The 56247-nt window shown below is 73.7% G+C and carries 49 protein-coding genes, 5 tRNA genes, 3 pseudogenes and 1 riboswitch (2 of these 58 only partly in view); of the genes and pseudogenes, 25 read left to right on the top strand and 32 right to left on the bottom strand.

What is annotated here, in order from left to right; translation table 11 throughout:
• Window positions 1-56, top strand: partial view of a MerR family transcriptional regulator gene (locus AB0M03_RS16880; protein WP_363492276.1) — the end only. 709 nt of this gene lie to the left of the window's left edge; 56 of the gene's 765 nt are visible here — the last part of the coding sequence; its start codon lies beyond the left edge, outside the window; the stop codon is at window positions 54-56.
• A 34-nt stretch (window positions 57-90) separates the two neighbouring features.
• On the opposite strand, the gene AB0M03_RS16875 is transcribed toward AB0M03_RS16880, so the two are convergent.
• The gene (locus tag AB0M03_RS16875; RefSeq protein ID WP_363492275.1) at window positions 91-1128 is read right to left on the bottom strand and encodes a helix-turn-helix domain-containing protein; all 1038 of its coding nucleotides are present in this window, start codon (window positions 1126-1128) and stop codon (window positions 91-93) included.
• Between the two features lie 133 nt (window positions 1129-1261).
• Between AB0M03_RS16875 and AB0M03_RS16870 the strand changes: the two genes are divergently transcribed.
• From AB0M03_RS16870 to AB0M03_RS16860, 3 genes and pseudogenes are all read left to right on the top strand, one after another.
• On the top strand, window positions 1262-1714 hold the full coding sequence (locus AB0M03_RS16870; RefSeq protein ID WP_363492274.1) for a rhodanese-like domain-containing protein: 453 nt from the start codon (window positions 1262-1264) through the stop codon (window positions 1712-1714).
• A gap of 764 nt (window positions 1715-2478) precedes the next feature.
• Window positions 2479-2868, top strand: a pseudogene (locus AB0M03_RS16865) (sigma-70 family RNA polymerase sigma factor); the annotation flags it as partial.
• Complete coding sequence (locus AB0M03_RS16860; protein ID WP_363492273.1) at window positions 2865-4205, top strand: hypothetical protein; 1341 nt, start codon at window positions 2865-2867, stop codon at window positions 4203-4205. The pseudogene AB0M03_RS16865 and the gene AB0M03_RS16860, both read left to right, overlap by 4 nt.
• A gap of 55 nt (window positions 4206-4260) precedes the next feature.
• Here the strand turns inward: AB0M03_RS16860 and AB0M03_RS16855 are convergent, their stop codons facing one another.
• Together AB0M03_RS16855 and AB0M03_RS16850 are read right to left on the bottom strand one after the other, a co-directional pair.
• Window positions 4261-5757, bottom strand: coding sequence for an aminopeptidase P family protein (locus tag AB0M03_RS16855; protein ID WP_363492272.1), 1497 nt, complete (start codon window positions 5755-5757; stop codon window positions 4261-4263).
• A gap of 135 nt (window positions 5758-5892) precedes the next feature.
• Window positions 5893-7341: a PP2C family protein-serine/threonine phosphatase gene (locus AB0M03_RS16850; RefSeq protein WP_363492271.1), complete on the bottom strand. Its 1449-nt coding sequence runs from the start codon at window positions 7339-7341 to the stop codon at window positions 5893-5895.
• 485 nt (window positions 7342-7826) lie between these two features.
• Between AB0M03_RS16850 and AB0M03_RS16845 the strand changes: the two genes are divergently transcribed.
• A complete protein-coding gene (locus tag AB0M03_RS16845; protein WP_363492270.1) occupies window positions 7827-8477 on the top strand; it encodes a bifunctional DNA primase/polymerase in 651 nt (216 codons plus the stop codon).
• A gap of 223 nt (window positions 8478-8700) precedes the next feature.
• On the opposite strand, the gene AB0M03_RS16840 is transcribed toward AB0M03_RS16845, so the two are convergent.
• From AB0M03_RS16840 to AB0M03_RS16825, 4 genes are all read right to left on the bottom strand, one after another.
• Window positions 8701-9681: a DUF5926 family protein gene (locus AB0M03_RS16840; protein ID WP_363492269.1), complete on the bottom strand. Its 981-nt coding sequence runs from the start codon at window positions 9679-9681 to the stop codon at window positions 8701-8703.
• A 146-nt stretch (window positions 9682-9827) separates the two neighbouring features.
• Window positions 9828-10292: an ATP-binding protein gene (locus tag AB0M03_RS16835; protein ID WP_363492268.1), complete on the bottom strand. Its 465-nt coding sequence runs from the start codon at window positions 10290-10292 to the stop codon at window positions 9828-9830.
• 347 nt (window positions 10293-10639) lie between these two features.
• Window positions 10640-11386 (bottom strand): glycerophosphodiester phosphodiesterase family protein, encoded by a 747-nt coding sequence (locus AB0M03_RS16830; RefSeq protein WP_363492296.1) that lies wholly within the window; start codon window positions 11384-11386, stop codon window positions 10640-10642.
• Window positions 11387-11557: 171 nt separating this feature from the next.
• Window positions 11558-12937 (bottom strand): cytosine permease, encoded by a 1380-nt coding sequence (locus AB0M03_RS16825; protein ID WP_363492266.1) that lies wholly within the window; start codon window positions 12935-12937, stop codon window positions 11558-11560.
• Window positions 12930-13072: riboswitch (TPP riboswitch) on the bottom strand. Its footprint overlaps the gene before it by 8 nt.
• Window positions 13073-13317: 245 nt before the next feature.
• On the opposite strand from AB0M03_RS16825, the gene AB0M03_RS16820 reads away from it, so the two are divergent.
• On the top strand, window positions 13318-14994 hold the full coding sequence (locus AB0M03_RS16820) for a trypsin-like peptidase domain-containing protein (RefSeq protein WP_363492265.1): 1677 nt from the start codon (window positions 13318-13320) through the stop codon (window positions 14992-14994).
• A 60-nt stretch (window positions 14995-15054) separates the two neighbouring features.
• A tRNA-Ser gene (locus tag AB0M03_RS16815) sits at window positions 15055-15140 on the top strand.
• 217 nt (window positions 15141-15357) lie between these two features.
• Here the strand turns inward: AB0M03_RS16815 and AB0M03_RS16810 are convergent.
• The 6 genes and pseudogenes from AB0M03_RS16810 to AB0M03_RS16785 form a co-directional block, all read right to left on the bottom strand.
• Window positions 15358-15501, bottom strand: a pseudogene (locus AB0M03_RS16810) (spore-associated protein A); the annotation flags it as partial.
• Window positions 15502-15740: 239 nt separating this feature from the next.
• Window positions 15741-16130 (bottom strand): peptidase inhibitor family I36 protein, encoded by a 390-nt coding sequence (locus AB0M03_RS16805; protein WP_363492264.1) that lies wholly within the window; start codon window positions 16128-16130, stop codon window positions 15741-15743.
• A gap of 107 nt (window positions 16131-16237) precedes the next feature.
• A complete protein-coding gene (locus AB0M03_RS16800; RefSeq protein ID WP_363492263.1) occupies window positions 16238-17179 on the bottom strand; it encodes a hypothetical protein in 942 nt (313 codons plus the stop codon).
• Window positions 17180-18634: 1455 nt separating this feature from the next.
• The gene (locus AB0M03_RS16795) at window positions 18635-19762 is read right to left on the bottom strand and encodes a hypothetical protein (protein WP_363492261.1); all 1128 of its coding nucleotides are present in this window, start codon (window positions 19760-19762) and stop codon (window positions 18635-18637) included.
• 187 nt (window positions 19763-19949) lie between these two features.
• Window positions 19950-20216 carry a GNAT family N-acetyltransferase gene (locus AB0M03_RS16790; RefSeq protein WP_363492295.1) on the bottom strand — a complete coding sequence of 89 codons (267 nt, stop codon included), beginning with the start codon at window positions 20214-20216 and terminating at the stop codon, window positions 19950-19952.
• A complete protein-coding gene (locus AB0M03_RS16785; protein WP_363492299.1) occupies window positions 20171-20821 on the bottom strand; it encodes a hypothetical protein in 651 nt (216 codons plus the stop codon). Before AB0M03_RS16785 ends, AB0M03_RS16790 begins: the two co-directional genes overlap by 46 nt.
• A gap of 548 nt (window positions 20822-21369) precedes the next feature.
• On the opposite strand from AB0M03_RS16785, the gene AB0M03_RS16780 reads away from it, so the two are divergent.
• Both AB0M03_RS16780 and AB0M03_RS16775 read left to right on the top strand, forming a co-directional pair.
• Window positions 21370-21987: an antibiotic biosynthesis monooxygenase gene (locus tag AB0M03_RS16780; RefSeq protein ID WP_363492260.1), complete on the top strand. Its 618-nt coding sequence runs from the start codon at window positions 21370-21372 to the stop codon at window positions 21985-21987.
• Between the two features lie 137 nt (window positions 21988-22124).
• Window positions 22125-23489, top strand: coding sequence for an FAD-linked oxidase C-terminal domain-containing protein (locus AB0M03_RS16775; protein WP_363492259.1), 1365 nt, complete (start codon window positions 22125-22127; stop codon window positions 23487-23489).
• A 414-nt stretch (window positions 23490-23903) separates the two neighbouring features.
• Here AB0M03_RS16775 and AB0M03_RS16770 read toward each other — a convergent pair whose 3' ends face one another.
• Window positions 23904-24998 carry an EamA family transporter gene (locus AB0M03_RS16770; protein ID WP_363492258.1) on the bottom strand — a complete coding sequence of 365 codons (1095 nt, stop codon included), beginning with the start codon at window positions 24996-24998 and terminating at the stop codon, window positions 23904-23906.
• Between the two features lie 141 nt (window positions 24999-25139).
• Here AB0M03_RS16770 and AB0M03_RS16765 point away from each other — a divergent pair, with 141 nt between their 5' ends.
• Window positions 25140-26021, top strand: coding sequence for a DUF1906 domain-containing protein (locus AB0M03_RS16765; RefSeq protein ID WP_363492257.1), 882 nt, complete (start codon window positions 25140-25142; stop codon window positions 26019-26021).
• Between the two features lie 27 nt (window positions 26022-26048).
• Here AB0M03_RS16765 and AB0M03_RS16760 read toward each other — a convergent pair whose 3' ends face one another.
• The gene (locus tag AB0M03_RS16760; RefSeq protein ID WP_363492256.1) at window positions 26049-26807 is read right to left on the bottom strand and encodes a group II truncated hemoglobin; all 759 of its coding nucleotides are present in this window, start codon (window positions 26805-26807) and stop codon (window positions 26049-26051) included.
• A gap of 185 nt (window positions 26808-26992) precedes the next feature.
• Between AB0M03_RS16760 and AB0M03_RS16755 the strand changes: the two genes are divergently transcribed.
• Both AB0M03_RS16755 and AB0M03_RS16750 read left to right on the top strand, forming a co-directional pair.
• A complete protein-coding gene (locus AB0M03_RS16755; RefSeq protein ID WP_363492254.1) occupies window positions 26993-28651 on the top strand; it encodes a long-chain fatty acid--CoA ligase in 1659 nt (552 codons plus the stop codon).
• 88 nt (window positions 28652-28739) lie between these two features.
• Complete coding sequence (locus AB0M03_RS16750) at window positions 28740-29285, top strand: DUF4396 domain-containing protein (RefSeq protein WP_363492252.1); 546 nt, start codon at window positions 28740-28742, stop codon at window positions 29283-29285.
• A gap of 7 nt (window positions 29286-29292) precedes the next feature.
• Here AB0M03_RS16750 and AB0M03_RS16745 read toward each other — a convergent pair whose 3' ends face one another.
• Window positions 29293-32532, bottom strand: a complete 3240-nt coding sequence (locus AB0M03_RS16745) for a PAS domain-containing protein (RefSeq protein ID WP_363492251.1) — start codon at window positions 32530-32532, stop codon at window positions 29293-29295.
• Window positions 32533-32764: 232 nt separating this feature from the next.
• Here AB0M03_RS16745 and AB0M03_RS16740 point away from each other — a divergent pair.
• From AB0M03_RS16740 to AB0M03_RS16730, 3 genes are all read left to right on the top strand, one after another.
• A tRNA-Ser gene (locus AB0M03_RS16740) sits at window positions 32765-32855 on the top strand.
• Window positions 32856-33049: 194 nt separating this feature from the next.
• A tRNA-Arg gene (locus AB0M03_RS16735) sits at window positions 33050-33125 on the top strand.
• Between the two features lie 36 nt (window positions 33126-33161).
• A tRNA-Arg gene (locus tag AB0M03_RS16730) sits at window positions 33162-33234 on the top strand.
• A 57-nt stretch (window positions 33235-33291) separates the two neighbouring features.
• Here the strand turns inward: AB0M03_RS16730 and AB0M03_RS16725 are convergent.
• Both AB0M03_RS16725 and AB0M03_RS16720 read right to left on the bottom strand, forming a co-directional pair.
• Window positions 33292-34491, bottom strand: coding sequence for a globin domain-containing protein (locus AB0M03_RS16725; protein ID WP_363492250.1), 1200 nt, complete (start codon window positions 34489-34491; stop codon window positions 33292-33294).
• Window positions 34492-34501: 10 nt separating this feature from the next.
• The gene (locus AB0M03_RS16720; RefSeq protein WP_363492249.1) at window positions 34502-34930 is read right to left on the bottom strand and encodes a globin domain-containing protein; all 429 of its coding nucleotides are present in this window, start codon (window positions 34928-34930) and stop codon (window positions 34502-34504) included.
• A 278-nt stretch (window positions 34931-35208) separates the two neighbouring features.
• Here AB0M03_RS16720 and AB0M03_RS16715 point away from each other — a divergent pair, with 278 nt between their 5' ends.
• Both AB0M03_RS16715 and AB0M03_RS16710 read left to right on the top strand, forming a co-directional pair.
• Window positions 35209-37623 (top strand): Ig-like domain-containing protein, encoded by a 2415-nt coding sequence (locus AB0M03_RS16715; RefSeq protein ID WP_363492248.1) that lies wholly within the window; start codon window positions 35209-35211, stop codon window positions 37621-37623.
• Between the two features lie 159 nt (window positions 37624-37782).
• Window positions 37783-39036 carry an SPFH domain-containing protein gene (locus tag AB0M03_RS16710; protein ID WP_363492247.1) on the top strand — a complete coding sequence of 418 codons (1254 nt, stop codon included), beginning with the start codon at window positions 37783-37785 and terminating at the stop codon, window positions 39034-39036.
• 235 nt (window positions 39037-39271) lie between these two features.
• Here AB0M03_RS16710 and AB0M03_RS16705 read toward each other — a convergent pair whose 3' ends face one another.
• Window positions 39272-40237 carry an aldo/keto reductase gene (locus AB0M03_RS16705; RefSeq protein WP_363492246.1) on the bottom strand — a complete coding sequence of 322 codons (966 nt, stop codon included), beginning with the start codon at window positions 40235-40237 and terminating at the stop codon, window positions 39272-39274.
• A 166-nt stretch (window positions 40238-40403) separates the two neighbouring features.
• Here AB0M03_RS16705 and AB0M03_RS16700 point away from each other — a divergent pair, with 166 nt between their 5' ends.
• Both AB0M03_RS16700 and AB0M03_RS16695 read left to right on the top strand, forming a co-directional pair.
• Window positions 40404-40598, top strand: a complete 195-nt coding sequence (locus AB0M03_RS16700; RefSeq protein ID WP_363492245.1) for a hypothetical protein — start codon at window positions 40404-40406, stop codon at window positions 40596-40598.
• A 96-nt stretch (window positions 40599-40694) separates the two neighbouring features.
• Window positions 40695-41582, top strand: a complete 888-nt coding sequence (locus AB0M03_RS16695) for a tyrosine-protein phosphatase (protein ID WP_363492244.1) — start codon at window positions 40695-40697, stop codon at window positions 41580-41582.
• 198 nt (window positions 41583-41780) lie between these two features.
• On the opposite strand, the gene AB0M03_RS16690 is transcribed toward AB0M03_RS16695, so the two are convergent.
• From AB0M03_RS16690 to AB0M03_RS16655, 8 genes are all read right to left on the bottom strand, one after another.
• Window positions 41781-42677, bottom strand: a complete 897-nt coding sequence (locus AB0M03_RS16690; RefSeq protein ID WP_363492294.1) for an RNA polymerase sigma factor SigF — start codon at window positions 42675-42677, stop codon at window positions 41781-41783.
• Between the two features lie 215 nt (window positions 42678-42892).
• Window positions 42893-43696 (bottom strand): RNA polymerase sigma factor SigF, encoded by an 804-nt coding sequence (locus tag AB0M03_RS16685; RefSeq protein WP_363492293.1) that lies wholly within the window; start codon window positions 43694-43696, stop codon window positions 42893-42895.
• A 328-nt stretch (window positions 43697-44024) separates the two neighbouring features.
• Window positions 44025-44318, bottom strand: coding sequence for a Dabb family protein (locus tag AB0M03_RS16680; protein WP_363492242.1), 294 nt, complete (start codon window positions 44316-44318; stop codon window positions 44025-44027).
• Window positions 44319-44381: 63 nt separating this feature from the next.
• Window positions 44382-44522: a hypothetical protein gene (locus AB0M03_RS16675; RefSeq protein ID WP_179419212.1), complete on the bottom strand. Its 141-nt coding sequence runs from the start codon at window positions 44520-44522 to the stop codon at window positions 44382-44384.
• 509 nt (window positions 44523-45031) lie between these two features.
• Window positions 45032-45118 (bottom strand) — tRNA-Ser (locus AB0M03_RS16670).
• Window positions 45119-45163: 45 nt separating this feature from the next.
• Entirely contained in the window at window positions 45164-45679 is a 516-nt protein-coding gene (tadA, locus tag AB0M03_RS16665; RefSeq protein WP_363492241.1) for a tRNA adenosine(34) deaminase TadA, read from the bottom strand.
• Window positions 45680-45708: 29 nt separating this feature from the next.
• Entirely contained in the window at window positions 45709-46263 is a 555-nt protein-coding gene (locus AB0M03_RS16660) for a hypothetical protein (RefSeq protein WP_363492240.1), read from the bottom strand.
• A 208-nt stretch (window positions 46264-46471) separates the two neighbouring features.
• On the bottom strand, window positions 46472-46678 hold the full coding sequence (locus AB0M03_RS16655; protein WP_363492239.1) for a hypothetical protein: 207 nt from the start codon (window positions 46676-46678) through the stop codon (window positions 46472-46474).
• 145 nt (window positions 46679-46823) lie between these two features.
• On the opposite strand from AB0M03_RS16655, the gene upp reads away from it, so the two are divergent.
• The gene (gene upp / locus AB0M03_RS16650; protein ID WP_363492238.1) at window positions 46824-47459 is read left to right on the top strand and encodes a uracil phosphoribosyltransferase; all 636 of its coding nucleotides are present in this window, start codon (window positions 46824-46826) and stop codon (window positions 47457-47459) included.
• A 90-nt stretch (window positions 47460-47549) separates the two neighbouring features.
• Here upp and AB0M03_RS16645 read toward each other — a convergent pair whose 3' ends face one another.
• Window positions 47550-48221, bottom strand: coding sequence for a LytR C-terminal domain-containing protein (locus tag AB0M03_RS16645; protein ID WP_363492292.1), 672 nt, complete (start codon window positions 48219-48221; stop codon window positions 47550-47552).
• Between the two features lie 232 nt (window positions 48222-48453).
• A complete protein-coding gene (locus tag AB0M03_RS16640) occupies window positions 48454-48750 on the bottom strand; it encodes a type II toxin-antitoxin system VapB family antitoxin (protein WP_030273186.1) in 297 nt (98 codons plus the stop codon).
• A 123-nt stretch (window positions 48751-48873) separates the two neighbouring features.
• Between AB0M03_RS16640 and AB0M03_RS16635 the strand changes: the two are divergent.
• Window positions 48874-49679, top strand: a pseudogene (locus AB0M03_RS16635) (helicase HerA-like domain-containing protein).
• 27 nt (window positions 49680-49706) lie between these two features.
• On the opposite strand, the gene AB0M03_RS16630 reads toward AB0M03_RS16635, so the two are convergent.
• Complete coding sequence (locus AB0M03_RS16630; RefSeq protein ID WP_363492237.1) at window positions 49707-50873, bottom strand: hypothetical protein; 1167 nt, start codon at window positions 50871-50873, stop codon at window positions 49707-49709.
• A 119-nt stretch (window positions 50874-50992) separates the two neighbouring features.
• Between AB0M03_RS16630 and AB0M03_RS16625 the strand changes: the two genes are divergently transcribed.
• Window positions 50993-51859 carry an alpha/beta hydrolase gene (locus AB0M03_RS16625; RefSeq protein WP_363492236.1) on the top strand — a complete coding sequence of 289 codons (867 nt, stop codon included), beginning with the start codon at window positions 50993-50995 and terminating at the stop codon, window positions 51857-51859.
• 54 nt (window positions 51860-51913) lie between these two features.
• The gene (locus tag AB0M03_RS16620; protein ID WP_363492235.1) at window positions 51914-52432 is read left to right on the top strand and encodes a YbhB/YbcL family Raf kinase inhibitor-like protein; all 519 of its coding nucleotides are present in this window, start codon (window positions 51914-51916) and stop codon (window positions 52430-52432) included.
• A 27-nt stretch (window positions 52433-52459) separates the two neighbouring features.
• Here AB0M03_RS16620 and AB0M03_RS16615 read toward each other — a convergent pair whose 3' ends face one another.
• Window positions 52460-52960 carry an FBP domain-containing protein gene (locus AB0M03_RS16615; RefSeq protein WP_363492234.1) on the bottom strand — a complete coding sequence of 167 codons (501 nt, stop codon included), beginning with the start codon at window positions 52958-52960 and terminating at the stop codon, window positions 52460-52462.
• Window positions 52961-53035: 75 nt separating this feature from the next.
• Window positions 53036-53620: an HhH-GPD-type base excision DNA repair protein gene (locus AB0M03_RS16610; RefSeq protein WP_363492233.1), complete on the bottom strand. Its 585-nt coding sequence runs from the start codon at window positions 53618-53620 to the stop codon at window positions 53036-53038.
• Window positions 53621-53947: 327 nt separating this feature from the next.
• On the opposite strand from AB0M03_RS16610, the gene AB0M03_RS16605 reads away from it, so the two are divergent.
• Together AB0M03_RS16605 and AB0M03_RS16600 are read left to right on the top strand one after the other, a co-directional pair.
• Window positions 53948-55387, top strand: a complete 1440-nt coding sequence (locus tag AB0M03_RS16605) for an amino acid permease (RefSeq protein ID WP_363492232.1) — start codon at window positions 53948-53950, stop codon at window positions 55385-55387.
• Between the two features lie 239 nt (window positions 55388-55626).
• A protein-coding gene (locus AB0M03_RS16600) for a lectin (RefSeq protein ID WP_363492231.1) crosses the window boundary here: on the top strand, window positions 55627-56247 show its start. The gene runs 2148 nt beyond the window's last position; 621 of the gene's 2769 nt are visible here — the first part of the coding sequence; the start codon lies at window positions 55627-55629; its stop codon lies off the right edge, out of view.

The raw sequence follows: 56247 nt of genomic DNA, 5'->3' as shown, positions 1-56247 counted from the left end.
TGGCGCAGTGGCTGCGCGACGCCATCCTCGCCAACGCCGACCGCCGCGAGTCCTGACCCGGCGCACGGGTCCTGGTCCGGCAGTTGCCGGTCAGGCCGCGCCGCGGCCGAAGGTGCGCCGGTAGGCGGTGGGGGAGACCCGCATGGTCCGCCCGAAGTGGTGCCGGAAGGTCGCGGCGCTCTCGAAGCCGACCGCGGTCGCGATCTCCTCGACGGTGCCGTCCGGCGACTCCAGCAGCGGCAGGCTCGCCGCGATGCGCTGGGCGGTGACCCAGCGCATCGGGCTGGTGCCGTTGCGGGCGGTGAAGTGCCGCAGGTAGGAGCGGTCCGACATTCGGGCGGCGCGGGCCAGCAGCGGCACCGTGAGGGGCTCGGCCAGGTGGTCCAGCGCCCACTGCATGGAGCGTGTGACGCCGTCGTCCTCCGCCGCCACCGGTGCGACCGCCGCTTCGATGAACTGGGCCTGCCCGCCGCCCCGGTGCGGCGGCACCACGAAGCGGCGGGCCACCGTGTTGGCCACCCGGGCGCCGTGGTCCCGGCGCACCAGGTGCAGGCACAGGTCGATGCCGGCCGCGCTGCCCGCGCTGGTCAGCACCGAGCCGTTGTCGACGTACAGCACGTCCGGGTCGACCTTCACCGCCGGGTGGCGCTGCTGCAGCAGGCCGGCGTATCGCCAGTGGGTGGTGGCCTCCAGGCCGTCCAGCAGGCCCGCGGCGGCCAGCGCGAAGGCGCCCGAGCAGATCGAGACGATCCGGGCGCCGCGTTCGTGCGCGGTGCGCAGTGCCGCCACCAGCCCGGGGGAGACCTCGCCGCCGAAGGCGTTGGGGACGGCCACCACCATCACCGTGTCGGCGGCGGCCAGTTCGTCCAGCCCGTGCGGGGCGGTGAGGGTGAAGCCGCCGACCGCGTTCAGCGGGGTGCCGGGACGGTCGGCGCAGACCCTGACGTCGTACCAGGGTGCGGCCAGCAGCCCGCTCAGTTCGGGCCGGGCCAGGCCGAAGACCTCGACGACGACGCCCAGTTCGAACGGGGCCATGCCGTCGAAGGCGTACACGGCGACGGTGTGCACCGGCTCCGGGCGGCGGCCGACGGAGACGGCTACCGGGCGGCTCGGCCGGCTGGCGTTCACGGCGCTCCCCTTCGTCCGGGCTGGCGGGATCTTGGCGAGTGTAGTCGTCACCGCCACTGTCGGGCGCCGGCGCCCGGCGGAAGGATCGGAGACGTCGCCGCACCGCAGTTCCCGGACCGTCAGGAGCCCGCAGATGACCGTCGCCGTCTCGCCCGTGACCGAGATCCCCGCCCTCGCCCCCGACCGCGCCTTCGCCTTCTTCGCCGAGCGCCTCGGCTGCCAGGCCGACCCCGCCGACGTCCGGTACGCGATGCGCGACGGGCAGCAGGACTTCACCCTGGTCGACGTCCGCGCCGAGGGAGCCCACCGCAAGGCCCACCTGCCGGGGGCCGTCAGCCTGCCCCTGGCGGAGATCACCGCCGAGCGGGTCGCCGGACTCCCGTCCGGCCTGCTGGTCGTGTACTGCTGGGGCCCGGCCTGCAACGGCTCCACCAAGGGCGCCATGCGGCTGGCCGCGCTCGGACGCGAGGTCAAGGAGATGATCGGCGGTCTGGAGTACTGGGTGCGCGAGGGCTGGCCCACTGAGGGCCGCCGCCCGATCGACCCGAAGGCCGCCACCCCCGCGGACCTCGGCCTGGTCTGCTGACCGCGGGCCCGGTGGGGTGGAGCCCGTGCAGGGGCCGGACTGTCAGTGCCCGGCCCTAATCTGAAGATGTGTCCGAGACCGGTTGGCGGTCCCGAGGCGGGCAGTGAAAAAAGCAGTGGGAGCCCGCCCCGTCCGTCGGGGAGGATGCTGCTTCGTCAGGACGAGGGCCCGGGGGACGGGGCCGGTGCGGCTGAGCCGACCGGTGGGCCTCGCCGTACACATCCACCACCACATCTGCAGCGATCTCTTTGGGGGGTCATGCCTTGAACGCGTCCGTTGTCTCCACTTTTGCGAATAACATCCCCGCTCCGATCCGGATGTCCGGCTGGGGCCGCCGCGGCGCCCGCCGCTGATCGATCATTCAGGTGCCCGGCCCTGCCGCCGGGCACCTCTTCGTGTTCTCGGCACGCCGTGGTGCCCGGTGCGGGCGCCCGGAAAAATTCTCCGCACCCACCTGCAACCCCCCGACGGGACGCACGTCCATCAGGACGGGAGCCGGGGGAACGGAGCCGGAGGGCCCGCCCGAGGCCGACCGGCGGCTCTCGCTCCGTCCGACGACCGCGCCGCACCCTGGGGGGATCTGCCATGGATGTGCCCGTTGTCTCCGCATCCGGGATGAAAAGTGCTCCGCCGATCGGCCGCTCCGGCTGGGGCCGCCGGGACCTTCGCCGCCCTGCCGCGACCGGCATGCGGGTCGCCCCGCAGGCGCACTGACGGCTCCTGGCGCAATCGCCCCGCCCATCACCATGATCATTGTGTTCCCGGTCGAGGGAGCCCGCGCCGCGCTCTACCAGCGCCACGGCGAGCACCTCGACGACCTCGACAACGCCCTCGGCTACCTGCGCACCTCGGTGGTCAACGGGGCCCGATCGGTGCTCCGCCGGCGCAAGACCGCCCGCGAGTACGTCCCGCCGCACGAGGCCGACGCCCCTTCGGCGGAGGACCGCGCCGTCCTCAACGACGAGCACCGGCGGGTGATCGTCGCACTCCAGGAGCTGACACCCCGCCAGCGCGAGGTGCTCGTCCTGCGCTACTGGTCCGATCTGCCGGAGGCGCAGATCGCCGAGACCCTGGGGCTCTCCCGGGGCGCCGTGAAGTCCACCGCCAGCCGGGCCCTGGACGCCCTGGAGAAGCAGCCGGAGAAGGCCCGATGACCGACAAGCCCACTCCCGAAGAGACGCCCGTGGAGCGCCTGCTGCGCGAGGCCCTCGACGCCCGCGCCTCCCTGGTGACGGCGCAGAGCCTCCGCCAGGACACCCCGCCCTCCCGCCGGCTCCGCCGCCTGCGGCCGGTCCTCACCCTCACCGTCCCGCTGCTGGGCCTCGCCGCCGCCGTCGCGATCGGCGTCGTCCGGATCGACGGCGACCAGGTCGCCAAGCGCGACGACACCCCGCCCGCCGCCACCCTCACCGCCACGCCCAGCCCCTCGGTCTCCGCCTCCGCCCCGCCCGGCCCGTCCGCCACGGCGACCGGGAGCGCGATCAACCCGGCCGCCACCGCGGGCACCCCGTACGAGTTCGGCAACGTCGGCCTGGAAGTCCCGGCCGGCTGGCGGATCGCAGCGGACGATCCCCTGCGACTCTGCCTGCTGAGCCCCGGCGCACCGGCGAGCGCGACGTACCACGACTGCCAGCCGTACGGAGTGATGATCGCCGCCTACTCCACCGCCGACCTCGAGAACGTCACCTGGCCGTCCGAGGCAGCTCTCGACTCGCCGTCGGGCTGGTCGCACCAGCCCTTCTGTCCGCTGTGGGGCAACCCGCACGTCCCGGCGGACACCACTGACTACCGGTGCGTCGGTGCCCCGCAACGATCCACGGAGACGATCAACGGACGCTGGGCGTCGATGACGAAATGGCAGGTCGCCTGCGGGGGCGAGCAGTTCACCGCCTGCATGTGGGGCTTCCACAAGGAGCAGGTCTTCGTCGTCGCCAACGGACTCAAGGCCGACTACGAGGGCGGCCTGACCTCGATCCTGAACAGCCTCGACGTCAGCGGGCGCGGAGACGTCCTGCACAAGGGCAGGGCCGGCGACATCAAGGTCCTGCTCGGAGAGCCGTCCTCGACCACCGAGAACGGCATCGAGACCGTCACCTTCCAGGTGACCCGGACGAACGTCGGCCAGACCTCCTACGGCCACGTCGAGCCGGTCGTCACCGGTCAGCGCGACGAGCAGGAGTTCGCCACCCCGACCGGGCCGGTCGAGGAGCGGATCCCGACAGGCACGCTGGAGCGCAAGGACGGCTCCTCCTGGACGGCCCTGCCGCTCAGGGCGGGTACGGGCATGGACTACGCGGGGCTGGGCCGCTCCGCCGCCTTCTCCCTGGCACCGGGCAGGAGCCGCACCCTCACCTACCGGATGAAGCTCACCACGAAGGACCAGCAGGGGGCGATCCCCGTGATCGGCCAGGCCTTCCTCGACACCGCGGGCGGCTCCTACACCAAGATCGGTGATGCGGCCGGCTCGGTGCCGATCCACCGGAACCGCTGACACGGCGGCGGCCGGACACCCCCACGGGTGCCCGGCCGCCGTGCGCGCCGTGCGGTCAGCCGGCCAGGCCGGCCATCCAGGACTCGACGTCGTCGGCGGTGCGGGGCAGGCCGGCCGAGAGGTTCTCGTTGCCCTCGGCGGTGACGAGGATGTCGTCCTCGATCCGGACGCCGATGCCGCGGTACTCCTCCGGCACGGTCAGGTCGTCCAGCTGGAAGTACAGGCCGGGCTCGACGGTGAGCACCATGCCCGGCACCAGCTCGGCGTCCACGTACTCCTCGCGGCGGGCGTGCGCGCAGTCGTGCACGTCCAGGCCGAGCATGTGGCCGGTGCCGTGCAGCGTCCAGCGGCGCTGCAGGCCCAGCTCCAGCACCTTCTCGACGTCGTACACCGACGGGTCGAGCAGGCCCCACTCCAGCAGGCGCTCGGCGAGCACCCGCTGCGCGGCGTCGTGGAAGTCGCGGAACCGGCCGCCCGGCTTCACCGCGGCGATGCCGGCCTCCTGGGCGTCGTACACGGCCCGGTAGATCTTGCGCTGCAGCTCGTTGAAGCGGCCGTTGATCGGCAGGGTGCGGGTGACGTCGGCGGTGTAGAGGGTGTGGGTCTCCACGCCGGCGTCGAGCAGCAGCAGCTCGCCGGGGCGGACCTCGCCGTCGTTGCGCACCCAGTGCAGGGTGGTGGCGTGCGGGCCGGCCGCGCAGATGGAGCCGTAGCCGACGTCGTTGCCCTCGACCCGGGCGCGGCGCCAGAAGGTGCCCTCGATCCAGCGCTCCGAGGTGGCGACGGCCTGGCCGAGCTCGCGGACGACGTCGGTGAAACCCTTCACCGTCGCGTCGCAGGCGGCCCGCAGCTCGCCGACCTCCCACTCGTCCTTGACCAGGCGCAGGCCGGACAGGAAGACCTTCAGCTCGTCGTCGCGCTCCTCGTCGAGCACCCCGGCCAGCGCCTCCTCCAGACCGGCGTCGTAGCCGCGGACGATGCGGGTGGGCACGCCCTCGACGGCGGCGAGCTCCTCGGCCGCCTTGCGGACGTCGCGGGCGGGCAGGCCGAGCAGCGCCTGCGCCTCCTCCAGGCTGTGCCGGCGGCCGACCCACAGCTCGCCCTGGCCGTCCAGCCAGAACTCGCCGTTCTCCCGGTCGGAGCGCGGCAGCAGGTACAGCACGAAGTCGTGGCCGCTGTCGCCCGCCGGCTCGGCGACCAGGACGGCGTCCTCGGTCTGGTCGCCGGTGAGGTGCACGTACTCGCTGGCCGCGCGGAACGGGTAGTCGGTGTCGTTGGCGCGGACCCGCAGCCGGCCGGCCGGGACGACCAGCCGCTCGCCCGGGAAGCGGGCGGACAGCTTCGCCCGCCGCTCGGCCGCGTACGGGGCCTGGGCGACCGGCTGCAGCCCGCGCAGCTCGGTGTCGGCCCAGCCGGACTTCATGGACGCGGCCAGCTCGTCGGAGACCTCCCCGTACAGGCCGTTCTTGCGGCCCTTGATCGGCTGGTCCTCCTCTTCGGCGGCCAGGCCCTCGGGGTTGTCGGACACAGCCGGGGTGCGGTCCTCGGTCACGTACGTCGCCTCCTTGCGCGCGTCTCCCCGCCCCGGGCACGTCGGATCGCGACGTGGGGGGCGGCCGTGCCCCCATGGTACGAGGACGGACCGAACGGTTGTCCGGGGCCGTCGGGTACGACCAGGGGCGGGCGGTCAGCCGAAACGGAGTGCCAGCAGCACCAGGTCCTCGGTGCCCGCGGTGTCGCCGCCGGTGACCTCCAGCAGATGGCTGCAGAGCCGGTCGGGGTCGAGCCGGACGTCCCGCGGGGCGTCGGCGGCCGCCCGGCGCAGCGCGGCCTGCCCGGCGTGCAGGCTCGGGCCGCAGCGGCGGGCGAGGCCCTCGGTGTAGAGGAGCAGCAGGTCGCCGCGGTCGGCGGTGAGGTCGACGCCGGGCGCCTCCCAGCAGCTGAGCACGCCGAGTGGGGCGGAGAGCGAGGTCTCGACGAACCGGGCGTCGTCGCGGCTGACCAGGATCGGCGGGCAGTGGCCGGCGCCGGCCAGGGTGACCCGCCGCTCGGAGGGCTGCACCCAGGCGTACACGGCGGTGGCGGTGCGCGCGGGCTCGGTGGTCTTGAGGAGGAGTTCGAGGTCGCCGAGGACGGAGACCGGGTCCTCCCCCTCGAGGACGGCGTAGGCGCGCAGGGCGGCCCGGATGCGGCCCATGGCGGCCGCGGCGCCGGGGGCGGAGGACGGGCCGGCGCCCGGGCCGTCCCCGGAGACGCTGCCGACGGTGAGGGCGAGGGTGCCGTCGGGGAGTTCCACCGCGTCGTACCAGTCGCTGCCGGTGGCGTTCTCCAGACCGGCGGTGACGCAGCGGGCGGCGAGCCGGGCGCCCTCCAGGACGGGCAGGCGGTCCGGCAGCAGGCCGCGGCGGAGCGCGTCGCTGGCCCGCCGGGAGCGGTCGGCGGCGAGCTGCCCGGCCAGCACGGGGGCGGCGAACTCGCAGTACCGGCGCAGGAGGTGCTGGCGCCGTTCGCTGGGCTCGGCGGGCTCGTCGTAGAACCAGGCGGCGGCGCCGAGCGGACCGTCCTCCGGGGTGCCGAGCGGCAGGGCGAAGCAGGCGCCGAGGCCGAGCTGGGCGGCGACCTCGCGGAACCGCGGGCCGACCGACGGGTCCCCGGCGAGGTCGGTGACGAGCAGCCGGCCGCCGTCCCCGGCCCGGCTGAGCAGCCCGGCGAACGGGCCGTGTTCGGCGGGGACGGTCTCCAGCGCGCCGATGCCCGAGCGGTCGAGGCCGAGGCCGACCGGGCGGCCGGCGCCGCGGGCGGTGGTGGTGATCAGACCGCGCCGGGCACCCAGCAGGGCCGCGCCGGACTCCAGGACGGCGGTCAGCGCGGCGTCCAGCCCCCGTGCGCGGGCGAGCAGCTCGGTGTGCTCGTGGAGGCTGGTGAAATCGGACAGCCATCCGGCCAAACGGTCCTGCAGGCCGCCGTCGGCCGGGTCGCCGAACTCGTCGCCGAACAGTGCGGGCAGCGGGAGCACCGGTGCCAGCACGGCGCCCGCGGGAGCCGGCCCGCACGGTGCCAGGTCCGACCCGAGCGCTCCCGTGCCGGGCAGCGCCGCACCGGACACGGCCAGTCCGCTCGGCTGGGCGTCGGTCATGTCGCAACTCCCCACATACTGGTACGTGTCACGCAGGACTCCCGAGACCGGACAGAACGAGTGCTATCTCACTGTTCGGCAGCAATCCACCACTTGTACACAGGCCGATCGGGGCATGTCCAGAAGCGTGACGGGGTCTCTGCCGACCGCTCGCGCGGACCGTCGCGGGAGGCGGCGGGCGTGCCGGGGCGGGCCCGCGGCCGCGCCGTGCGGCCGCCCGGCCCGGCGCGTCGCCTGACGCTCGGTCAACCTGCGGTCCGGATCGTATGCTTCCGCCTCGCGGCCGCTCCCCGGCCGGGGGCCGACTCACTCGTACGGTGGAACCGGCGGCCCGCAGCGCGCGTCCATCCGGCCGTATGAGGGATTCTCGTTCCAGGGGCGCACGTCCGAGGATCTTCCGCGCCCCTCCCTCGTCTCGAACCGCCCGCGCCCCGTGCGTCCACGGCGGTCCTGATCCCCACGGTCGCGGAGAGGAACGAGCACCCATGCGTCGGATGCAGTTGCGGTGGCCCGGAAGCCGCCGGCGGGAGCAGGGCGCGCTGCTGTTGGCGGCGCTGGAGGCGGCGGACCGCGGCTGGCCGGTGGTGCCCGGCGCGCGCGCCGTCCGGGGGATGTTCGGCCCGTGCTCCTGCGGGGAGCCGCGCTGTCCGCTGGCCGGCGCGCACCCGCACGACCCTCCGCTCGCGGCGGCCACCACCGACGGCCGGATGGTGCAGTGGTGGTGGGAGCACCGGGCGCCCGGCTCGCCGGTGCTGGCCGCCACCGGCGGCACGGTGTGCGCGGTGAGCCTGCCGACCGCCGCGGGGGAGCGCGTGCTGCGGTACTTCGCCGAGCTGGGCGTGCCCGTGGGCCCCGTCCTGGCCACCCCGTCGCGGTACGCGCTGCTGGTGGCGCCGTTCACGCTGGAGGAGCTGGGCGGGCTGCTCGCCGAGCGGCCCTGGGTGCCCGGCTCGCTGCGCTACCACGGCACCGGCGGGTACGTGCTGCTGCCGCCCTCGCAGACCGGCTCCGGCGGAGTGCACTGGGTGTCACCGCCGGCCGCGGACGGGCTGTGGCTGCCTCAGGTCGGCACCCTGCTGGAGGGGTTGATCGCGGCGAGCGTGGCCGAGCCGGACGGCAGCCGGCTGGCGTACTGAGCGGCGGCTCCCACCCGGGGCGGGGCCGGCGGCAGGGGCTCCGCGGGCCGACGACACGGGCTCCGCGGGAATGGAAAATCCGGTCGCTGGCGACGGGGGATGCACCAGCGACCGGACTGTTTAAACAGTAACAAAGATCCGGCGGGGAGCCAATTTGTCCGCCCATGGCCGACCTGGCATTTTCGTCCCGCCGCCAGAAATGTGACCGGAGTCACATTCCCCGTCAGTTCAGGGTGATCTGACGGCTCACCAGGTTGGCCCGGGCCCGGCGCTCCTCCGCGCTCAGCGGGGTGGTCTCGGCCAGCGCCTCGGCCAGTCGCCCGGCGAACTCGGCGGCCGGCTTCTCGCAGTCCGCCGCGGTGAACTCCAGCGGCAGGTCCCACACCGGCACGGTCAGGCCGTGCGCACGGAACGAGCCGACCAGCTTGGTGCCCTCGCCCAGCGAGGTCCGGTCGGCCGCGGCCAGCCGCGCCAGCGCGTCCAGCAGCTTCTCCTCCGGCACCGTCATGACCCAGCGCAGGTGGTTCTTGTCCGGGGTGCCGCACCAGTAGGCGGCGTCCACGCCGGCGACCTTCTCGGTCGGGATCGCCGAGGCGTTGGCGCGCTCCAGGGAGGCCGCGACCTCGCCGGTCGCGGACTCGGCGTCCTCCAGCCAGAACTCGAAGCCGGTGTGCACGGCCGGGGTGAACTCGGCCGAGGTGTCCAGCAGGTCCTGCAGGCGGCGGCCGCCCGGCACCGTCCGGCGGGACGGCACCGGAGTGCCCGGCTCGGTGGCCAGCGCCAGCTCCAGGGCGTCCGCCAGGTCCCGGCTCAGGTCGCCCGATCCCGACTGGGTCTGCAGGCCGAGCAGGATCGACCCGTCGGCGCGCCGCAGCGCCGGCCAGGCCAGCGGCAGCACGGTCGCCAGCGTCACCGACGGCACCTCGCCGACCGCGCCGTCGGTCACCCCGGCGGCCAGCGCCAGCGGCACCGTCGCGGCCGGCACCAGCTCGCGCAGCGCGACCCAGTCCGCCTCGCCCGGCAGGCCCTCGAACGGGCGGTGCACCAGCTCCTGCACCGCGTGCGCGGCCTCCCGGCCGTGGCAGGCCTTGTACCGGCGGCCGGAGCCGCAGGGGCACTTCTCGCGCGCGCCGACGACCGGGATCTCGCCGGTGGCGGTGGCGGTGCTGGTCTGCGACGAGGACTTTGCGGCCTTCTTGGCCATGGTTTCGGCTCCCGGGTACGGCGACAGTGCACCCGCAGCCTACTGAGGTTCGTGCCGCGCCCCGGTGCGGACGCACCCCCGCGCCCGACCGGCCGCAGCGCCGCCCCGCCCCGCACGCCCCGCGCCGGCCCGTTGCCGCGCCGCCGCTATGCCGCCGGTTCGTCCCGCTTGTCCGGCCGCAGCGCCAGGGCGGCCCAGACCGTGACCTCGCCGGGCGCGTCGCGGACGCCCCAGGCACTGGCCAGCTTGCCGACGATGCTCAGCCCGCGGCCGCCGCGGGCGGTCAACGAAGGGCTGGCGGGCAACGGCCGGGTGCTCGCCCCGCCGTCGGTGACCTCTACCGTGAGGCCGTCCGCATGCGTCCACCAGCGGACCAGGATTCCGTCCTGACCGGGTTCGCCCGGACGTTCCCTGGTGCCGTTCCCGGACACCGTGACCGACCGGGTGAGCAGTGCGTCGACCATGCCGGCCGCCGTCCGATCGCCGAGTTCCTCCAGCTTTCCCAGCGGCCGTGCGTATCGACAGGAATTGCTCAGCAGTTCGGAGAGGATCAACACCGCGTCGTCGATGACCGTGTCCGGTATCGAGCGATCGCCGAGCTCGCTGCGCATCCTCCGCCGTGCCGCTCCGACGCCTGCCGGACCGTGCGGCACCGCCATGGTCGACGAAGTCGGCCCTACCTTTTCGGGCACAGCACGCGCCACCATCAACGCCACCCCCGGGACCTCCTTCAGCGTCTGCCGAGGGATGGATGCCCCTGGAGAATGCGTCGGAAACAGCCGCGGGGCGATCACTCGCGGACATTTCAAGAGGCCGCGACGCACGGTATTCAACCTCTGATAAACCGCTTACGGTCCGTTGTGAAAGTCTTAGGAATTGAGCGTTCTCTGAGCATCCGTCAGCAGTTTGCGCTCCCCCGTGCGCGCTCCTTGCACTCCGATCCGCCGGGGTCGCGCGCTCAGCGGCCGAGCTGCGCCAGCACCTCGCGCGGGCGGTTGGTGATCAGCGCCTCCACGCCCAGCTCCACGCAGAGCTCGACGTCGGCCGGTTCGTCCACCGTCCAGACGTGCACCCGGTGCCCGGCCCGGCGCAGCGCCGTCACCAGCCCGGGGTTGCGCCGCACCAGCTCGATGCCGGGCCCGGCGATGCCGGCCCCGCCGGGCAGCGCACGGGTGCGGCCCAGCACCGGCAGCCGCCGCTCCAGCAGGTACACCGTCGGCACCGCGGGCACCGCACGGCGGATCCGGTGCAGCGACAGCTCGGAGAAGCTCATGATCCGGACGGTGGACTCCTCCGGGGTGCGCGGCAGCAGCCCGAAGCGGTCCAGCAGCCGCACCAGCTCGGCCTCCGTCCGGCCCGCGTGGCGGGTGGGGTGCTTGGTCTCGATCGCCAGCTCCACCGGGCGGCCGGCCTCGGCCACCAGCTCCAGCAGCCCCTCCAGGGTGAGGATCGAGCTCGGCCGCGGCGTGCCGGGCGAGTGCCAGGAGCCGAAGTCCAGCTCGGAGAGCTGGGCCAGGGTCATGGCGGAGACCACGCCCCGGCCGTCCGAGGTGCGCTGCACGGTGCGGTCGTGGACGCACACCAGCCGGCCGTCGGCGGTCAGCCGGACGTCGCACTCCAGCCCGTCCGCGCCGTCCTCCAGCGCCCGGGCGTACGCCTCCAGGGTGTGCTCGGGCAGCGCGGCGGAGGAGCCCCGGTGGGCGATGACCTTGACCGCCCGGCGGTCCCGGGCCTGGCCGCCGGCGGCCGGGGCGGCCTGACGGAGTTTCTGAGTGTCCACATCAACACCCTACGAGTGGTCCGATGTCGGGACGGATTCGCCACGGAAAACCCGCGGTGAACAGCTCCGTCCGGCGCCCCGGCGGGGCTGCGCGGGTCAGGCCGCGGTGCGGTCCGTCCGGCGCGAGGTGAGCAGTGCCAGGGCCCAGGTTGCCAGGGCCGGCACCAGGAAGCCGAACAGCGAGGCCGAGGTCCACGGCTGCGGGGTGAAGTGCAGCGCCGACTGCAGGTCCTTCCAGAAGCCGGTCCACCAGTCCGCGATGCCGGTCGGCGCGATGAACTGGTAGGTGGCGAAGCCCAGCGCCCACGGCAGCAGCATCGGCCACCGGGACGGCGCGTCCTGCGAGGTGTTCCAGCCGTACCGGCCGGCGCCGAGGAAGTAGTCCACCGCCAGCACCGCCAGCAGCGGCACGAACACCGCGCCGATCAGGTACAGGAAGTTCGCGTAGGTGGCGTAGAACTCGCCCTCCTGGATGCGCAGCGCCAGCAGCGTCACCAGGACGCCGATGCCGCCGGTGAGCAGGCGCCGGTCCACCTTGGGCAGCAGGTTGTGGACGGACATCGCGGTCGAGTACACGTTCGCGAAGGACTGGTCGGTCTCCCGGATCACCAGCACCAGGAGGAACACCCAGCCGGCCGCGACGCCGGTGAACGAGGAGAAGATCTTCGAGGTGTCGCCGCCCGACTGCAGCAGCGCGATCAGGCCGAGGATGTAGCACCAGGCCTGCGCCAGCGAGTAGCCGGCGAAGGTGCCCCAGTACGCCGAACCGGGGGTGCGGGCGTGCCGGGTGTAGTCGGCGGCCAGCGGCACGAAGGAGATCGACACCGCGATGATCGCGTCCGTCGCGGACAGGAAGCCGTCCCAGTTGCCCGCACCCGGGTCCGGGAAGCCCTGCCGGCCCAGCTGGACGGTGAAGTACACCATCGCCACGCCGACCGCGACCGCCACGTACTTGCGCAGCACCGCGATCGAGCCCAGCGGCCAGATGGTCAGCACCGTGGTCAGCACGCCGGCCAGCAGCACGAACAGCCAGCGCCAGCCCTGGGTGCCGGCCACGGTCTGCGCGCCGCCCGCGATCACGATCAGCTCGAAGACGCCCCAGCCGATGCACTGCAGGATGTTCAGCACCGTCGGGACGTAGGAGAGGCGGGTGCCGAACAGGCCGCGCAGCATCGCCATGGCCGGCGCGCCGGTGCGGGCGCCGATCAGCGCCGCGACGCCCAGCATCGCCGTACCGATCACCGTGCCCGCGACGATCGCGGTCACCGCGGCGGCGAAGGAGAGTTCGTGGCCGGGGAGGCCGAGCACGGTGACCGCGCTCTGGAAGCCGATCAGGCTGACGCCGAGATTGGCCCACAGCGCGAACTGGGCGCGGAAGTCGAGCGTCCGCGGAGGGGCGGTGTCCAGGACGAGCGGCGCCTCGACGCGCCGACCGGCCTCGACACCGGGAACAGGGGCAGGCGAAACAGCCGTCATGGCCGATACTCCCTACGCCGGCATTACCCGGACAGGTTCAGGCGGTCAGCGCCCCCTCGTCCGGCCCGGAACGGACCCGGCCGGTCGATCGGCGCACTCTCAGCCTGGAAGGTCCAAGCTCCCGCGTGTTCAGATTGGGACGACAGGCTAGCCGGACCCGCCGGGAACGCCAAGGCCCGGAGGTTTCCGTTCCGTATCGCGGGACCGCGGGCCGACATCCGCGCGCCGCCGCCGTGCGGATCCGCTCCGGTGCAGGTCGGAGGCATCCTGTCAGGGACGCCTAAGGATTCTTAGACGTTCTTCAGGGGGCTCCTTACGGCAACCGAATCCGACATGCGAAACACTGTGGGCCAAGGTCCTGTCAGCTATGGAGGTCGTCCTTGAGCACCGAGCACGCGAGTGGATCCACCGGGCCGCAGGAGGCGCAGCAGCAGCCCTCCGGCGAGCCCCGTACGGTGGTTCCGGCTCCCGACACCGCGGCGGCCGACGTGCCGCAGCCGGTCGTTGAGTCCGCGCCGACGCTCGCCCTCAGCAAGCTGAGCGAGCCGGCCCCGGCCGCGCCGTCCCCGTACATCGACGCGCCGCCGGCCGCCCCCGCGGCCCCCGCTTACATCGACGCCCCGCCGCCCGCGGCCCCGGCCGCGCCGTCCCCGTACATCGACGCCCCGCCGCCCGTGGTGGCGCCCCCCGTCCAGCCGCAGCCGGCCAACCCCTACGCGGCTCCGCCCGTCGCCTCCACCGACCCGTACGGCACGCCCTCGGCCCCGCCGCCGGCGCCGCCGATGCCCACCGGAGAGGTGCACCACCCCTTCGGCGCAGGCCACCCGGTCGGCGGCTGGGGGCACCCGGCGGGCGGCCCCGGCACTCCCGGTGCGGGCAACCCGGGCGAGCCCGGCGGCCCCGGCCACCCGTACGCCTCGGCCGGCAGCCAGCCCCCGCGCCGCAAGCGCGGCGGGATGGTCGCGCTGATCGCCGCGGTCGCCCTGGTGGCGGGCGTGGCCGGCGGCGCCATCGGTGCCGCCGTCACCGGCGACGACAGCTCCGGCGGCACCAGCCGCACCAGCACCACGGTCAGCGTCAGCGACAGCCGCAAGGTCACCGACCGCGCACCGGACTCGGTCGCCGGCATCGCCGCCAAGGCGCTGCCCAGCACCGTCACCATCAAGGCGCAGGGCTCGCAGGAGTCCGGCACCGGCACCGGCTTCGTCTTCGACACCGAGGGCCACATCCTCACCAACAACCACGTGGTCGCCCCGGCAGCCAGTGGCGGCAAGCTCACCGTCAAGTTCTCCGACGGCTCGTCCTACACCGCCTCGGTGGTCGGCCGCGCCCAGGGCTACGACGTGGCCGTGATCAAGCTCGACAACCCGCCGAAGGACAAGCTCAACCCGCTGCCGCTCGGCGACTCCGACAAGGTCGCGGTCGGCGACGCCACCATCGCCATCGGTGCCCCGTACGGCCTCGAAGGCACCGTCACCACCGGCATCATCAGCGCCAAGGACCGCCCGGTCGCCTCCGGCGACGAGACGGGTGCCCAGGCCTCCTACATGAACGCCCTGCAGACCGACGCCTCGATCAACCCCGGCAACTCCGGCGGCCCCCTGCTCAACGCCTCCGGCGCGGTGATCGGCATCAACTCGGCGATCCAGTCCAACACCAGCGGCTCCGGCCGGGCCGGCTCGATCGGCCTCGGCTTCGCGATCCCGATCAACCAGGCCAAGTGGGTCGCCGAGACGCTCATCAAGGACGGCCAGCCGGTCTACGCCATCCTCGGCGTGCTCCGCAACGACGACTACAAGGGCGACGGCGCCCAGATCCAGACCGCCGCCGTCCAGGGCACCCCGGCCGTCACCCCCGGCGGCCCCGCCGACCAGGCCGGCCTCAAGGCCGGCGACGTCATCACCAAGCTGGGCGGCATCCCGATCGACAGCGGCCCGACCCTGGTCTCCGAGATCTGGACGCACAAGCCCGGCGAGAAGGTCGAGGTCGAGTACACCCGCGACGGCAAGGCCGCCAAGACCACCGTCACCCTCGGCGAGCGCAAGGGTGACAACTGACCGCGTCCCGGAAACGGAGTGCACCGAACCCGCTCCGACCCGTTAGGCTGACCTCCGCCAGGAGGGTTGCCCGAGCGGCCTAAGGGAACAGTCTTGAAAACTGTCGTGGCCTCTGGTCACCGTGGGTTCAAATCCCACACCCTCCGCGCAGGTGGGTGAAACTGCCTGATCAGGGCGGGTGCCGTCAGCAAACCGGCACCCGCCCTTCGCGTTTCCCGTCCCGGACCGTCCCACTCGTGCACCCCTCCTGATCAGGGCGTGTGGAACACCCGTGGAACGGATTCGGCGTCCGACGAGCCGGGCCCTCGCCGTTGAGGAAGCGCTCGATCACGGCGTTGGCCTGCTCTTCCCGGCCATTGATCTGCCGGGACTGTTGCGGACCGTCACGGCGCAGTTCTGCCCGATCGAGCTGTCGTACGTCAGGAACGCGGTGCCATCCGCGAGCGACATCGAGTCGACGACGTGGTAACCCGAACCGCAGACCCCGTTGTAGTCGGTGGCCTGTGCCACCGAGGGGCGGCGACCACGGCGCCGGCGGTGGCGACCACTGCGACGCCCACGCGGGCGGGAGTCTGCTTGATGCTCCGCTGCACGAGCGTCGACGCTCCGCACGTGACGGTGGATCAGGTAGTGGGTGGTCGTGCGCGATCCCGCGCTATTACGGCGGTGTTGTCGCGGTCTTCGCCGAAGCCCGGCTCCGGTACGCCGGTACGCGCACCGGCGACCGGTTGCCACGTGGGTGAGGCTCAGCAGTCCTCGGCGAACCTCACCGAGGCGTTCTCGTTGTACGTGTTGACCAGGTTCGCGGCATTGCGGTAGTTGAACATGTCCATCGGGCCGCTGTAGTTCGAGTTGTAGTACACCCGGACCGTCATGCACACGTTGGAGACAGCCGATGCGGCGTTGTTCTTGACGTGCTGGCCCCGGCCGTTGCCGGGGCTGGTGAAGGTGTACCCGGCGAGGTCGCGAATGTTCGTCGACACCGCCAAGTGGGAGCCCTGCTGGTTCGAGTTGTAGAAGAGGCAGAATTTGCCGTCCGGGCAGTCGCTGACGGCGGCCTGCGCGGAGGTGGCGAGGGTGGGGACGAGCAGGGCAGCGCCCAGGGCTGCTGCGGCGAGCTTGAGGGTGCGCTTCATTTCTTTGATCCTCTCTTCATGGGACGTTCCGGGCGTGTGTGCAATCCCCTCGGCGTACCTGGGAAGGGCGGGCGCGCCCGGACGCGAAAAAGTGTCAGCCCACTACTTCACTGATCGCGCAGCACGGCGTCGGCCTTGGCGAGTTGCTCGGTCTTCGCCGCGAGCACCGCCGTGAATTCGGCTTGTTGCCGTGCGATCAATTCCTTCTGCAAGGAAACCTCGACCGCGAACCAGGTGCCGATCAGATCCACTTGCTGCTTGCAGATCACGTCAGCCGTCGCCACCTGGAGCTCCAGCGGTGTGGGTGAGTCCCCCAGGAAGCGCCGGTCGCCGATGGCATCCATCGGATTGGGGTAGGAGTAACCCCTGTTCTTCATGCAGCCGGACCACGCCTCGAATGCCTGCGTGACCTGCGCCGCCGACATGCTGGCCTTGAAAGTCTGGAAGTTGGCCTGCTGGGCCACGCTGCTCGGGCCCAGTTCCCCCGCACCGGCCAGGCCGCGCTTCGCCTCCTCGTAACAGCCGCCGGGTGGTACCGGTACGCCGTTGACCTGGAGGTTCGTTTCGTCCGCACCGGTCTTCCCCGGGAGGTGCCCGGTGAGCACCTGCTGCTGCGCGGCGGAGAACTGCGGCGGGCGGACCGGGTGGGTGCGCGGGTCGCGGTCGCCGAGGTGGTAGCCGTTTGCCGCCGCCTCGGCCCGGTCCGTCACGCCGTACCGGCGGTCCATGAACGTGCGCGGTCCGGTCGGCGGGCCGGCGGGGCTGATGGCGTAGTCGAGACCGAACCGCTGCATGCACGCCTTGCGCAGCACGGCTCCCGCCCTGGTCAGCTTCTCCGCCTCCGCCTCGGAGAAGAGATACGGCTCGATGGGAAGATGCGGACCGGCACTCGCCGGGAGTGCGGACGGCGACTGCGTGGTCGGCACCGCCTCTGCGGCTGGCTGCCCGGATGACGAACAACCGGCCAGGGCAAGGCACATGAGCCCGGCCAGCCCGGCCAGCCCGGCCAGCCCTACCCGCACACCTCTGCCGGTCAGTCGCTGATGCACGGCGGAACTCATACGCCGGCAGCCCCGATCGCGGTCACCGTCGGACCGGTGGCCACGTGCTTGCACATCTTCCGCATCTCGTCCTGCATCCTCTTCCGGTCCGTTGGCAGTGGGCCGCCGGGTGAGCCCTCACCCTGGACCATCGTGGTGCGCGGACGTATCGCGGCGGTCTCGTGCGCGTAGCACCCGGCGACGCCGGCCGGGAGCCTCGGCGCCCGGGTCAGTCCTGCCGGGCGAGCCGGATCACCGCGTTGCACCTGAACCAAGGACAAGCGCCGGCGCACGGTACCGCTGGCTCTCGGCGTACCGGCACTCCGAAGACCAGGACACCGCCGACACCCCCGCCGACCGGCCGACCGCACCCGCCCGGCCATCGACAGAGCCGCCAGCTCGGATGGGTCTTGGCAAGGCACGGCGTCAAGCTGAACAGCCCTCCCTCACCAAGTGCCGAGCTTGGTGCGTCACCGGGGCTTTGAGCCACGGGCCATTGTCGCGAGGAGTGACATCCATGACGGCTGGAGGAGGTTCGCAGCGCTGCCTGTCACCCAGGAAGCGTCACTGGTCGGTGCAGGACTTGCCGCAGGCGCCGCGGCACTGGCAGCGGCCTGGAGGAGTTCGAGGTGGTCATCCTGGACCGCCCGGCCGACCACGCCCGAGTCCGCGCCGTCCTCCCGACCGGCACCTCTGACCGCCCGTCATGGGTGCCGATCGATGTTCGCGCACCGTCCTTGCCGCGCCCGCCCCACGTAGTCGACGTACGCATCGAGCTTCTTCTCGTCCCACCGGACCCGTAAGGCTTGCTTGTGCTTGCTGCGTTCCATCAACTGATTCGTGACGTACGTCGTTGGCGAGCCCAGCAGCGATGGTCACCAATTGAGTGATGGTGTCCACTCGTCCCCCTGCCTCCCGGCTGACCACGATGGCCGGAACAGTGACAGCCTCGGCGCGGGGCGTCGTCGCTCAAACGGGCAGGCTGGAACATCTTGGTGTTCCAGCCTGCCCGCTCGCCCAGCACCTTCTGTCCCATGCGTGTCCCGGTACCGCGAGGTGCGGGTCGGCCGAGGGGGCGTTCTGCAAGGTCAGACGACAACGGCCTGGCGATCTCTTCGAATCCTTGAAAACTGTCGTGGCCTCTGGTCACCGTGGGTTCAAATCCCACACCCTCCGCGCAGGTGGGTGATAGTCCCAGCTCAGGGCGGGTGCCGATATCGGTCGGCACCCGCCCTCGGCGTTTCCCGTCCCGGACCGTTCCCTCGTGTGCCGGATCCGACCAGGTACGGGGCCGGCTGTGGGCCGGGATCGACCGTCATCCGGTCAGGTCGTCGCCGTTCGAACGCCGCTCGACGAGGGTGTTCGAGTGCTCCTCCCGGTCGTTGACGACCTCGGCGCCGGAGCGGCGTAGGAGCGGAAACCTGTCACGCGGCTTCGCTGCGGCGATTGCGCAGGGGAATGTTTTTACAGAATTTGCGCATTGGTCTGCGTGTTCGTTCCGCCGTTCAGATAGACGGCGATGTTGCGCACTGCTGCAGTGAGCTCTTCGATCACCCGCGAGGCCTGGTCCGGCGTGCGGATTTCCGGATGAATGTCCGGGGTGTATTCGGCCGAGCCTGCGAGCTGCGGAATTGAGGTGGCGGGCCCGAGGTGGGCACTGGGAAGCGAGTGCGCCGTGTTGGTGCAGGGCGGCTGGCAGGGATGCATGTGGGGGGTCGCCGGATGAATTCTGTCCGGTGCGGGGGCCGCCTGCGGCGCGAGTGCGGACGCACTTGCGAAAAGGGGGTAGTTACTGACCCGAAGCGCCATTTCCGGCAAGCTCGCCTGATCGGGTGCAGGCCTCGTCCTGGGAAGTGCGAGGATTTCGGCGTTCGCTTCGGGGAACAGGGGCTCGGGAGCCGGCCGGGAATTTTGAATGTGCGTGTTCTCCCATTCCCTGCGGTAGCGGTCCACCTGGTCGGAGCAGCTGGTGCGGGTGTGGAAGGCCGCGCTTCCGTCTCCGAGTTCGGGGTACCAGAGGTTGGGGCCGGGAAAGGTGATCGCCCGCATCCGGGGTTTGATGAGTTCGGCGCATCCCATGCAGCAGCCGATCGGGACGATGAGCGGGATGGATCCGTTGTTGTCGTCGCGCCTGGGCCCCCCCTCCCAGCGGTGTTCGCCGTTGCGGCAGGGCGGGAGTTCGCCGCACGCGCGGCACACGGCGTAATGCTCGGGAAGGACGTGCCAGTCGTGGCTGGCCGGTGCGCACCAGTGCTTCGGCGCGGATCTGGGGAGATTTTCGTTGCGCAGGGCCAGGATTACGGGGCGCTTGTAGAAGTTGGCACGGTCGGGGGGCGTGGTGGTCCGGTGCGCACCGTGGAGGTTTTCGGAGTGCCTCCAGAGTTCTACGTGCTCGCGCCATGATTTCTGGTAAGGCTCCGGCCATTGGAAGTAGGGGTACTCGTTGATCTCGAGGACCAGCCAGGGCTGGCGGTCCAGGACAACGGTTTGCCCCGTCTGCAGACGCTGGAAGACCTTGTCGTCCCGGTGCTCGGGCCAGTCGATACGGCCAGTTCGGACAGGCTGGTCGGGGAGCCACTCATTGATCGGCACGGCAGTGCTCCTCGTGGTCTGGGCGAGTCGGCTGTCACTGGGACGGTTCCAGAGATTCTGGTGCAATGCCCGGTCCGTGAGAGTCCTGACACGCGCACGAACCGGCCTTCCCCGCCAAACAGCGCAATAGAAATAGGAGTGCACGCCGGGTCAATGCGGGTGGCGGTTTTGGTGGTCTCGCCCTCTGTCAGGGGTTGTGGGGACCTGCAGGGCGTCCGGGGCGGTGGTGGACGGCGAGGGTGTCGACGGGGGTGAATCCGGAGCGGGAGAGGAGTCTGACGGCAGGGGCGTGGAGGTCGGTGGCATCGGTGGTCGCGGTCAGGCGGGGGGCTCCGGTGCGGGCGGCGTGGAAGAGGCACTGGTCGAGGAGGTGGCGGCCCAGTCCCCGGCTGCGGTCGGCTTCCGCCACTACGAGGCGGTGCAGGTGGGCGGTGCCGCGGTCCGGGGTGTCGATGCGGGCTTCGGCGGCCGGAGTGCCGTCCGTTCGGGTGAGCCGGAGCAGGAGGCCGCGGGGCCGTGTTGCGGAGCAGCCGTTGCCAGCGGACGGGGGAGAGGACCTGTCGGTGGATTCCGGCGCAGGTCGCGGTTCCAGTACCGGCGTTCGGCGATGGCGGTGAAGCCGGTGGTGCGTAGGGCGTGGGTGGTGGCGGGGCGCCTGCTGCCGGCGAGGCCCTCGGTCGTGCCGGTGGCGGGGATGCCCGGGAACGCGTACCAGGGGCGGTCGGGGCCGAGGCGGACGCGGGCCCAGCCCATGAGGACGGCCATGGTGGAGGGGTCCTCGGCCGCGTGCGCCCACAGGACGACGCCGGCGTCGTCGTAGGGACGCAGGGCGTAGGAAATGACCCCGGTGATGCGGCGGCGCTCATCGAGGAGGATCTCGGTGACGGGTGGCTGCAGGGCGCGGGCCTGGGGCCTTCCGTCCGGGCCGCGTGCGGCCAGGGCGGAGACGAGTGCGGTCGCGGTGGGTCGGGGCTGGCCCGGCAGCCGGTCCGCGGCGATCAGGGCGAGCACCGCGCGCCGGTCCGACCTACGGAAACCGCGCATCGTCAACGATTGCATGTCATGTCCCACGCCGGGTTCGACACCTGTGGATCACGTTCACCATAGGACTGCTCCACATCGCTCGGCGGTTCGGCGCGCTGTCCGGCCTGCGGGCGGCGGCTCGGCCGCCGACCGGCTTCCCCGGAGGCCGTTCGGCCGGGACCTGACGGTGTTGCAGACCCGTGCTCGGTGCGCGGGGCGTGCCCGACCGTCGTCAGGGTCGTTCTTCGTACATGACGAAGCCGACGGCGGTACCGGGACCGCGGCGGAGGAGGACGGAAACGGTCCTCCACTTCCCGGACGTGCCGATCTACACCCAGCTGGCTGTTCTGTGGCGGGAGACCGGTCGGAGCGTGCCCGGCCAGCCCGACCCGGAGTGGGATGCGCTGGCCGCCTCCCCGGAGCCGGGGACGAGGGCTTCCTGATCGCGGGCACGATCGGTGCGGGTGTCCCCGTTCGGGTCGCCCGCGTTGCCCGGGTCGGGGCGGGGCCGTCGGATGGACGTGTGCCGTGCCCGTAACCGGTGCCGTTCAGGGCGCCGGGCCGACGACAGGAAGACAGCCGCCATGTACGTCCGCACCCTCTACGCCACCGGTGACCCCGCCCTCATCGACGAGGCGCTCGACGCGCTGCGCGCCGAGGCCGTCGGCCTGCTCACCGGCCAGCCCGGCTACCGCGGCTACGGCCTGTTCGCCGACCGGGCGGTCGGGAAGATCGCCATGGGGTCGTGGTGGGAGAGCGAGCAGGCCCAGCGCGACAGCAACGAGGCGCTGAAGGCCCGCCGGGCCGCCCTGCTGGCACCGTTCGCCGGCACCGTCGCCGTCGACGTGTGGGAGGCGGCCGTCTTCAGCCCGCCGGCCCCGGCCTCGGCCGGTGCCGGATTCCGGATGGTGCGTGCGGACATCGACCCGGCCCGCATCGACGGCCTGGTCGAGCGGTTCCGCGAGACCCTGCTGCCCGGGATGGGGCAGATCGACGGTTTTGTCTCCGGCGCCCTGCTGGTGAACCGCGCGGAGGGCCGTGCCTCGGTCGGCACGATCTTCCGCGACCGTGCCGCGCTGGAGGCCTCGCGCGGCCCGCAGGCGGCCCTGCGGGCCAAGAACGCCCCGGAGGCCGGAGCCACCGTCCGCAGCCTGGAGGAGTTCGAGGTGGTCATCCTGGACCGCCCGGCCGACCACGCCTGAGTCCGCTCCGTCCTCCCGACCGGCGCCCCTGACCTTCCGTCAGGGGCGCCGATCGGTGTTTGCGCACCGTCCTTGCCGTGCCCGCCCGGCAGGGGCAGAGTGCAGAGCGGACAGGTGCGCGAGAGGCGGAGGCTGCCGTGGGTGATCTGGTCGACCGGCTGGTGTCGGGGCTCCCGGAGGCGGCGGTCGCCGTCGACCCGGACGTGGTGGCCTCGTACGCGCACGACATGGCCGGGTTCTGCGAGGCCGGGGCGCCGGCCGTGGTGGTGTTCCCGCAGACCGTCGAGCAGGTGCAGCACGTCCTGCGGACGGCCACCGAACTGCGGGTGCCGGTGGTGCCGCAGGGCGCCCGCACCGGGCTCTCCGGCGGCGCGAACGCCGTCGACGGCTGCATCGTGCTGTCGATGGTGAAGATGAACCGCATCCTCGAGGTCGACCCGGTGAACCGGCTCGCCGTGGTCGAGCCGGGCGTCGTCAACGCCGAACTCTCGCGGGCCGCCGCCGCGCACGGCCTGGCCTACCCGCCCGACCCGTCGAGCTGGGAGTCCTGCACGATCGGCGGCAACATCGGCACCGGCGCGGGTGGGCTCTGCTGCGTGAAGTACGGCGTCACCAGCGAGTACGTGCTCGGGCTCGACGTGGTGCTGGCGGACGGCCGGCTGCTGAGCACCGGCCGGCGCACGGCCAAGGGCGTGGCCGGCTACGACCTGACCCGGCTGCTGGTCGGCTCCGAGGGGACGCTGGGCGTGGTGGTGCGGGCGGTGGTCGCGCTGCGGCCGGTGTCCGCCCCGCAGCTGGCGCTGGCCGCCGAGTTCCCGAGCACCCGGAGCGCGAGCGACGCCGTCTGCGCGGTGATGGCGGCCGGGCTCGTTCCGTCGCTGATGGAGCTGATGGACGCGACGACCGTCCGCGCGGTGAACGCGATGGCCCGGATGGGGCTGCCGGAGTCCACCAAGGCGCTGCTGCTGGTCGCCTTCGACGGCCCGGCGAAGCAGGACGAGCTGGCGGTGGTGGCCCGGCTGTGCCGGGAGGCGGGGGCGAGCGAGGTCGTTCCTGCGGAGGACCAGGCCGAGTCCGACCTGCTGCTGGAGGCGCGCAGGCTCTCGCTGCCGGCGATGGAGAAGCTGGGCACCACCATGATCGACGACGTGGCGGTGCCGCGGTCCCGGCTGGGCGAGATGCTGGACGGCGTGGCCGCGATCGCCGACCGCCACCGGCTCACCATCGGCGTGGTCAGCCACGCGGGGGACGGCAACACCCACCCGGTGGTGATCTTCAACGCCTCGGACCCGGACGAGACGGCCCGGGCGCGGGCGTCCTTCGACGAGATCATGGGGCTCGGCCTCGGCCTGGGCGGCACGGTGACCGGCGAACACGGGGTGGGGCTGCTCAAGCGGGAGTGGCTGGCCCGGGAGCTCGGCCCGGTCGGGCTGGAGCTGCAGCGGCAGATCAAGGCGGTCTTCGACCCGCTGGGCATCCTCAACCCCGGCAAGGCGCTGTAGCCGTAGGGAAAGGCGTGCGGCGGCCGGTGTGCGCCCCCGGCGGAGGGGGACCGCGTGCGGACCGGCCGTGAGCCGGGTGACATCACGCTAAAGGGCGAAAAGGGTTCGTCGAGCTATGACTTTGTCGATTTGTTGCGGGATTCTTCTGTCGACGGTCCCGCCGAGGAACCCTGGACGGAGGACATGCATGGCACGCTTCCCCATCCGAGCAGGCTGAGCCGGGTCTCCGGTCGGTCCGAGCCGGATGTGCCGCTCCATCCCCGGCGGGGGCGCCGGGCGGAGGAGGTGCGGGCGGGCCGAACGGGGGCGACCCGGACGACTGGCGCGGAAAGGGTCTCCGCAGCCTCTCGGGGCGGGCGGTGCCGTACGACGGCACCGCCCGTCCCTGTCTCGACGGCGTCCCCGGCCGCAGCGTCAGCGCCGTGCCGTCAGCGTCGCCCCGACGCTGGCCGCGACCACGCAGCCGATGCCCGCCAGCTGCACCCCGCCGAGCAACTGCCCCAGCACCACCAGCCCGACCAGCGCGCTCACCGCCGGGTCCAGGCTCACCAGCACGCTGAACACCCGCTGCGGCATCCGCCGGAGCGCCGTCATCTCCAGCGCGTACGGCACCACCGGGAAGAGCAGCGCCACCCCGGCCACCGCGAGCAGCAGCAGCGCCGGTGCGGAGGCGTCGGCCAGCCCGTGGAAGGCCTGCGAGGCGCCGAAGGGCGCGACGGCGAGGGCCGCGATGGTGAAGGACACCGCGAGCCCCTCGAAGCCGCGGAACACCGCGCCGACCTTGTCGGTGAACAGGATGTAGCCGGCGTAGCAGGCCGCCGCGCCGAAGGCGTACGCGAGCCCGACCGGGTCCAGGGCGGCCCCGCCGGTGCCCTCGCCGAGCAAGGTCAGCAGCACCACGCCGCCGGCGGCGAGCAGCGCCCACAACAGGTGGCTCGCCCGGCGGGAGAGGGCGATCGCCACGGCCAGCGGTCCGAGGAACTCGATGGTCGAGGCGGTGCCCATCGGCAGCCGGTCGGTCGCACCGGCGAAGAGCAGGGTCATGCCGGCCGAGGCCAGGCCGAGCAGCACGGCCGAGGCCAGGTTGCGGCGGCTGCGGCCGTGCAGCCGGGGGCGGGTGGCGGCGAGCAGCACCACAGCGGCGACGGTCAGTCGCAGGAAGGTCGCCCCGCCGACGCCCAGCACGCCGAACAGCGACTTGGAGGAGGCGATGCCGAGCTGGCAGGTGACCATGGCCGCCACGCACAGCAGCGGCGCCGGGATCGATCCCAGGCGCCGCTGCGGGGTGGTGGTCCGTTCGGGACGGCCGGCCGGTGGCCGGTGCCGTTCGGCTCCGGTGGTGGCCGTCCCGGTGTCCGGGGGTGCAGCGGCTGCCGGGCCGCGTCGTCGCCAACCACCGCGCTCGCCGGCCGGCTCGCCCTTGGGGGAGGGCGGCATGGCGCGTGCGTCGGCGAACGGTTCGCCGGTGGGAGCCGTGAGCACGGGCTCGAAGGAGTTGGCAGCGGACATGCCGCCGAGTCTGACGTAAGGAGTCACATGGCCGCAAACCCGTTACCGCTATGCGGGACGGGCCCGCCGGTCGGGTGAATCGGCCGCCGGGCGGCGCGCGCCTGCCGCCGGTGCCCGACGGTCCGTCAGTAGGACTGTGGGGTGCGCCTCCTGGGAACCGCCGCGTCGGCCGCGGCCTCGTCCGTCCTGCTGCTCGGTCCGCTCGGCGTCCCGGCGGCCGGTGCGGCCCCCGGCGCCGGTGTGCCGCGGCTCACCCGGACCGTCCTCGCCGACCCGGCGACCGATCCGGGCGGCGCGGCCCGGCTGCCGGCGGGCGAGGTCTACCAGGGGCCCGGCTTCGACACCTGCACCGCCCCGCCGCTCGCCACCATGCAGACCTGGTGGGACGACTCCCCGTACGGGGCGGTCGGCATCTACATCAGCGGCGGCCAGCGCGGCTGCACGCAGTCCCGGCTGACCGCGGACTGGGTGGCGAAGTCCCGGGCGATGGGCTGGCGGTTCGTCCCCACCCACGTCGGCCTGCAGGCGCCGTGCAGCACCAACAGCGCCAAGCCCCGGCACATCGACCCCGCCGACGCGGTCGGCCAGGGGCAGCGGGAGGCCGCCGAGGCCGTCACCGCGATGCGCACCCTAGGCTTCGGCGCCGGGACACCGGTCTACCTCGACATCGAGGCCTACCCGCCCGGCGACACCCGCTGCAGCCAGGCCGTGATCGACTTCACCGTCGGCTGGACGCAGGCCCTGCACGCCGTCGGCCACCTCTCCGGCTTCTACTCCTCCGCCGAATCGGGCATCGCCGACCTGGCCGCGGCCGCCCGGGCCGGCAGCTCCCCGCTGCCGGACGCCGTCTGGTACGCCCGCTGGGACGACCGGGCCAACACCACCGACGGCGCCGGCGCCCTCAACCCCGACCTCTGGACGGAGAGCCGCCGCATCCACCAGTACCGCGGCAACGTCCAGGAGTCGTACGGCGGCAACACCCTCACCGTCGATCGGGACGAGCTCGACTCCCTGGTCGGCTGACCAGCCCGGCAGACCCGCCCGGCCCGCTCAGCCCCGGTACGGCGGGGTGATGCCCCAGTCCCAGCGGGGCATCGGGGTCTCCGGCAGCGGCGGCGGGTTGGGGCCCGAGTAGATCAGCGCCATCCGGGTGCCCCACTCCAGGTAGTGCGCGAAAACGGCCCGGAACTCCGGGTCGGCGGGCAGCCCGACCTCGTCCGCGGTGTCCGTCAGCAGCGCCACCCACCGGCGGCGCTGGGCCTCGGTGATGCCCCGGCCCAGGTGCCGGGAGGCCATGTGCCGGTGGCCGCCGTACTCGGCGCTGTACCGGGGCGGGCCGCCGAACACCTCGCCGAGCCAGGCGGCGACGTGCTGCGCGTGCGCCGGGTCCTTCCCGGCGAAGACCGGTGCGAGCAGCTCGTCCCCGTCGACCCGTTCGTAGAACCGGGTGAACAGCCGCTCGAAGGCGGGCGCCCCGCCGGCCCACTCGTAGAGCGTCGGCACCGAGCCGCCGCGGCCCGCGACCGGGGTCTCCTCCTCCAGCAGCAGCCCGTCCGGTTCCGCGTACGGATCGAGCCCGTCGAAGAAGGAGGAGCCCTCCCGGCTCTCCCAGAAGGCCCGGCGCCCCTCCGCGGACGTCCAGCGGATGCGCAGCCCGTACCCGGGCGGTTCCCCGGCCGAGCGCTCCAGCGCGTAGTCCACGCACTCCCCGGCCTCGGCGAGGGCGGCCACCGCCCGTCGGCAGGCGGCCTCGAAGGCGGCGCGCTGCTGCGGCCCGGCGAGCCGGTACCGGATGTACTCCACGGTCATGGGACGACTGAAGCGCGTCCCGCCGCCGGGGGCAACCGCCGGCCGCGGGACCGGCCCGGAGATGCAGGTCTCAACTCCGCCACGGTTGCTGACACCGGGCCCCGGCCGGGGAAAGAATCGGCACGTCAGCGGCGACTACCTGCCAGTAGCCCCGCGAGACCCACCACCGGTCAAGGAGGACCCGCGTGTTCAGCACCATGCAGGACGTACCGCTCACCGTCTCCCGAATCCTGGCGCACGGGTCGACCGTCCACGGCGGCTCCACCGTCACCACCTGGGACGGCACCGGCCCCGTGGTCCGCAGCTACGCCGAGGTCGGCGCCCGCGCGGCCCGGCTCGCGTACGCGCTCCGCGACGAGCTCGGCGTGAACGGCGACCAGCGGGTGGCCACCCTCATGTGGAACAACGCGGAGCACCTGGAGGCGTACCTCGCCGTCCCGTCGATGGGCGCGGTGCTGCACACCCTCAACCTGCGCCTGCCGGCCGAGCAGCTGGCCTTCATCGTGAACCACGCCGCCGACCACGTGGTCATCGTCAACGGCACCGTCCTGCCGCTGCTGGCCGGCGTGCTCGACCGGCTGAACGACACCCTCAAGCACATCGTGGTCAGCGGCGAGGGCGACCGCTCGCTGCTCGACGGCTTCGCCGGCACCGTCCACGAGTACGAGGACCTGATCGCCGACCGCCCGACCGACTACCCGTGGCCCGAGCTCGACGAGCGGCAGGCTGCCGCGCTCTGCTACACCTCCGGCACCACCGGCGACCCCAAGGGCGTCGTCTACAGCCACCGCTCGGTCTACCTGCACTGCCTGCAGGTGATGGCCGCCGACAGCTTCGGCATCACCTCCCGCGACACCGCGCTGCCGGTCGTCCCGATGTTCCACGTCAACGCCTGGGGCGTGCCGCACACCGCCTACATGTCCGGCGCGAACCTGCTGATGCCCGACCGGTTCCTGCAGCCCAAGCCGCTCGCCGAGATGATCGACCGGGTGAAGCCCACCGTCAGCGCGGCCGTCCCCACCATCTGGACCGGCCTGCTGGACGAGCTCGACGCCGGCGACTACGACACCTCCGCGCTGCGCATGGTGGTCATCGGCGGCTCGGCCTGCCCGCCCGCCCTGATGAAGGCCTTCGAGGACCGCCACGGGATCAACGTCGTGCACGCCTGGGGCATGACCGAGACCTCCCCGCTCGGCACCTTCTCGCTGCCGCCGGGCGGCCTCACCGCCGAGGAGCAGTGGCCGTACCGGCTCACCCAGGGCCTCTTCCCGGCCTCCGTCGAGGCCAGGCTGATCGGCCCCGGCGGCGAGCGGATGCCGCACGACGGCAAGGCCGCCGGCGAGCTGGAGGTCCGCGGCCCGTGGATCGCCGGCGCCTACTACGGCGGTGCGGGCCGCGACCCGGAGCGCCCCGAGGACAAGTTCAGCGAGGACGGCTGGCTGCGCACCGGCGACGTCGGCACCATCACCCCGAACGGCTACCTCACCCTCACCGACCGCGCCAAGGACGTCATCAAGTCCGGCGGCGAGTGGATCTCCTCGGTCGAGCTGGAGAACCAGCTGATGGCGCACCCGCAGGTCGCCGAGGCCGCCGTGGTCGCCGTGCCGGACGAGAAGTGGGGCGAGCGCCCGCTGGCCACCGTGGTGCTCCGCCCCGGGGCCACCGCCGACCTGCGCGAGCTGCGCGCCTTCCTCGCCGAGCGGATCGCCTCCTGGCAGCTCCCGGAGCGCTGGGCGATCGTCGAGGCGGTGCCGAAGACCTCGGTCGGCAAGTTCGACAAGAAGGTGATCCGGGCCGACTACGCCGCCGAGCGGCTGGACGTGATCGTGGTCGGCAAGGAGTAGCCGGAGTTTCCCTCCCCTCGCGGGAATACCCCCCAGGGGTATCGCGTTCCCGAACATCGGAACCCGCGAGGGGAGAGGAGCCCGCACCATGGAGCACCACCCGAGCACCGCACCCGCCGGCCACGTGCCCGAGACACAGCACGCAGACCACGCGCACCACACAGACCACGCCCACCACCCGCACCCGCCGCAGCGGCCCGGGTCGGGCTGGAGCACCGCCGTCCGGGCCACCCTGCACTGCCTCACCGGCTGTGCCGCCGGCGAGATCCTCGGCATGGTGATCGGCACGGCCCTCGGCCTGCACGCCGGCGCCACCGTCGCGCTGTCGGTCGCCCTCGCCTTCGTCCTCGGCTATGCCCTGACCATGCGCGGCGTGCTGAAGGCGGGCCTCGCCCTCGGCGCGGCCTTCCGGGTCGCCCTGGCCGCCGACACCGTGTCGATCCTGGTCATGGAGCTGATCGACAACACCGTCATGGTCGGCGTGCCCGGCGCCATGGACGCCGGGCTCGGCAAGCCGCTGTTCTGGCTGGCCCTGCTGTTCTCGCTGGCGGTGGCCTTCGCGGTGACCGTGCCGGTCAACCGCTGGCTGATCGCCCGCGGACGCGGCCACGCCGCGGTGCACGCCCACCACTGAGCGGGCGTCAGCCGCCGGCGACCGCCCCCGCCTCGGAGAGCGAGCCGATCCGGCCGAGCAGGTCGACGATCCTGGACTGCACGTCCTCGGTCGTCGACCGCTCGGCGAGGAACAGCACCGCCTCGCCGGTCCGCAGCCGCGGGAGTTCCTTCCGGTCGAGGTCCACCGAGGTGTAGACGACCATCGGGGTGCGGTGCAGCCGGTCGTTGGCGCGCAGCCAGTCGAGCAGGCCGAGCTGGCGGCGCTCGATCCGCAGCAGGTCCATCACCACCAGGTTCGGCTGCACGCTGCTGGCCCGGGCCACCGCGTCGTTCTCGTCGGTGGCGTGCTCGACGTGCATGCCGCGCCGCTCCAGGCTGGCGATCATGGCGCCGGCGATGTCCTGGTCGGACTCCACCAGCAGCACCCGCGGGGCGTGGTTCTCGCTGTCCCGCGGGGCCAGCGCCCGCAGCAGGACGGCCGGGTCGGCACCGTACGCGGTGTCCCGGCCGGCCTGGCCGAGGCCGGCCGTGACCAGCACCGGCACCCGCTGGTTGAGTGCCGCGGTGCGCAGCGACTCCAGGGCCGTCCGGGTGATCGGGCCGGTCAGCGGGTCCACGAACAGGGCGGCCGGGAAGCCGGAGACCTGGGCGTCGACCTCCTCCCGGGAGCGCACGATGACCGGACGGTAACCGCGCTCCTGCAGGGCCTGCTTGGTGGAGGCGTCCGGCTCGGGCCAGACCAGCAGCCGGCGCGGGCCGCCGTCGAGGGCCGGCACCAGCACGGTCGGCTCCTCGGCGGGCGCCGGCGCAGCCCCGGCCGGGGCGAGCTCGGACAGCGGGCGCGGAGGCGTCCGCGCCTCCAGTGCTGCGGGCGCCGTCGGCTCCTGGGTGCGGGCGGGTGCGGGCAGCGCGGGCAGCTCGGCCTGGGCGCCGTTGCGGCCGCCGGCGGAGGCCGCGTCCGGCTGTTGCGGGAAGGCGCTCGGGAAGGCCGCCGCGAAGGCGCTCTGCAGCGGCCGCGGCGGGCTGAGCTCGCCGAGGCCGGTGCCGACCGGCTGCGGCTGGGCGGGCACGGCGGGGCGGGCCGGTTCGAGTTCCGCCGCCGGTGCGGGCGCGTGGGCGGGCTCGGCGGACGGAGCCGGCCCGTCGGCCGGTGCGGGCAGTGCGGGCGGTCCGGCCTGCGGCGCGGGTTCGGCGGGGCGCTCGGCCGTGGCGGCCTCGGGCTCGGCGGGTACGGCGAGTCGGCGGCGGCGCCCGGTGGGCTGGGCGGCCGGCGCGGACGCGACCGGCGGGCCGGCCGGCAGGGCGTGCTCCAGGCCGGGGTAGACCGGGGTGCCCGGGTCGGGGACGCCGGGCAGCGCGACGGCGCCGGCGGGGGTCTCGTCGGCCGGGGCGCGGCGGCGCCGGCGGGACTGCCGGGGCTCCTCGTTCGGTGCCTGGCCCTGCTGGGTGTCGGCGGCTCCTGCCGTCGGGGTGCCGGACGGCGGGGTGTCGCCCTCGGCGGCCGGCGCGGCGTTGCCGGCCGGGGCCGCGCCGGGGCGGTCGCCGGCGTCGGTGGGGGCGGCGGCGAGCGGTCCGAGCGGGATCGGCCCGCTGCGGTCGCGGTCCGGGTCCTCGGCGGGTGCGGCGGCGGTCCCGGCCCGGCCGTTCTCCCGCGGCTCGGCCGCCGGCAGCTCGGGGAGGTCCGGCAGCATCGCCGTGTCGGTCTCCTTGGGCACGCTCGGCCGCCCGGCCGCCGCACGGGCCGCGGCCGGGTCGAGCGGCAGCTCCACGACGTACGTGGTGCCGGCCCCGCCGGGCAGCTCGTGCCGCTGCAGGACGCCGCCGTGGCGCTCGACGGTGCCGCGGGCGATCGGCAGGTGGACGGGGCTGCTGCGGCGGGCCGGTCCGCGGACCTCGATCCGGGCGACCTCGCCGCGCTGCGCGGCGGCGACCACGACCATCGGGGCCTCCCCGCCGACCGGCGGCAGGGCGGGCACCCCGAGCGAGGGGGACGCATTGGTGCCCGGCGCGTCCAGCGACGGGGTGATGCCGCTGACGTCCGCGACCAGGTGGGCCAGGGCGCGGGCGAGCCGCTCGCGGTCGGCGGTCACGTCGACGGCGGCCGCGTGCACCGAGTAGCGCACCCGGCCGGGGCCGACCAGCTCGCCGGCGTGCTCCACGGCGCGCTGCACGACCGCGTCCAGGCCGACCGGCTTGCGCTTGAGCTGCTGCCGCCCGCTCTCCGCCGCGGCCTCGAAGGCCTGGTGGGAGAGCACGCCCTCGATCAGGGTGCCGAACCGCCGGCACTCGTCCGCCAGCCGGCGCAGCGTCCAGTTGGCCTCGGGCCACAGCTGCCCGGCCGGGTCGGCGGCCAGTGCGTCGATCCGGCGGTGCAGGGCGGTGAGCGCGTCGCCGAGCTCGGTCTCGAGGACGGCGGTGAGGTGCTCGTTGCGAGCGACGAGGGCGAGTTCCTTCGTCCGGTCGGTGAAGGTCATCACCGCGCCGACCAGCTGCTCGCCGTCCCGGACGGGGGCGGTGGTGAGGTCGACGGTGACCGGGCTGCCGTCCTTGCGCCAGAGCACGGCGCCGCGCACCCGGTGCTTCCGGCCGGAGACCAGGGTGTCCATCAGCGCCGAGCCCTCCACGGGGAGGGGCGTGCCGTCCGCCTGGGAGTGCTGGACGAGCGGGTGCAGCTCGCGGCCGCCGAGCTCGCTGGCGCGGTAGTCGAGTATGTGCGCGGCCGAGGGGTTGACCAGCACCACGCGGCCGTCGAGGTCCACGCCGAGGACGCCCTCGGCGGCGGCCCGCAGGATCATCTCGGTCTGCTTGTGCTGGCGCCGCAGCTCCGCCTCGACGCCGAGCCGGCCGGAGAGGTCGCGGACGAGGAGCAGCAGCAGGTCCTGGCCGGAGCCCTCGCGGTAGGGGTCGTACGGGGTGTAGCCGAGGCCCTCGGCCGCGCCGTCGTCGGTGAAGTCGTTGCCGGACACCTCGACCGGGAAGGTGCCGCCGTCGGTGCGGCGGGCGGTCATCCGGACGGGCTTGTCCAGCCCCTCGGCCTCGGTGGTGGCGGGGCGCATGGAGCCGGGGATGCGGCTCGGGTCGAATTCGGGCAGCAGGTCGAGCAGGCCGCGCCCGACCAGGGAGGTGCCGGGCGCCTGCAGGCTCTCCACGGCGGCCTTGTTGGCGTCCACGACGGTGCCGTTGCTGTTCACCAGCAGCAGCGCGTCGGGCAGCGCATCGAGTATCGCGGCGAGGCGAGCAGCGCCTCGGATCGGCCTGCTGCTCACGTCGACAGGTCTCCTCACGGCTTGGGCGCCACGTCGGCGAGGGCTCGCCGGGTGGTCACGGCGGGCGCTCGCGGCTCGCGCTCTCCTCGGGCCCCGGCAGTATCTCATTGTTCTTTGCGCTGTGGACGACCCGCCTAGTAACGTTGTCGGTGGTTGGTGTCGGGCCCGTGGGCTGTGGCATCATCACTTGCGCACGGAGTGCGTCCGGGGTTCCGGGTGCGGTCCGGGTGGAGGAGGCTTCGCCTAGTCCGGTCTATGGCGCCGCACTGCTAATGCGGTTTGGGCCTTAAAGCCCATCGAGGGTTCAAATCCCTCAGCCTCCGCCTCGTGGGAGCCCCGTCGGCACGTCGCCGGCGGGGCTCCCTGCATGTTCGGGCGGGCCGCGCCGCACGTCCGGCAGCCCCCCGGCCTGCCCGGGGACGGCCCGGCCGGCGCCCGGGATCAATCGATTTCACCCCAGGTCGACGGTCATGTAATGTTGTCCCCGCACCGCCCCGGTGGCCAGCCGCCAGGGCGAGCGCTCATAGCTCAACGGATAGAGCACTTGACTACGGATCAAGAGGTTGCAGGTTCGAATCCTGCTGAGCGCACCACAACCCGCCGCAGCGGCTCCTCCGGGAGTCGCACAGGCGCTCATAGCTCAACGGATAGAGCACTTGACTACGGATCAAGAGGTTGCAGGTTCGAATCCTGCTGAGCGCACAGATCGAAGGCCCCCGGTTCTCGCCGGGGGCCTTCGCTGTTCCCGCGGCCGGCCGGTCAGGCCAGCTCGGTGCGGTTGATCCAGGCGACGTCGCGCCGTTCCAGGAACCAGTCCGACGCGGTCAGCGGGCGGCTCCGGTTGAAGGTGGCCGGCACCGGGTCGTGCCGTACGAGCTCCGGGTCCGCGCCGAGGCCGATCAGCCGGGCGGCCACGGCGGGCGCCAGGTCGGGCGGCCCGCTCAGCAGGACGTCCCGGCCCGGGACGCCGCCGAGCCGGGCCAGGCCCTCGTGGACGAGGGCGACGGCCGCGGCCCGGTCGGCCCGGTCCTCCGGGGCCGCGAGCACGACCTCCAGCCGGACGTACCGGTCGACCAACTCGCGGACCGCCGCCAGGTCGTAGTGGTCCGCGTCGCTGCGGGCGCAGAGCAGGACGGTGGCCGGCCGGGTGCCGTCCCGGGCGAGCTGCTCGACGACGGCCTTGACCTGCGCCCAGCCGGTGCCGCCGGCCACGGCCAGCAGCGGCCGCGGGGAGGTCCGGTCCAGCACCGCGCCGCCGAGCGGCGGACCGAGCCGCAGCTGCTCGCCGGGCACGACGTCGTCGACCAGCGCGGTGGAGAGCAGGCCCTCCGGCACCCGGCGGACGTGCACGTCGAGGGTGCCGTCGGCGCGCGGCGCGCAGCCGATCGAGTACGGGCGCCAGACCCGCGGCGCCCGCGGCGAGCAGAGCGTGAGGTACTGGCCGGGGGTGAACGGATAGGGGTGGTCGGGCGCGAGGGTGAGCACCGCGACGTCCGGCGCGGCCCGGCGCCGGTGCACCACCTCCGCCTGCCACCAGGCGGGGCGGTCGGCGGGGACGGCCGCCGCGGCGTCGATCATGGCCTGGGAGACGACCGTCCACGCCTCCGTCCAGGCCTTCTCGTGCTCCTTCGTCCAGGTGTGGCCGCAGAAGTGCTTCAGCGAGGCGATCAGGCTGGCACCCACGGCGGGGTAGTGCTCGGGCAGGGCGCCGAACTTGCGGTGGTCGCGGCCCAGGGCGGCGAGGTAGCCGGTGAGCCGCTCCGGATCGTCCAGGCACTGCACCACACGGGTGATCGCGGCGAGCAGCCTGTCCCGCTGTTCGTCCATCCGCTCCGGGAAGAGGTCACGGACGCCGGGGTTGTGGGTGAACAGGTGGGCGTAGAAGTAGGCGGTCAGCTGGTCGGCGCGCCGCTCGACCACGGCGAGGCCGGCCCGCAGGACCGCGGGGTCGAAGGGCACGGGCCCGGCCTCACACGTCCGCCCCGGACGTGCCGGCTTCCGCCAGCGCCCGGCCCATGGTGTCGGCGACGATGCCGTACACCGCCGCCCAGGCGGCCTCGGCCTCCGGCGACCAGGTGTCGCCGGCGAAGTGCCGCAGGGTGGCTATCAGGCTGGCGCCCACCGCGGGGAAGTGCTCCGGCAGGGCGCCGTACGCGGCGTGCCGGCGGCCCAGCGCGGTCAGGCTGCCGACCAGGGCGTCGGTGTCCTCCAGTTGGGAGACGAGCGTGCCGAGTGCGGCGAACAGGCGGTCCTGCTGCTCGTCCATGTGCTCGGCGAACAGCGGCCGGACGTCGGGGTGGTGCTCGAACAGGTGCCGGTAGAACCAGGCCGTCACCTCGGTGCCGTGGGACTCGACGGAGGCGAAGGTGCTCTTCACGAGAACGGGGTCGATGCTCACGGGCGCCGACTCTACTGACGGTGTCTCATATCGAACAGGGCGCAGCCGGGGACGATCGGGAAAGCGCGGGGAATCCGGATCGTGATTCGGCCGGAACGGCCGGAAATTGCCCCCGGGCCCCGCGACTGCGGCGCGTGGACGACCAATCGGGTGCACCTGTGGACCGGCCCGCGGGTGTCGGAAGGTGACGGACCGTCGGGCGTGCTTCGCTCAAGCCGGATGTTATGGCCGCGTCATCCCCGGCTCGCGGCCCGGCCACGGCAGCGAAGGAGAGCGGGATGAACCGACGGTCCCCGGCCGCCGCGCCCCGCCGCGCCCTGGCCGCAGCGGCGGCCACCGGGCTGTTGCTGCCCGCCGCGGCCGGCCGGGCCCCGGCCCAGCAGACCCCCTCGGGCTGGAACCAGGAGCGCCGGGCCACCCTGCCCTCCGGCCTCACCGTCCGGCTCGATCTCGACACCCCTCCCGGAATCACCGCGAAGGTCTCACCCGGAACGCTCGGCGAACACACCGGCAGCGGTGCGGCGTACACGGACGGGCTGCGCGCCGGTGATCCCGCCGAGATCTTCGCCGTCACCGCCGACCGCCCCTCCGCGGACGGCTCCTGGCGCACGATCGGCACCCTGCGGATCGCCTTCTCCCGGCCCCTGCGAAATCCCAGACTGCACGTCAGCGGCCTCACCGCACGCACCACCGGCACCACGGGCACCACCGCCACCGCCGTCCGGCTCGCCGTCGCCGACGGCACCCCGACCGCACCCGCACTCGTCGGTCGCACCGCCTGGACGGGCTGGACGGTCACCGGGAACGAACTCTCCCCGCCCGCCGACGCTGACGCCGACGGCGCGTCCGACGGCACCGGCACCCTCGAACTCTCCGGCACCGTCGGCACCGCCATCCTCCGCCTCGAACAGCGGACCACCGCCCGGGACGGCTCCACCACTCCGCCGTCCCCGCTGCGCACCGCCGTCACCGTCACCGTCGACGAGTCGCTCGGCACCGCCCCGCAGGGCTACGGCAACGCCTCGCACCTGCTCTCCGACCTCTGGCTCGGCCGGGACGCCTCCGACGAGGCACACCGGGCCCGGGCCGTCCCGCCGGCCGCCACCCGGCCGCTGGTGGCCGGCCCCGGCGCGGCCACCACCTCCTCGGACGCCGAACCGGCGGCCACCCGGCCGCTGGTGGAGATCGCCTTCGCCGGCCCGCACAGCATCTGGGCCGCCCCCCGGCAGCCGCGCAGCGGGCCCGGCCGCAGCGAGTACGCCGGCGACGACCCGACCCTGGCCTTCCCCGCCGAGGCGGCCACCGGCGACTACTACCGACTGGACGTCCCGGTCGCCCCCGGTGGCGGGCCCGCCGTGCTGGCCGGCTGGGTGGACTTCGACCGCAACGGCCGCTTCGACCCGATGGAGCGGGTGCAGGCCGAGGTGCCGGCCGGTGCCACCGGCGCCCGGCTGGAGTGGGCCGTCACCGGCCGGGTCGTGGCCGGCGAGACCTGGGCACGGCTGCGCATCGCCCGGGACGCCTCCCAACTGGTCGCCCCCGGCGGCTTCGCCGACTCCGGCCAGGTCGTCGACCAGCGGATCAGGCTGGCCGCCGGCTCCGTCCGCCCCGAGATCACCGCACTGGTCGACGGTGCCGTCACCGCGGACGTCCGCCCGGAGATCGCCGGCGCCGGTGCGCTCGCGGGCGCGACGGTGGCCGTCACCGAGGCCGGTGCGGAGCTCTGCCGGGCGGGGGCGGCGAAGGACGGCGGCTGGAGCTGCCGTCCCGCTGCGCCGCTCGCCGACGGGCCGCACACCCTGGTCGCGGTGGAGACCACCCGCACCGGCGCGGTGCTGCACAGCGAGCCCGTCCGACTCGCCGTCAAGACCGCGCCGCCCGCCGCCCCCGTGCTGACACTGCCCGAGTTCACCAACGATCCGGGGCTGCCGATGGCCGGCAGCGGCGAACCGGGCAGCACAGTGTCGGTGACCGACCCGGGCGGGACGACCCCGTCCGCCGGGGAGCTGTGCAGCACCGGCGTCGGCGCGGACGGCGCGTGGTCCTGCCTGCCGGTGGAGAACCTCGCCGACGGCGTGCACCGGCTGACCGCCACCGCCGTCGACCCGGCCGGCAACAGCACCCGCGGCCGGGAGGCCGCGCTGACCGTGGACACCGCCGCCCCGCCCCGGCCCGTCCTCGACGCGCCGAAGGCCGGTGAGACCGTCGGCGCCCGTCCGAGGTTCGCCGGCCGGGCGGAGCCCGCGGCCACCGTCGCCGTCACCGCCGGGGGGCAGGCGGCCGGCGGCGAACGGCTCGCGCTGTGCACCGCCACCGCGGCCGCCGACGGCGGTTGGGCGTGCACCGCCGACCGCCCCCTCGCCGACGGTGACCAGGTGCTGCTCGCCACCGCCACCGACCGGGCCGGGAACGGCACGCCCGGGGAGCCGGTGGCGGTGCACGCGGCGGCCGCGCCCGCGTCGACGGAGGCTGCTTCGCAGCCCCCGTCCGGGGGAGAGGGCGGGTCCGCCGCGCCTTCCGGGCGGGTGCGTGCGGTGCCGCCGCCCCTGGAGCGGCCGGCCGCGGAGCCCTCCGCGCTCCCGGTCGCCGGGCGCCTCGCGGTGTACGGCGGGTCGGCGGCGGCACTGGTGGCAGCCGGACTGCTGCTGCGGCGCATCCTGGCCCGCGGCACGGGGAGCCGCAGACGACGCTGACTATTCGTCAATTCGCTTGCCCGGGCGGCTTCGACACGCCCACCTGCGTCCGAAATGTCGCATTTGATGACCGGTCAACTTAGCCTGAAACCGGCGTTGCCCGCCCGTTCTCGCAGACGGGCCGCCCGTTTGCGCCGCACCCGAACCCGAGGACCGTGCATGGACGTCACCCGCGACTCATCGCCACGACCCGTTTCCCGGCCCGCCGGTCCGCCCGACCTCCCGGCCGGCGGCCCCGGAGAGGCCGGCGCGGCCGTGTCCACCGCGGCCACCGGCCGGGCCCAGCCCGTCCGCGCCGCGTCCGGCGGCCTCGCCGCGCCGCCCACGGGGAAGACCTCGCCCGCACCCGCGGACGACCCGGACGGCCCGCCCACCTGCCGGCTCACACCCGTCCGCCCCGAGGCGGACGCCGCCGGGTCGGCGAGCCGCCGCCCGCCGCGGGTCGACCAGGCACTGCGCGAGCGGCACGCCCTCGCCGCGCCCGGCTGGCTGGCCCTGCTCGTCCTGCTGCTCGGCACGGCCGGGCTGCTCGTCGTCCTCGTCCGGGCCGGAGTGGTACCGGAGTTCGAGGCGCTGCCGGACATCCGCAGCGAGGCCGTACGGCGCGGCGGGCCGACCGGACTGACGCCCGCCGAGATCGCGGCCGTCGCCGCCATCGGCCTGCTGATGGTCGCCGTCCTGGCCGGACTGCTGTCCAACCCCGGCGGCGAGGCCCGGGTCCTGACCCGCTGGGGCTGCTACCGCGGCACCGTCCGGCGGGCCGGGCTGCTCTGGGTCAACCCGTTCGTCCGGCGCCGCCGGGTGGACGTCAGGCTGCGGCACTGGCGCAGCGACCAGGTGACGGTCACCGACCGCACGGGCACCCCGATCGTCGTCCGGCTACTGGTGGTCTGGCGGGTCCGGGACACCGCCCGCGCCGTGCTCTCCGTCGCCGACCACGAGACGTACCTGCGCGAGCAGATCCACGCGGTGCTCAGCCGCACCGCCAGCCGGCTGCCCTGCGACTCCAACGCAGGCCCCGGGCCCGCGCTGCGCGACGGCCAGTGGTTCTCCGAGGAGCTCAGCCGCTCCCTCGCCGCCGAGGCGCACGCGGCGGGCCTGGAGGTGTACTCCGTCCAGCCCGTCGCCCTGGAGTACGCGCCCGAGGTCGCCGAGTCCATGCGCCGCCGCCGGCTCGCCGACCTGGACGCGGGCCTGCGCACCGTCCTGGTGGACGACGCGGTGGAGGCCGCCGCACTCGCCGTCCGCCGCCTGGAACGCGCCACCGCCCACCAGCTCGACGAGGCGGCCCGCAGCGCCCTGATGGAACAACTGCTGGTCGCCTTCGTCGCCCCGGCCGGCGTCAGCGCCCCCGTGCCCGCCCCCGCCGTCCGCAAGGAGGGCACCGCCCGCAAGGAAGGCCGGCCGGCGTGACCGGACGGTCCACCGCAGCGTCCACCCGGACCGGGCGGCCGCCGCGCCGGCCGGCAAGGCGCCGGGCACGCAGCCGGCCGTACGGCCCGGAACCCGGGCACCGTCCGCATCGCCACCCTGTGGGGCGTGTCATCGACCCCGGCTGTGGGCCACCCCACGGGTGCGAGGAGCCGCGCGAGGCGGAAGGTTCCACACCGTTTTCCCGATTCGCGCAGCTCCCGTGTCCCCGCCGGGCTCAGTCGGAGGCCGCGTCCAGCAGGGCGATCTCGTCCTCGGCGAGCTGCAGGCCGGCCGCGGCCAGCAGCGGCGGCAGCTGGTCGACGGTGCGGGCGCTGGCGATCGGCGCCGCCACCGTCGGCCGGGAGGCCAGCCAGGCCAGTGCCACCGTGGCGGGCTGCACGCCGTGCACGGCGGCGACCTTGTCGAGCGCCTCCAGCACCAGCGGGCCGCGCGGCTCCGCCAGGTAGCGGGCGGCGCCCTGGGCCCGGGCGCTGGCCACCCCGGTGCCGCCCGGCCGGTACTTGCCCGTCAGGAAGCCCGAGGCCAGCGCGTAGTACGGCACGGCCGACAGCCCGTTCGCCGCGACCACCGCGGCGAGCCCGCCCTCGTAGGTGCCGCGGGAGACCAGGTTGTAGTGCGGCTGCACGGCCACGTAGCGGGCCAGGCCCTCGCGGTCGGAGAAGGCCAGCGACTCGGCGAGCCGGTCCGCGCCGATGTTGGAGGCGGCGATCTCGCGGACCTTCCCCTCCTTCACCAGCTCGTCCAGGGCGGTGACGATCTCCTCGACCGGGGTCTCGGGGTCGTCCCGGTGGGTGTAGAAGAGGTCGATCCGCTCGATGCCGAGCCGGACGAGCGACTGCTCGGCGACCCGCTTGATGTTGGCGGCCTTGAGCCCGGGCGCGTCCGGGTGCATGCCGGCCTTGGTGGCGACCACGATGTCGTCGCGGTTGCCGCGGCTGCGCAGCCAGTTGCCGATCACGGTCTCGGACTCGCCGCCGGTGTTGCCGGGGACCCAGGCCGAGTAGACGTCGGCGGTGTCGACGAAGTTGCCGCCGGCCGCCGCGTAGGCGTCGAGGACGGCGAAGGACTCGGTCTCGTCCGCCGTCCAGCCGAAGACGTTGCCGCCGAGGGAGAGCGGCGAGACGGCCAGGTGGGAGGCGCCGAGGGTCACCCGGCGGGCGTCGTTGCGGGTTTCGGTCATGCCGCGAGTCAACCCGATCGCCGCTCCGGCCATTCCGCGGCCCGGTACGAGTTCACGATCCTGTCGCACGGGCGTTGCACGCGCAGGTGGGGGGAGCCTGTGGAGATCCCCTCGCCCAGGGGTCCGGGCTGTTCCGCGGGCGGCCGGGTTGGCTAGAGTCCCTGCCATGGCTGACAACGACTACGACCCCGCCGGCAGCACCCAGATGTTCCGGGCGTTCGTCGACGAGACCCCGGCTCCGCAGGCTCCCGGCTCCGTGAACACCTACGGCACCAGCTCCAACCGCAGCGGCGCGATCATCGCCGCCGTGGTGCTGGCCCTCCTCGTCATCGGCGGCGTGGTCTGGCTCGCCGTCAAGTAGGCAGGGGACGGGCACGCGGATCCCGCCGGACGGGGCGGTCCCTAGACTGATCGGGCCCGCGCCCGCCGCACCACCGCGCCACAGGAGGCCGCCGCCGTGACCCAGCCCACCGAGACCGCTCGCAGCCTGGGCCTGAGAGGCGCGGTCAACGCCCGCGACCTGGGCGGCTACCGGACGGCCGACGGCCGGACGGTGCGGCCCGGTGCTGCGCTGCGCGCGGACGCGCTCAACCGCCTCACCGAGGACGACCTGCAGGCCCTCGCCGACCACGGCCTGCGGCAGATCGTCGACCTGCGCAGCCTCGACGAGGTCCGCGAGGCGGGCCCGGACCGGGTGCCCGGCCTGCCCACCGCCGAGATCTCCGCGGCGGAGCTGTCCGCGACCCCGGTCACCGTCGAGCGCACCGCCGCCGACGGCATCACGCTGCACCACCTGCCGGTCTTCGCCCGCGACTTCGACATCTACGTCGCCCTGCGCAACGCCCTCGCCGACCGGGACGCCGACAAGCAGCGCGCCCTGCTCGGCCACGGCAAGGCGGAGGCGATGATGGTCGGCCTCTACCGCTGGTTCGTCACCGACGCCGTCGCCCGCGACCGCTTCGCCACGGTGATCCGGCTGCTCGCCGAGCCGGACGGCACCCCGCTGCTCTTCCACTGCTCGGCCGGCAAGGACCGCACCGGCTGGACGGCCGCCCTGGTGCTCACCGCCCTCGGCGTCGACCGCGACACCGTGTACGAGGACTACCTGCTCACCAACGAGCGCACCGCCGCGATCGTCGAGCACGTCGTCGACAGCTTCGGCACCCGCGGCCTGATGGAGGAGCCCGCGCTGCTGCTGCCCGTCTTCCGGGCCGACCGCGGCTACCTGGACGCCGCCTTCGAGGAGGTCGCGGCCGGCTGGCCGACCTTCCAGGACTTCTGGCGGGACGGCCTCGGCCTGGACGGTGCGGTGCTCGACGGACTGCGGGCCAACCTGCTCTCCTGACCCAGGAGCTCCGGGACGCGTCTTCAAAGCCAGGGGTGTCCCACAAGGGGCGCGGGGAACTGCGCAATTCGGATGCGGGCCAGTATCGGAACACGGCTCGGCCCGTGCTGCCGTCACATCTGCCCCCGGCCTGCGCAGCGCCGGCCGCCCCGCCCCGGCCGGTGCCGCGGGCAGGGCGTCGGACAGCCGTCGCCCCGGTCAGCCCTCCGCGGTGAGGCCGGCCCGGAGCTGTGCCAAGGTCCTGGTCAGCAGCCGGGAGACGTGCATCTGCGAGATGCCGATCTCCTCGCCGATCTGCGACTGCGTCAGGTTGCCGAAGAACCGCAGCATGATGATCCGCCGCTCGCGCGGCGGGAGCTTGGCCAGCAGCGGCTTCAGCGACTCGCGGTACTCCACGCCCTCCAGCGCCAGGTCGTCGTAGCCCAGCCGGTCGGCGAGCGGCCCCTCGCCGTCCTCCTCGCCGGGGACGGAGTCCAGCGAGCTGGCGGTGTACGCGTTGCCGACGGCGAGGCCCTCGACGACGTCCTCCTCGCTGACGCCCAGGCAGACCGCCAGCTCGGCGACGGTGGGGGAGCGGTCGAGCTTCTGCGCCAGCTCGTCGCCGGCCTTGGTGAGGGCCAGCCGGAGCTCCTGCAGCCGCCTCGGCACCCGCACCGACCAGCTGGTGTCCCGGAAGAAGCGCTTGATCTCGCCGACCACGGTGGGCATGGCGAAGGTCGGGAACTCCACCCCGCGGTCCGGGTCGAACCGGTCGATGGCCTTGATCAGCCCGATCGTGCCGACCTGGACGATGTCCTCCATCGGCTCGTTGCGGCTGCGGAACCGCGCCGAGGCGTACCGCACCAGCGGCAGGTTGAGCTCGATCAGCGTGTCCCGGACGTAGGCGTGCTCCTCGCCGCCCGGCTCCAGGGCGGCCAGCCGCCGGAACAGCGAACGCGAGAGCGTCCGGGTGTCCAGCGGGCGGTCGCCCACCAGCGGCTGCCCGCCGCCGCCCGGCGCCGGCCCGGCCTCCTGCGCCGCAGCCGTATCGCTGCCTTCCTGCGGTGCGCCCTGCTGGCGCGGGATCGCCTGCACCACGGCCCGCACGGCGGCCACCCGCTCCACAGGGATCTCCTCGACGACCGCACCGACCGGCGGCTCTCCGGACACGCGCCCCACCCCCTCGTGACTGACTGTTCAACGGGCACCACCAGTGCGTGGTTCCCGCCGACGCGCCCTCCCTCCACCCCCATACCGGCCCACCGGCCCCGGCAAACCCGGCCGTTGCGAGATGTCACACGGCGGTAACGCGGCGCGACCCCCGCGGGGGCTCACTCCTCCCAGGAGTTGCCGGTCCGCAGCCGGGTGAGGATGCGCGAGAGCAGCCGCGAGACGTGCATCTGGGACATCCCGAGCTCGGTGGAGATCTGCGACTGCGTCAGGTTGGCGAAGAACCGCAGCATGATGATCCGCCGCTCCCGCTCGGGCAGCTGCACCAGCAGGTGGCGCACCATGTCGCGGTGCTCGACGTCGGCCAGCGCGGAGTCCTCGTAGCCGAGCCGGTCGAGCAGGGCGAGGCCGCCCTCGTGCTCCTGCGCGGCCTCCAGCGAGGCGGCGTTGTACGCCCGGCCGGCGTCCAGGCAGGCGCGGACGTCCTCCTCGGGGATGCGCAGGCTGGCCGCGATCTCCGGCACCTTGGGCGCCCGCCCGTGGGTGACGGTGAGCTCCTCCATGGCGCCGCTGACCTGCACCCACAGCTCCTGGAGCCGCCGCGGCACGTGCATGGTGCGGACGTTGTCGCGGAAGTACCGCTTGATCTCGCCGAGGATGGTCGGCAGTGCGTAGGTGGGGAACTGCACCCCGCGGCTGGGGTCGAACCGGTCGATCGCGTTGATCAGCCCGATCGTGCCGACCTGGACGATGTCCTCCATGGGCTCGCTGCGGCTACGGAACCGGGTGGCGGCGTACCGGACCAGCGGGATGTTGATCTCGATCAGGGCCGCCCGGACGCGTTCCCGCTCCGGGGCGTCGGGGGGCAGCTCGGCGAGCCGCTCGAACAGGACCCGGGTGAGCGTGCGGACGTCCACGGGCGTGCGGGTGCCGTTCTGGCGGTCCCTCAGCCCGGCGGCCTTCAGCTCCGCGACGAGGCTCTCCGCGGGCTGCGGGGCGGACTGCTCCCCGTCGGTGCCCCGCGCGCTGTCCTGTGTCCGCACGGACACGTCACCCCTCCCAGAGTCGGCATCTGCGATTCGGCCGCCCTCCGGGCGGTCCGGCCGCGCTCACCACCTCGCCAGATCCGGCAAAACTGGTCATAGCATCACAAGTCGTCCACAGCGGCGGCAAGCACCACTCGTACGCGTGTTGGCTGACAGTGGTGCGGCCCAGGAACGCACCGAGCCCTCCGCCCGGGGTAGGGGCGGAGGGCCGCAGGGGTAGTGCGTATGCGATGTTCTGGGCGGGGGATCAGACCTCGATGTCGGCGATCACCCAGGTGGCGAACTCCCGCCACTGCCCGGCGGCGGCCTGGTGGGCCGGGTGGGTCAGGTACGACTGCAGCGCGTCCCGGTCCTCGACCAGGCTGTTGATCGCGTAGTCGTAGGCGATGTCGCGCACGGTGGTGTTCCAGCCGCACTCCCACTCGCGCAGCTCCGGGATCTGCGGGCCGAGCTCCTCGAACGCCTTCGCGCCGGCGATCGCCCGCTCGTCGTCCCGGGAGACGCCGTCGTTGAGCTTGAACAGGACCAGGTGCCGGATCACGATGCCGCTCCTAGCTGAAGAGGGTGGACGAACCCCGCCACGGTAGCCGCTCGCCGGCCGGCCTCAGTTCACCAGCCCGGTCATGAACGTCCCGACCGCCTTCGCCGCGTCCGAGATGCCTACGAACCCGGACTGCACCAGCTCCGCCGCCCTGGTCGGTGAGGTGATGATCGTGTAGATCACGAAGATGAGCAGGAGATACATGCCGATCTTCTTCGCCTGAGCCATCGAACTGGCCTGCCTCCCTGCCACGGGCCGCCCCCGCTCTCCCCGGACGCCCCTCCGCTGCTGCGCAGCTTATCCACCGGACGGCCCATCGGGTGAGGGCGGTGTTCACTCCCCGGGACGAAGGTCCCCGCGAGTGGGGGCTTTGTACGGGTGCCCGGCACCGCCCGGTGCCGCACGATGGAGGTGTGCCGCGGGATCTGGCAGGAATCCCCGGTGCTGGGAACCGGGACTCCCCGCTGTGGGACCGGGCGCCGCTGCTTCCCCCTGACGCGGCGCCGGTGGTGGGAGACCCGACGGGGGCGCGGCCCCTCCCCCCGAGGCCGCGCCCCCTCCGACTCCGAAGGGCCGCCGGGTCACCGACCCGGCGGCCCTTCGCACGCCTGACACTCCGCCACCGCCGCCCGGGCGGCCGCTCCGGGGCGGTCCACGACGAGCAGTGCACGACGAAGGGCCCCGACCGCTGAGGTCGGGGCCCTTCGGAGAAGCGGTAGCGGTGGGATTCGAACCCACGGTGGAGTTGCCCCCACACACGCTTTCGAGGCGTGCTCCTTTGGCCGCTCGGACACGCTACCGAGGGAGACTCTACCGGACGGATCGGGCGGTCACGAAATCCGTATTCAGCGCTGGGTCTCGAAGAACGCGAGCAGCTGTGCCGAGCACTCGTCGGCGAGGACGCCGGGGACGACCTCCGGCCGGTGGTTGAGTCGGCGGTCGCGCATCACGTCGAAGAGCGAGCCGGCCGCACCGGCCTTGGGGTCGAGGGCGCCGTAGACCACGCGGTCGATCCGGGAGAGCACGATGGCGCCGGCGCACATGGTGCACGGCTCCAGCGTGACGACCAGGGTGCAGCCGCTCAGCCGCCACTCGCCGACGGCCGCGGCGGCCTGCCGGACGGCCACCACCTCGGCGTGCCCGGTGGGGTCGCCGTCCGCCTCGCGGACGTTGTGGCCGCGGCCGATCACCTCGCCGCCGGGCCCGAGCACGAGCGCCCCGACCGGTACGTCGCCGGTGGCGGTGGCCAGTGCCGCCTCGTCCATGGCGAGGCGCATCAGGTCCTTCCACCGGTCGCGTACCGGGTCGGGGCGGACGGGGGCGGGCAGGGGGGTGATCTGCGGGGCAGGTGCGGACTGCATGGCACCAGTGTCGGGCACCGGCACGACCGCTACCGAACGGCCTCCAGCACCTCGCCGGCGCCGAGCGCATCGGCGATCTCGGCGAGCGCGTCGCCGGGGACGGCCCCTTCGCCGGCCAGCGCCAGCAGCTCCCGGGCGGAGAGCCCGAAGTCGGCGAGCAGGTCGGAGTCGCCGAGCGGACCGGCCTGGGCGCCGATCGGGCCGTCGGCGTCCTCGTCGTCGGCGTCCTCGCCGGACTCCGCCGCCGCCTCCTCGTCGTCCTCCTCGACGTCCGCGACGAGGACGTCGAGGTCGTCGAAGTCCTCCGCGTCGATCAGTTCGTCGGTCAGCACCGAGCCGTACGAACTGCGCGCCGCGGCGGCGCCGTCGGAGACGAAGATGCGCGGGTCGTCCTCACCGTCCACGCGGACGACGCCGAACCAGGCGTCCTCCTGTTCGATGAAGACCAGGACGCTGTCGTCGTCCTGAGCGGCCTCGCGGGCCAGGTCGGCCAGGTCGGCCAGGGTTTCGACGTCGTCGAGTTCCGTCTCGCTCACATCCCACCCGCCATCGGTGCGAGCAAGCACTGCAGCGAAGTACGCCACCAGGGACACTCCCAAGATTGGTCTCGGCTGTAGGCGATCTCGGGCGAACGCGGTCTGGCCGCCCCCGCGCCAGAGGCGGTCCGCTGTTCGGACCGTCCCTCCGGCATCGTGACAGAAAGCCCGGCGCTGCGGGGGGTGTTCGGCAGCGCGTCTTTGCAGGTCGTGTCGGAATGGCTGGTCGGCGGCCGACGAGTCGGGAGCTCCCGCGTCAGATCCGGAAGGTTCGCATCCGCATGGCCTCGCGCATCCGCCGCTCCTTGGTGCGCCTGGGCTGGACCCGGGCCCGCAGCTCGCGCGCTTCCGCGAGCTCGCGGAGGAACACGGCGCGGCGCTTGCGGCGCTGGGCCTCGGTCTCGGGGGCGTCGGGCCCGGACTCGCCTGTCGAGCCGGCCCCGGTGTCCGGGTTGCTCTTCATACGGTCCGACTTTCCCAGAAGTGTCCGCTTGATACCACGCGGAAGGTCTCGGTTCGGCTTCCCCGGTTCGCCCGCCGTCACACCTGGTTCCGGGCCGTTCCCCGGCGAGTCGTACGCATGTGCCCCAGGCCGTTATCGTCGAGACATGCGTCTCCACGTCGTCGACCACCCCCTGGTCGCCCACAAGCTCTCCACCCTGCGCGACGAGCGCACCGACTCGCCGACCTTCCGCCGCCTCACCGACGAGCTGGTCACCCTGCTCGCCTACGAGGCCACCCGGGACGTCCGGACCGAGCAGGTGGAGGTCACCACTCCGGTCGCCGTCACCACCGGCACCCGGCTGAGCCACCCGCGGCCGCTGGTCGTCCCGATCCTGCGGGCCGGCCTCGGCATGCTGGACGGGATGACCCGGCTGCTCCCGACCGCCGAGGTCGGCTTCCTGGGCATGGTCCGCAACGAGGAGACGCTGGAGGCGTCCACCTATGCGACCCGGATGCCCGACGACCTCTCCGGCCGCCAGGTCTACGTCCTCGACCCCATGCTGGCCACCGGCGGCACCCTGGTCGCCGCGATCCGGATGCTCCTGGAGCGCGGCGCCACCGACGTCACCGGCGTGGTGCTGCTGGCCGCCCCGGAGGGCGTCGAGGTGGTCGAGAAGGAGCTGGCCGACCAGCCCGTCAGGATCGTGACCGCGGCCCTGGACGAGCGCCTCAACGAGCACGGCTACATCGTCCCCGGCCTCGGCGACGCGGGCGACCGGCTGTACGGCACCGCGGGCTGACCGGCCCGACCTGCCCGAAGGGCCCCGCTCCTCCCGGGAGGAGCGGGGCCCTTCGGCTGTCGTGCGGGCTTGCGGCGCGGTCCGCGGTGCTCAGCAGGAGCCGGGCTGCGGGGAGGGGGTCGGGGACGGCTTGGTGGCCTCGGCCAGGGCGGCCGCCGCCTGGGCCGGGTCGAGCAGGGCGGCGAAGCTGTCGCCGATCACGAAGTCCACGGTCGCGTCGGTGCGGGTGTCGGCGGTCTTGGACGCGCTCGCCACCTGCGAGCCGAGCAGCGTCGCGGCGCCCAGGCCGGCCGGGCCGCTGATCACCTGGACGGTGCCGGGCACCTTCTTGTCCAGCGCGGCCGGCGCGTTGCCGACCTGGCCGACGGTGAAGCCGCGCTTCTTCAGCTCCTCCGCCGTGCGGGCGGCCATGCCCGACTTGTCGGTGGCGTTGTAGACGTTCACCGTCACGGCCTGCGGCTGGGGCACGGCCGTACTGGTGGCGCCGGGTGCCGGCGAGGCCCCGGCGGACGCCGCGTCGGAGGCCGGGGCGGCCAGCGGCTTGCCGGAGGTGCCGGAGGTCGGGCACGCCTGCGCGGAGGCGTGCCGCCCGCGGAAGACGTCCACCAGCTGGACACCGCCGAGGGCGATCAGAGAGAGCGCGAGCAGGGTGCCGAGGACGGCCAGCACCTTGCGGCTCCTGCGGGGCGGGCGGCCCAGGCGGGGGTAGGAGTTGCCGGTGACCCGGTACTGCTTCCCCTTCAGTCCCTGGGGGGTCAGCATGCTCACGTCGGTGTCCCCCTCGTGCCAGGACAGGCTCGGTCTCGGGTGCGGCCAAAAAAGGGGCGTACGCCGGGAAATCGGCCGTTGGTCAGCAGATTAGTGCTACAGCTGCTGTGAAGGTACTAAATGATCATCATCTGGAGTACCCGGGCACCCGAAAGGATGTACCGGCGCCGTCCGGAGCCGTGCGCGAGGGCCGGCGGGAGGGTGGTCGTGTCCGGTCCGATGCCGGTCAGTCCATCTCGAGCACACGCGCGTGCAGCACCTGGCGCTGCTGCAGCGCGGCCCGCACCGCGCGGTGCAGACCGTCCTCCAGGTAGAGGTCGCCGTGCCACTTCACCACATGGGCGAAGAGGTCCCCGTAGAAGGTGGAGTCCTCCGCGAGGAGCGTTTCGAGGTCGAGCTGACCCTTGGTGGTGACCAGCTGGTCCAGCCGCACCGGACGCGGCGCGACGTCCGCCCACTGGCGGGTGCTGGTCCGGCCGTGATCCGGGTACGGCCGCCCGTTGCCGATGCGCTTGAAGATCACACGGAAAGCCTACCGTCATGCGCGCGGGGGGCGCAGCAAGCGCGGCGCTACCGGTCCGGGTCCGAGTGCGGCGGTTTGATGGGTCGTACCCCTTTTGCCAGCTCTGTCCGGGAGCCCGCCGAGATGACCGACCCCCACAACCCCGGCGCCGCGGACCTGCCCTCCGCCGTCCGGGTGATCGCCGACGGGTACGCCTTCAGCGGCCCCGCGCTCGAGCTCGGCGCCGCGACGGAGGGCGCCACCGCCTTTCCCGCGGCCCGGGTGCGCATCCCGCTGGGCGTGCTCAACCGGCACGGGCTGGTCGCCGGCGCGACCGGCACCGGCAAGACCAAGACCCTCCAGCTGATCGCCGAACAGCTCTCCGCCCAGGGCGTGCCGGTGTTCCTGGCCGACATCAAGGGCGACGTCTCCGGCATCGCCGCCCCGGGCACGCCCGGCGACCGGGTCACCGCCCGCGCCGCCGAGGTCGGGCAGCAGTGGACGCCGCAGGGCTGCCCGACCGAGTTCTACGCACTGGGCGGGCAGGGCACCGGCGAGGCCGTGGTGACGGTCCTCTCCGAGCGCGGGGCGCCCACGCCGGTGGCGGCCACCCGGCTGCGGGCGCCGCAGTCCCTGATGGGACCGCTGGAGCCCGCGGCGCTGCGGGCCGCGGTGGACGGCTCGCCGCTGGCGCCGCGCTACCGGGACGCGATCGACCGGGAGTCGGCGTTCGAGAAGCTGGCCGCCCGGCCCCGGCGCGGGAGGAGCCGGTGGCGGAGCCCCGCGAGGCGCCGCGGTGTCGATCGCCGGCCGGGCAGGAGGAGGAGGGCGGGCTGCTGGGCTCGCTGCTGCGCGACCCGGCCCTGAAGTCCTTCGCGCGATCGGCGGGCACCCAGCTCGGCCGCGAGACCACCCGCAGCCTGTTCGGCACCTCCCGCCGCCGCAGGTAGGGGTCGTCGTCGAAGGCGGGTAGCCCCTCAGGGCATCAGGGCGGCGCCGATGCGGTCCAGTGAGGAGAGCCGCATCAGGCCGTAGTGGTAGAACTCCACCTCCGGGACGCCCAGCTCGCGCAGGACGGCGATCTTGGCGGCCAGGTTCGCCGGGCCGTCGCAGTCCTCGGCCATGGGGCGGAGGACGACCGCCATGGCCTCCGGCCGCACGCCGTGCAGGGCGAAGGCGGCGACCTTCTCGCGGACGGCCTCCGGGGTGCGCGCGTAGCCGAGGGTCTCGATCTGGTGGGCGGCTCCGGCGAGCGAGGGGAGGTCGATGCCGGAGAGCCAGCCGCGGCCGGGCCCGGCGCCGTCCATGAAGGTCAGCCGCATGCCGCCGGCGGTTGCCGTGGCGGCGAGCTCGGCGGCGAGCGTGGTGACGGTGCGGGTGGCGGAGTCCAGGTAGGCGGCGAGTGCGCCGTCGGCGAACTCGTCCAGGGCGGCCGGTTCGGCGGCCCGCTTCTCGTCGGCGAGCCGGGCCCGCAGCTCCTCCCGGACGGCCCGGCGGACCTCCTCGGCGGGGACGCCCGCGGCGGTGGCGGCGGCCAGGCAGTGCGGGCAGAAGCAGATGCCGAGCAGGGCCTCGGCGACGTGTCCGAGCTCCTCGAAGTAGCGCTCGTGGTGGTGGCCGTGCCGCAGGCCGTGGAAGTGCAGGGACTCGGCGCGGATCGCGTCGACGCCGTAGCGGCCGAGGTCCTCGACCAGGGTGCGGGCGTAGTGGCGGACCTCGGGGTTGGCGGGGCAGAGGTCGGTGAGGTGGCGGTCGCCGAAGGCGTTGGCGGGGGCGCAGTCCGGGTGGAGGAAGCCGAGCCGGTCGTTGTGGCAGAAGACCGTCCAGGCGTTCAGTCTGAGGCCGCGGCGCCCGGCCTCGGCGGCGGCCTCGGCGAAGGGGTCACGGTCGCCGATCGCGGTGGACGGCGTCGGGACGAGCCGGTGGCCGGCCCAGCGGGCCGGGTCCGGGCGGAAGTAGGCGGCGCCAGGCTCCAGGTGGCGCACCACGCGGCGCGGGTTGTGCGGGAAGACGTCGCGGGCCTCGTGGTAGACCGAGGCGAGGGTCAGGCCGCCGACGCCGGCCCGGTCGGTAAGGTGGCCGAAAAAGCTGTCTGCGCCCTCGTCCAGCAGGTCGGTGGCGAAGGCGAGGACGGACGACTCCACGGGGCGGCTCCGGGGCAGGCGGTGCGGGTGCGGCGGCATGCGCTTCCCACGCTAGCCCGGCACCCGGCATTGGTCTATACCTGACGGATCGTAACGGGACCTGACGAGCGAGGGCGGGCATGGCGCCGGTGTACCGGGACTTCGACCACGACGAGCTGGCACGCGAGTACTCGCCGAGCAGCTGCGTCGAGGACATCGCGGTGGAGCTGGCCGCGTACACCGGGCGGAGCGCGGCCGCCTACCGGGCCCTGGAGGTCCGCCGTGACCTGCGCTACGGGCCGGCCGGGCCGGAGCTGATCGACTTCTTCCCCGCGCAGGGCCGGGCCCCGGAGGCCGGCGCGCCGCTGCACGTCTTCGTGCACGGCGGGTACTGGCAGGAGCTGGACAAGACCGACTCCGCCTTCGCCGCGCCCGACTTCACCGCCCGCGGCACCGCCTACGCCGCGGTCGGCTACGGGCTGGCCCCCGACTGGCCGCTGGACGCGATCGTCGACCAGGTCCGGAGGGCCGTGCACTGGCTGCTCGACCACGCCGAGGAGCTCGGCGTCGACCCGGGCCGCGTCCAGCTGAGCGGCAGCTCGGCCGGCGCCCACCTCGCCGCGATGGCCCTGCTCGGCCCGGCCGCGCCGAGCGGCCGCCGGGTCAACGACGCGGTGCTGCTCAGCGGCATCTACGACCTGGAGCCGATCTCCCTCACCTACGTCAACGACGCGCTCGGCCTGGACGCCGCGGCGGCCCGCCGCAACAGCCCGCTGCACCTGCTCGCGGACGGCCCGGCGCTGCCGCCGCTGCTGCTCGTCCGCGGCGAGCACGAGACGGGCGAGTTCGGCCGCCAGCAGGAGGAGTTCGCGGCCGCCGCCCGCCGGGCCGGGGCCCGGGTGGAGACGGCGGTCGCCGCCGGCCGCAACCACTTCGACCTGCCGCTCGACCTCGGCCGCACCGACACCCCGCTGGGAGCGGCCGCGGCGGCGCAGTCGGCTCCCTAGACTGCCGGTGTACCGACGCCCCTGCAGCGCGACGAAGGAGAAGGTGCCCGGCTCATGACGCTCCGTCCGCCCCTGCCGTACGACTTCCTGCCGAAGGTGCCCGCCTTCGAGCTGACCAGCCGTGACCTCGCCGAGGGCGCGGTGATGCCCGACGCCCACGTGTACGCCCACGGCAACGAGTCGCCGCACCTCGCCTGGTCCGGCTTCCCGCCCGAGACCCGCGGCTTCGCGGTGACCTGCTACGACCCGGACGCGCCGACCGGCTCCGGCTGGTGGCACTGGCTGGCCCTCGACCTGCCGGCCGGCACCACCGAGCTGCCCCGCGGCGCGGGCGCCTCCGACGCGACCCTGCCCGGCGACGCCTTCCACGCCCGCAACGACTTCCCGGGCCACAAGTACGACGGCGCGGCCCCGCCGCCCGGCCCGGCGCACCGCTACGTCTTCGCGGTGCACGCGCTGGACGTGCCCACGCTCGGGCTCACCCCCGACACCCCGGCCGCGGTGGTCGGCTTCAACATCACCTTCCACACCGTGGCGCGGGCGCTGCTGACCGTGGAGTACGCGAGCAGCTGACCCGCGCGGCAGCGGGGGCCGGGCGGGTCAGGCCGCGAGCACCTTCGCCAGGAAGTCGTCCAGCCGGCCGACCGTCCGGGCGATCTGCTCCTCCAGCGGCAGCGACTCGTCCGGCCGGCTCACCAGCGCGGACTTCCTGAGCCCGCGCACGTACAGCGAGCAGGCCAGGTCGGCGCAGATGTAGGTGCCGACCGTGTTGCCCTCCCGGCCGGCCGCGCCGGCCCGGCGGGCGGCCAGCAGTGCGACGCCCGAGCCCGCGTGCGTGGTGATGCACAGCGAGCAGGAGTTGGACCTGGTCAGGCTGCGGCGCGGGCCCTGCGGCACCCGCAGGGTGATGCCGACCGGGCCGTCGGGCCGGTCGGCGACCAGGTAGCAGCGGTCCGGCGCGCCGCCGTCCCGCCAGCCGAGGAAGTCCAGGTCCGACCAGGGCCGTTCGGCCAGGTCACGCGGGACGGGCAGTCGGCGGGACTCGCCCTTCGAACAGTTGACGAAGGACTCGCGGATCTCGGACTCGGTCAGAGCGCGCATGGGCCGCACGCCAACAACCCGTTCGCCCCGTGTCGCCCGAATTCGCGGCCGGCGCCGGACGGGCGCATGGGCCGGTCAGCCCTTCGCGGCCTTCGCGGCGGCCTTCGCCTCCTGCTTGAAGGCGCGGACCCGCGCCAGCGACTCCGGCCCGGTGATGTCGGCGACCGAGCGGAAGGACCCCTCCTCGCCGTACGGGCCGGCCGCCTCGCGCCAGCCCTCCGGGGCGACCCCGTACCGCTTGCCCAACAGGGCGAGGAAGATCTGCGCCTTCTGCTTGCCGAAACCGGGCAGCGCGTTCAGCCGCTTCAGCAGCTCCCGGCCGTCGGGGGCGTCCCGCCAGACGGCCGCGGCGTCGCCCTCGTAGTGCTCCACCAGGTACTGGCAGAGCTGCTGCACCCGGTTGGCCATCGAGCCCGGGTAGCGGTGCACGGCCGGCTTCTGCGACAGCAGCGCGGCGAACTCCTCCGGGTCGGCGGCGGCGATGCGGTGCGCGTCCAGGTCGTCGGCGCCGAGCCGGGTGGCGATGGTGTACGGGCCGGTGAACGCCCACTCCATCGGGATCTGCTGGTCCAGCAGCATGCCGGTGAGCGCGGCCAGCGGGCTGCGGCCGAGCAGCGCGTCGGCCTCCGGCTGCTGCGCGAGGTGGACGGTGACACTCATCGGGGCGGCCCCAGGGTGCGGCGGTCGGTCAGGTCCCCTTCATCGTCGCAGCCCGCCGGCGGCGCCGTTCCGCAACCCGCCCCCCGGTGGTGCGCCGGCGACCGGCCGCGGAGCGGCAGGATGCGCTGCGCCGACCCGGGTGCGGCAATTCCCGGTGACCTGCGGGTAGAGCTGTCAGCAGCTGCCGGAATTCATTCCCCGAAGCTCAAATAAAGCTCTGAGAATCGCGCAGAATCAGTTTCCGGGGTTACCAGAATCCGAAGTCCGGGCTACGTTCCTGCGGGTGTGCGGCCGACCCCCGCCGCACCGGAGAGGCAGTAGAACACCATGAGCCCGGACACCACGACGCGCTCGCGCACGCCTTCCCAGGCCGCCCCGCCCACCCCGCCGGGAGCGGCCGGGGACGGCCACCTGAAGGCCGGACTGAAGAACCGCCACCTGTCGATGATCGCCATCGGCGGCGTCATCGGCGCCGGCCTCTTCGTCGGCTCCGGCGCCGGCATCGCCGCCACCGGCCCGGGCATCCTGCTCTCGTACGCACTGGCCGGCGCGCTGGTCGTCATGGTGATGCGGATGCTCGGCGAGATGGCCGCCGCGGACCCGCAGAGCGGCTCCTTCTCGGCCTACGCGGACCGCGCGCTGGGCCGCTGGGCCGGCTTCACCATCGGCTGGCTGTACTGGTTCTTCTGGGTCGTCGTGCTCGCCGTGGAGGCCACCGCGGGCGCGAAGATCCTGCACGGCTGGGTGCCGGACGTGCCGCAGTGGGGCTTCGCCCTGCTGGTCATGGTCGTCCTGACCGCCACCAACCTGTTCTCGGTCGCCTCCTACGGCGAGTTCGAGTTCTGGTTCGCCGGCATCAAGGTGGTCGCGATCGCGGCCTTCCTGGTGGTCGGCGGCCTCGCGGTGTTCGGCGTGCTGCCGCACACCGAGGCGGTCGGCACCGCCAACCTGCTCGACCACGGCGGCTTCCTGCCGAACGGCGTCGGCGCCGTCTTCAGCGGCATGCTGACCGTCGTCTTCGCCTTCATGGGCAGCGAGATCGTCACCCTGGCCGCCGGCGAGTCGCCCGACCCGGCGCGGGCCGTCACCAAGGCCACCAACAGCGTGATCTGGCGCATCGGCGTCTTCTACCTGGGCTCGATCGCCATCATCGTCACCCTGCTGCCCTGGGACTCCGCGGACGTCCTCGACAGCCCGTACGTCGCGGTGCTCAAGTACGTCGGCATCCCCGGCGCGGCCCCGCTGATGGACCTGATCGTGCTCACCGCGGTGCTCTCCTGCCTGAACTCCGGCATGTACACCGCCTCCCGGATGGCCTTCTCGCTCGGGCAGCGCGGCGACGCGCCGAAGGCCTTCGCCAAGGTGACCGGCCGCGGCGTCCCGCTCACCGCCATTCTCGCCTCGGTGGTCTTCGGATTCGTCGCGGTGTTCTTCAACTACGAGTTCCCGGACACCGTCTTCAAGTTCCTGCTGAATTCCTCCGGCGCCGTCGCGCTCTTCGTCTGGCTGGTCATCTGCATATCGCAGCTGCGTATGCGAAAGATCATCGAGCGGGAATCCCCGGAGAAGCTCACCGTCCGGATGTGGCTGTACCCGTACCTCACCTGGGCCACCATCGGAATGATCGGTTTCGTGGTGGCGTACATGTTCACCACCCACGACGGCCGGATGCAGATGGTGCTCTCGCTGGTCGCCGCCGCGGTGGCCCTCGTCGCCGCCCAGGTGGTGCACCGGCGGCGCAAGGCGGTCGTCGAGACGTCCTCCTGACGGTCCATCGAACGCCTCCGCGATTGCGCCGGGCGGGCGACAGCCGGCCTGTCGCCGCCGGAGCCGCCGCCGTGCGGACCGCACGATGAACCGACGAGCAGATGTTCGGCCCCGGCCGGTACTCCCCGTACCGGCCGGGGCCGACCTGTTCGTCCGTGCGGTCCCGCCGCGCCGCCGGCCGCGGTCCCGGGCCGCGCTCACCACGCATCCCAGGCTGACGGCGGGTCGCAGGAGGCTCCGTGCACCGATCCAGATTCACCACGTCCGCGCTCGCCCTCGGCGCCGGTGCCGCGCTGCTGGCGGGCGCCGCGGCGCCGCCGGCCGGCGCGGCGCCGCCGGGCCGGGTGACCGTCGCCGACCCGGCCCAGTACGTCAACGCGTACGTCGGCACCAAGCAGGGCGCACCGGACTTCGGCAACGGCGGAGGCGCCGGCAACACCTTCCCCGGCGCCTCGGTGCCGTTCGGCATGGTGCAGTGGAGCCCCGACACCGCCACCTACCAGCACGGCGGCTACTTCTACGACGACCACCGGATCGCCGGCTTCAGCCTCACCCACATCTCCGGCGCCGGCTGCGGCGACTACGGCACCACCCCCTTCATGCCGGTGCTCGACGGCCGCCCGGTCGCCCACTCCGACTTCTCGCACGCCGACGAGACCACCGCCCCCGGCTCCTACGCCGTCACCTTCAAGAACGGGCTGCGCACCGAGCTCGCCGCCACCCAGCGCTCCGGCATCGCGCGCTTCAGCTACCCCGCGGGCCACACCGCCTCGCTCACCGTCGACGCCGGCAAGGCCTTCAACGACGCCAACGGCTCGATCAGCATCGGCACCGACACGCTCTCCGGCTGGACGGAGAGC

The sequence above is a fragment of the Kitasatospora sp. NPDC051914 genome (assembly GCF_040680995.1).
GTDB lineage: Bacteria > Actinomycetota > Actinomycetes > Streptomycetales > Streptomycetaceae > Kitasatospora.
This window is presented reverse-complemented; position numbering and strand designations above follow the sequence as displayed.

What these genes read in the sequence shown, in the direction of transcription:
- AB0M03_RS16610 (WP_363492233.1), bottom strand. Translation starts at nt 53,620, where the DNA reads ATGAGTGTCACCGTCCACCTCGCGCAGCAGCCGGAGGCCGACGCGCTG.
- AB0M03_RS16785 (WP_363492299.1), bottom strand. Translation starts at nt 20,821, where the DNA reads ATGCAATCGTTGACGATGCGCGGTTTCCGTAGGTCGGACCGGCGCGCG.
- AB0M03_RS16860 (WP_363492273.1), top strand. Translation starts at nt 2,865, where the DNA reads ATGACCGACAAGCCCACTCCCGAAGAGACGCCCGTGGAGCGCCTGCTG.
- AB0M03_RS16780 (WP_363492260.1), top strand. Translation starts at nt 21,370, where the DNA reads ATGTACGTCCGCACCCTCTACGCCACCGGTGACCCCGCCCTCATCGAC.
- AB0M03_RS16825 (WP_363492266.1), bottom strand. Translation starts at nt 12,937, where the DNA reads ATGACGGCTGTTTCGCCTGCCCCTGTTCCCGGTGTCGAGGCCGGTCGG.
- AB0M03_RS16710 (WP_363492247.1), top strand. Translation starts at nt 37,783, where the DNA reads ATGGACGTCACCCGCGACTCATCGCCACGACCCGTTTCCCGGCCCGCC.
- AB0M03_RS16840 (WP_363492269.1), bottom strand. Translation starts at nt 9,681, where the DNA reads ATGGCCAAGAAGGCCGCAAAGTCCTCGTCGCAGACCAGCACCGCCACC.
- upp (WP_363492238.1), top strand. Translation starts at nt 46,824, where the DNA reads ATGCGTCTCCACGTCGTCGACCACCCCCTGGTCGCCCACAAGCTCTCC.
- AB0M03_RS16705 (WP_363492246.1), bottom strand. Translation starts at nt 40,237, where the DNA reads ATGACCGAAACCCGCAACGACGCCCGCCGGGTGACCCTCGGCGCCTCC.
- AB0M03_RS16715 (WP_363492248.1), top strand. Translation starts at nt 35,209, where the DNA reads ATGAACCGACGGTCCCCGGCCGCCGCGCCCCGCCGCGCCCTGGCCGCA.
- AB0M03_RS16845 (WP_363492270.1), top strand. Translation starts at nt 7,827, where the DNA reads ATGCGTCGGATGCAGTTGCGGTGGCCCGGAAGCCGCCGGCGGGAGCAG.
- AB0M03_RS16625 (WP_363492236.1), top strand. Translation starts at nt 50,993, where the DNA reads ATGGCGCCGGTGTACCGGGACTTCGACCACGACGAGCTGGCACGCGAG.
- tadA (WP_363492241.1), bottom strand. Translation starts at nt 45,679, where the DNA reads ATGCAGTCCGCACCTGCCCCGCAGATCACCCCCCTGCCCGCCCCCGTC.
- AB0M03_RS16645 (WP_363492292.1), bottom strand. Translation starts at nt 48,221, where the DNA reads ATGCTGACCCCCCAGGGACTGAAGGGGAAGCAGTACCGGGTCACCGGC.
- AB0M03_RS16675 (WP_179419212.1), bottom strand. Translation starts at nt 44,522, where the DNA reads ATGTATCTCCTGCTCATCTTCGTGATCTACACGATCATCACCTCACCG.
- AB0M03_RS16760 (WP_363492256.1), bottom strand. Translation starts at nt 26,807, where the DNA reads ATGACCGTGGAGTACATCCGGTACCGGCTCGCCGGGCCGCAGCAGCGC.
- AB0M03_RS16750 (WP_363492252.1), top strand. Translation starts at nt 28,740, where the DNA reads ATGGAGCACCACCCGAGCACCGCACCCGCCGGCCACGTGCCCGAGACA.
- AB0M03_RS16655 (WP_363492239.1), bottom strand. Translation starts at nt 46,678, where the DNA reads ATGAAGAGCAACCCGGACACCGGGGCCGGCTCGACAGGCGAGTCCGGG.
- AB0M03_RS16870 (WP_363492274.1), top strand. Translation starts at nt 1,262, where the DNA reads ATGACCGTCGCCGTCTCGCCCGTGACCGAGATCCCCGCCCTCGCCCCC.
- AB0M03_RS16770 (WP_363492258.1), bottom strand. Translation starts at nt 24,998, where the DNA reads ATGTCCGCTGCCAACTCCTTCGAGCCCGTGCTCACGGCTCCCACCGGC.
- AB0M03_RS16850 (WP_363492271.1), bottom strand. Translation starts at nt 7,341, where the DNA reads ATGACCGACGCCCAGCCGAGCGGACTGGCCGTGTCCGGTGCGGCGCTG.
- AB0M03_RS16605 (WP_363492232.1), top strand. Translation starts at nt 53,948, where the DNA reads ATGAGCCCGGACACCACGACGCGCTCGCGCACGCCTTCCCAGGCCGCC.
- AB0M03_RS16700 (WP_363492245.1), top strand. Translation starts at nt 40,404, where the DNA reads ATGGCTGACAACGACTACGACCCCGCCGGCAGCACCCAGATGTTCCGG.
- AB0M03_RS16835 (WP_363492268.1), bottom strand. Translation starts at nt 10,292, where the DNA reads ATGCGCAGCGAGCTCGGCGATCGCTCGATACCGGACACGGTCATCGAC.
- AB0M03_RS16615 (WP_363492234.1), bottom strand. Translation starts at nt 52,960, where the DNA reads ATGCGCGCTCTGACCGAGTCCGAGATCCGCGAGTCCTTCGTCAACTGT.
- AB0M03_RS16805 (WP_363492264.1), bottom strand. Translation starts at nt 16,130, where the DNA reads ATGAAGCGCACCCTCAAGCTCGCCGCAGCAGCCCTGGGCGCTGCCCTG.
- AB0M03_RS16620 (WP_363492235.1), top strand. Translation starts at nt 51,914, where the DNA reads ATGACGCTCCGTCCGCCCCTGCCGTACGACTTCCTGCCGAAGGTGCCC.